This window comes from Desulfovibrio inopinatus DSM 10711, from assembly GCF_000429305.1.
Classification (GTDB): domain Bacteria; phylum Desulfobacterota; class Desulfovibrionia; order Desulfovibrionales; family Desulfovibrionaceae; genus Alteridesulfovibrio; species Alteridesulfovibrio inopinatus.
Genome location: NZ_KE386879.1, coordinates 115343 through 173013, shown reverse-complemented (window position 1 = coordinate 173013; position 57671 = coordinate 115343). Strand labels below are relative to the sequence as shown.

Annotated in this window: 51 protein-coding genes (2 of these 51 running past the window's edge); 11 read left to right on the top strand and 40 right to left on the bottom strand. The window is 47.6% G+C overall.

Annotated elements, in window-relative coordinates:
* From G451_RS0123275 to G451_RS0123255, 5 genes are all read right to left on the bottom strand, one after another.
* Nucleotides 1-70, bottom strand: partial view of a DUF362 domain-containing protein gene (locus tag G451_RS0123275; protein WP_027186128.1) — the 5' end (the start) only. 851 nt of this gene lie to the left of the window's left edge; 70 of the gene's 921 nt are visible here — the first part of the coding sequence; its start codon is at nucleotides 68-70; its stop codon lies beyond the left edge, outside the window.
* 60 nt (nucleotides 71-130) lie between these two features.
* The gene (locus tag G451_RS0123270; RefSeq protein WP_027186127.1) at nucleotides 131-646 is read right to left on the bottom strand and encodes a type 1 glutamine amidotransferase domain-containing protein; all 516 of its coding nucleotides are present in this window, start codon (nucleotides 644-646) and stop codon (nucleotides 131-133) included.
* Between the two features lie 72 nt (nucleotides 647-718).
* The gene (locus G451_RS31315) at nucleotides 719-2089 is read right to left on the bottom strand and encodes a Y-family DNA polymerase (RefSeq protein ID WP_051261833.1); all 1371 of its coding nucleotides are present in this window, start codon (nucleotides 2087-2089) and stop codon (nucleotides 719-721) included.
* A 4-nt stretch (nucleotides 2090-2093) separates the two neighbouring features.
* Nucleotides 2094-2558: a translesion error-prone DNA polymerase V autoproteolytic subunit gene (gene umuD, locus G451_RS0123260; protein ID WP_425387527.1), complete on the bottom strand. Its 465-nt coding sequence runs from the start codon at nucleotides 2556-2558 to the stop codon at nucleotides 2094-2096.
* Nucleotides 2559-2689: 131 nt separating this feature from the next.
* Nucleotides 2690-4723: a thioredoxin domain-containing protein gene (locus G451_RS0123255; RefSeq protein ID WP_027186125.1), complete on the bottom strand. Its 2034-nt coding sequence runs from the start codon at nucleotides 4721-4723 to the stop codon at nucleotides 2690-2692.
* A gap of 254 nt (nucleotides 4724-4977) precedes the next feature.
* On the opposite strand from G451_RS0123255, the gene G451_RS0123250 reads away from it, so the two are divergent.
* The gene (locus G451_RS0123250) at nucleotides 4978-6315 is read left to right on the top strand and encodes an ArsB/NhaD family transporter (RefSeq protein ID WP_027186124.1); all 1338 of its coding nucleotides are present in this window, start codon (nucleotides 4978-4980) and stop codon (nucleotides 6313-6315) included.
* Between the two features lie 42 nt (nucleotides 6316-6357).
* On the opposite strand, the gene G451_RS31310 is transcribed toward G451_RS0123250, so the two are convergent.
* From G451_RS31310 to G451_RS0123210, 8 genes are all read right to left on the bottom strand, one after another.
* The gene (locus G451_RS31310) at nucleotides 6358-7845 is read right to left on the bottom strand and encodes an HD domain-containing phosphohydrolase (RefSeq protein ID WP_051261832.1); all 1488 of its coding nucleotides are present in this window, start codon (nucleotides 7843-7845) and stop codon (nucleotides 6358-6360) included.
* A gap of 31 nt (nucleotides 7846-7876) precedes the next feature.
* Complete coding sequence (locus G451_RS0123240) at nucleotides 7877-9226, bottom strand: deoxyribodipyrimidine photo-lyase (protein ID WP_027186123.1); 1350 nt, start codon at nucleotides 9224-9226, stop codon at nucleotides 7877-7879.
* A 134-nt stretch (nucleotides 9227-9360) separates the two neighbouring features.
* Nucleotides 9361-10488 carry a tRNA guanosine(34) transglycosylase Tgt gene (gene tgt / locus G451_RS0123235; protein ID WP_027186122.1) on the bottom strand — a complete coding sequence of 376 codons (1128 nt, stop codon included), beginning with the start codon at nucleotides 10486-10488 and terminating at the stop codon, nucleotides 9361-9363.
* Nucleotides 10489-10499: 11 nt separating this feature from the next.
* Nucleotides 10500-11144, bottom strand: coding sequence for an endonuclease III (nth, locus tag G451_RS0123230; RefSeq protein ID WP_027186121.1), 645 nt, complete (start codon nucleotides 11142-11144; stop codon nucleotides 10500-10502).
* 13 nt (nucleotides 11145-11157) lie between these two features.
* The gene (locus tag G451_RS0123225; protein WP_027186120.1) at nucleotides 11158-11709 is read right to left on the bottom strand and encodes a pyruvoyl-dependent arginine decarboxylase; all 552 of its coding nucleotides are present in this window, start codon (nucleotides 11707-11709) and stop codon (nucleotides 11158-11160) included.
* 37 nt (nucleotides 11710-11746) lie between these two features.
* Nucleotides 11747-12436, bottom strand: a complete 690-nt coding sequence (locus tag G451_RS0123220) for an SPOR domain-containing protein (protein ID WP_027186119.1) — start codon at nucleotides 12434-12436, stop codon at nucleotides 11747-11749.
* Nucleotides 12437-12467: 31 nt separating this feature from the next.
* Nucleotides 12468-14129, bottom strand: coding sequence for an arginine--tRNA ligase (gene argS, locus G451_RS0123215; protein WP_027186118.1), 1662 nt, complete (start codon nucleotides 14127-14129; stop codon nucleotides 12468-12470).
* Nucleotides 14130-14158: 29 nt separating this feature from the next.
* Nucleotides 14159-15100 (bottom strand): ACP S-malonyltransferase, encoded by a 942-nt coding sequence (locus G451_RS0123210; RefSeq protein ID WP_027186117.1) that lies wholly within the window; start codon nucleotides 15098-15100, stop codon nucleotides 14159-14161.
* Between the two features lie 91 nt (nucleotides 15101-15191).
* Here G451_RS0123210 and G451_RS31305 point away from each other — a divergent pair, with 91 nt between their 5' ends.
* On the top strand, nucleotides 15192-16019 hold the full coding sequence (locus G451_RS31305) for a 16S rRNA (guanine(527)-N(7))-methyltransferase RsmG (RefSeq protein ID WP_051261831.1): 828 nt from the start codon (nucleotides 15192-15194) through the stop codon (nucleotides 16017-16019).
* On the opposite strand, the gene G451_RS0123200 is transcribed toward G451_RS31305, so the two are convergent.
* Together G451_RS0123200 and G451_RS0123195 are read right to left on the bottom strand one after the other, a co-directional pair.
* Nucleotides 15980-16198, bottom strand: coding sequence for a hypothetical protein (locus tag G451_RS0123200; RefSeq protein WP_027186116.1), 219 nt, complete (start codon nucleotides 16196-16198; stop codon nucleotides 15980-15982). The genes G451_RS31305 and G451_RS0123200 overlap by 40 nt on opposite strands.
* 30 nt (nucleotides 16199-16228) lie before the next feature.
* The gene (locus G451_RS0123195) at nucleotides 16229-16753 is read right to left on the bottom strand and encodes a 23S rRNA (pseudouridine(1915)-N(3))-methyltransferase RlmH (RefSeq protein WP_051261830.1); all 525 of its coding nucleotides are present in this window, start codon (nucleotides 16751-16753) and stop codon (nucleotides 16229-16231) included.
* A gap of 112 nt (nucleotides 16754-16865) precedes the next feature.
* Here G451_RS0123195 and G451_RS0123190 point away from each other — a divergent pair, with 112 nt between their 5' ends.
* The 4 genes from G451_RS0123190 (at nucleotide 16866) to G451_RS0123175 (ending at nucleotide 20432) form a co-directional block, all read left to right on the top strand.
* Entirely contained in the window at nucleotides 16866-17504 is a 639-nt protein-coding gene (locus tag G451_RS0123190) for a DUF4390 domain-containing protein (protein ID WP_027186114.1), read from the top strand.
* Between the two features lie 109 nt (nucleotides 17505-17613).
* The gene (locus tag G451_RS0123185) at nucleotides 17614-18525 is read left to right on the top strand and encodes a TIGR01777 family oxidoreductase (protein WP_027186113.1); all 912 of its coding nucleotides are present in this window, start codon (nucleotides 17614-17616) and stop codon (nucleotides 18523-18525) included.
* Nucleotides 18526-18549: 24 nt separating this feature from the next.
* Complete coding sequence (locus G451_RS31300) at nucleotides 18550-19989, top strand: HD domain-containing phosphohydrolase (protein ID WP_051261829.1); 1440 nt, start codon at nucleotides 18550-18552, stop codon at nucleotides 19987-19989.
* Nucleotides 19986-20432, top strand: coding sequence for a flavodoxin (locus tag G451_RS0123175; RefSeq protein WP_027186112.1), 447 nt, complete (start codon nucleotides 19986-19988; stop codon nucleotides 20430-20432). The genes G451_RS31300 and G451_RS0123175 overlap by 4 nt, the downstream gene beginning before the upstream one ends.
* A 45-nt stretch (nucleotides 20433-20477) precedes the next feature.
* Here the strand turns inward: G451_RS0123175 and G451_RS0123170 are convergent, their stop codons facing one another.
* Together G451_RS0123170 and G451_RS0123165 are read right to left on the bottom strand one after the other, a co-directional pair.
* A complete protein-coding gene (locus tag G451_RS0123170; RefSeq protein WP_027186111.1) occupies nucleotides 20478-21233 on the bottom strand; it encodes a purine nucleoside phosphorylase YfiH/LACC1 family protein in 756 nt (251 codons plus the stop codon).
* A complete protein-coding gene (locus G451_RS0123165; protein WP_084448737.1) occupies nucleotides 21212-21808 on the bottom strand; it encodes a 5-formyltetrahydrofolate cyclo-ligase in 597 nt (198 codons plus the stop codon). Before G451_RS0123165 ends, G451_RS0123170 begins: the two co-directional genes overlap by 22 nt.
* A 62-nt stretch (nucleotides 21809-21870) precedes the next feature.
* Between G451_RS0123165 and G451_RS0123160 the strand changes: the two genes are divergently transcribed.
* Genes G451_RS0123160 through G451_RS0123150 form a run of 3 tightly spaced genes read left to right on the top strand, consistent with a single transcriptional unit; the run spans nucleotide 21871 to nucleotide 25107 of the window.
* Nucleotides 21871-22548 (top strand): metallophosphoesterase, encoded by a 678-nt coding sequence (locus tag G451_RS0123160; RefSeq protein WP_027186109.1) that lies wholly within the window; start codon nucleotides 21871-21873, stop codon nucleotides 22546-22548.
* 40 nt (nucleotides 22549-22588) lie between these two features.
* On the top strand, nucleotides 22589-24340 hold the full coding sequence (locus G451_RS31295; protein WP_051261828.1) for a response regulator: 1752 nt from the start codon (nucleotides 22589-22591) through the stop codon (nucleotides 24338-24340).
* A complete protein-coding gene (locus G451_RS0123150) occupies nucleotides 24337-25107 on the top strand; it encodes an exodeoxyribonuclease III (RefSeq protein ID WP_027186108.1) in 771 nt (256 codons plus the stop codon). The genes G451_RS31295 and G451_RS0123150 overlap by 4 nt, the downstream gene beginning before the upstream one ends.
* 38 nt (nucleotides 25108-25145) lie before the next feature.
* Here the strand turns inward: G451_RS0123150 and G451_RS0123145 are convergent, their stop codons facing one another.
* Entirely contained in the window at nucleotides 25146-25838 is a 693-nt protein-coding gene (locus G451_RS0123145; protein WP_027186107.1) for a CBS and ACT domain-containing protein, read from the bottom strand.
* A gap of 211 nt (nucleotides 25839-26049) precedes the next feature.
* Here G451_RS0123145 and G451_RS0123140 point away from each other — a divergent pair, with 211 nt between their 5' ends.
* Entirely contained in the window at nucleotides 26050-27036 is a 987-nt protein-coding gene (locus tag G451_RS0123140) for a TAXI family TRAP transporter solute-binding subunit (protein WP_027186106.1), read from the top strand.
* Between the two features lie 31 nt (nucleotides 27037-27067).
* Here the strand turns inward: G451_RS0123140 and G451_RS0123135 are convergent, their stop codons facing one another.
* From G451_RS0123135 to G451_RS0123120, 4 genes are read right to left on the bottom strand one after another with little or no spacing between them, the layout of a single operon-like run.
* Nucleotides 27068-28756 (bottom strand): response regulator, encoded by a 1689-nt coding sequence (locus G451_RS0123135; RefSeq protein WP_027186105.1) that lies wholly within the window; start codon nucleotides 28754-28756, stop codon nucleotides 27068-27070.
* 11 nt (nucleotides 28757-28767) lie between these two features.
* Nucleotides 28768-29376 (bottom strand): chemotaxis protein CheB, encoded by a 609-nt coding sequence (locus G451_RS0123130; RefSeq protein ID WP_034643683.1) that lies wholly within the window; start codon nucleotides 29374-29376, stop codon nucleotides 28768-28770.
* Entirely contained in the window at nucleotides 29373-30239 is an 867-nt protein-coding gene (locus tag G451_RS0123125) for a CheR family methyltransferase (protein ID WP_027186103.1), read from the bottom strand. The genes G451_RS0123130 and G451_RS0123125 overlap by 4 nt, the downstream gene beginning before the upstream one ends.
* A gap of 24 nt (nucleotides 30240-30263) precedes the next feature.
* The gene (locus G451_RS0123120; protein WP_027186102.1) at nucleotides 30264-33977 is read right to left on the bottom strand and encodes a response regulator; all 3714 of its coding nucleotides are present in this window, start codon (nucleotides 33975-33977) and stop codon (nucleotides 30264-30266) included.
* 419 nt (nucleotides 33978-34396) lie between these two features.
* On the opposite strand from G451_RS0123120, the gene G451_RS31290 reads away from it, so the two are divergent.
* Nucleotides 34397-35179 (top strand): tetratricopeptide repeat protein, encoded by a 783-nt coding sequence (locus G451_RS31290; protein ID WP_051261827.1) that lies wholly within the window; start codon nucleotides 34397-34399, stop codon nucleotides 35177-35179.
* A 17-nt stretch (nucleotides 35180-35196) separates the two neighbouring features.
* Here the strand turns inward: G451_RS31290 and G451_RS0123105 are convergent, their stop codons facing one another.
* The 18 genes from G451_RS0123105 to G451_RS0123020 form a co-directional block, all read right to left on the bottom strand.
* Nucleotides 35197-36621 (bottom strand): glycosyltransferase family 9 protein, encoded by a 1425-nt coding sequence (locus tag G451_RS0123105; RefSeq protein ID WP_027186101.1) that lies wholly within the window; start codon nucleotides 36619-36621, stop codon nucleotides 35197-35199.
* 2 nt (nucleotides 36622-36623) lie between these two features.
* Complete coding sequence (locus G451_RS31285) at nucleotides 36624-38279, bottom strand: glycosyltransferase (protein ID WP_051261826.1); 1656 nt, start codon at nucleotides 38277-38279, stop codon at nucleotides 36624-36626.
* Entirely contained in the window at nucleotides 38276-40012 is a 1737-nt protein-coding gene (locus G451_RS0123095) for a CgeB family protein (RefSeq protein ID WP_156921774.1), read from the bottom strand. Before G451_RS0123095 ends, G451_RS31285 begins: the two co-directional genes overlap by 4 nt.
* A 4-nt stretch (nucleotides 40013-40016) precedes the next feature.
* Entirely contained in the window at nucleotides 40017-40361 is a 345-nt protein-coding gene (locus tag G451_RS0123090; RefSeq protein WP_027186099.1) for an STAS domain-containing protein, read from the bottom strand.
* Nucleotides 40349-40765: an ATP-binding protein gene (locus tag G451_RS0123085; RefSeq protein WP_027186098.1), complete on the bottom strand. Its 417-nt coding sequence runs from the start codon at nucleotides 40763-40765 to the stop codon at nucleotides 40349-40351. Before G451_RS0123085 ends, G451_RS0123090 begins: the two co-directional genes overlap by 13 nt.
* Complete coding sequence (locus tag G451_RS0123080; RefSeq protein WP_027186097.1) at nucleotides 40762-41910, bottom strand: PP2C family protein-serine/threonine phosphatase; 1149 nt, start codon at nucleotides 41908-41910, stop codon at nucleotides 40762-40764. Before G451_RS0123080 ends, G451_RS0123085 begins: the two co-directional genes overlap by 4 nt.
* A 5-nt stretch (nucleotides 41911-41915) precedes the next feature.
* On the bottom strand, nucleotides 41916-42380 hold the full coding sequence (gene dtd, locus G451_RS0123075) for a D-aminoacyl-tRNA deacylase (RefSeq protein ID WP_027186096.1): 465 nt from the start codon (nucleotides 42378-42380) through the stop codon (nucleotides 41916-41918).
* Nucleotides 42356-42781: a 6-pyruvoyl trahydropterin synthase family protein gene (locus G451_RS0123070; RefSeq protein WP_034643678.1), complete on the bottom strand. Its 426-nt coding sequence runs from the start codon at nucleotides 42779-42781 to the stop codon at nucleotides 42356-42358. The genes dtd and G451_RS0123070 overlap by 25 nt, the downstream gene beginning before the upstream one ends.
* Before the next feature lie 33 nt (nucleotides 42782-42814).
* Nucleotides 42815-46294 carry a DNA polymerase III subunit alpha gene (gene dnaE, locus G451_RS0123065; RefSeq protein ID WP_027186094.1) on the bottom strand — a complete coding sequence of 1160 codons (3480 nt, stop codon included), beginning with the start codon at nucleotides 46292-46294 and terminating at the stop codon, nucleotides 42815-42817.
* Between the two features lie 74 nt (nucleotides 46295-46368).
* A complete protein-coding gene (locus G451_RS31280; protein WP_051261825.1) occupies nucleotides 46369-48303 on the bottom strand; it encodes a hypothetical protein in 1935 nt (644 codons plus the stop codon).
* On the bottom strand, nucleotides 48300-49481 hold the full coding sequence (locus G451_RS0123055; protein ID WP_027186093.1) for a glycosyltransferase: 1182 nt from the start codon (nucleotides 49479-49481) through the stop codon (nucleotides 48300-48302). Before G451_RS0123055 ends, G451_RS31280 begins: the two co-directional genes overlap by 4 nt.
* Nucleotides 49478-51286 (bottom strand): ABC transporter ATP-binding protein, encoded by a 1809-nt coding sequence (locus G451_RS31275; RefSeq protein WP_051261824.1) that lies wholly within the window; start codon nucleotides 51284-51286, stop codon nucleotides 49478-49480. The genes G451_RS0123055 and G451_RS31275 overlap by 4 nt, the downstream gene beginning before the upstream one ends.
* Nucleotides 51287-51337: 51 nt before the next feature.
* Nucleotides 51338-54010, bottom strand: a complete 2673-nt coding sequence (locus tag G451_RS31270; RefSeq protein WP_051261823.1) for a glycosyltransferase — start codon at nucleotides 54008-54010, stop codon at nucleotides 51338-51340.
* Between the two features lie 300 nt (nucleotides 54011-54310).
* The gene (locus G451_RS31265; protein WP_034643675.1) at nucleotides 54311-54658 is read right to left on the bottom strand and encodes an Hpt domain-containing protein; all 348 of its coding nucleotides are present in this window, start codon (nucleotides 54656-54658) and stop codon (nucleotides 54311-54313) included.
* A gap of 103 nt (nucleotides 54659-54761) precedes the next feature.
* The gene (locus tag G451_RS0123035; RefSeq protein ID WP_027186092.1) at nucleotides 54762-56270 is read right to left on the bottom strand and encodes a two-component system sensor histidine kinase NtrB; all 1509 of its coding nucleotides are present in this window, start codon (nucleotides 56268-56270) and stop codon (nucleotides 54762-54764) included.
* Between the two features lie 3 nt (nucleotides 56271-56273).
* A complete protein-coding gene (gene rsmI, locus G451_RS0123030) occupies nucleotides 56274-57137 on the bottom strand; it encodes a 16S rRNA (cytidine(1402)-2'-O)-methyltransferase (RefSeq protein WP_027186091.1) in 864 nt (287 codons plus the stop codon).
* A gap of 78 nt (nucleotides 57138-57215) precedes the next feature.
* Nucleotides 57216-57617: a YraN family protein gene (locus G451_RS31260; protein WP_034643672.1), complete on the bottom strand. Its 402-nt coding sequence runs from the start codon at nucleotides 57615-57617 to the stop codon at nucleotides 57216-57218.
* A protein-coding gene (locus G451_RS0123020; RefSeq protein ID WP_245587864.1) for a ribonuclease HII crosses the window boundary here: on the bottom strand, nucleotides 57593-57671 show its end. Its footprint extends 551 nt past the window's final position; the window shows 79 of its 630 coding nt (coding positions 552-630); the start codon falls outside the window, past its right edge — the gene reads right to left on this strand; its stop codon occupies nucleotides 57593-57595. The genes G451_RS31260 and G451_RS0123020 overlap by 25 nt, the downstream gene beginning before the upstream one ends.

Genomic DNA, 57671 nt, shown 5'->3' with positions numbered 1-57671 from the left:
GGGCTATAGTATCGTCAAGGTGGTGCTCGGTATAATGAACAACGGAACACAGTGAAACGGCGATTGGCATTGTTTTTTGAACGCGGTCCGGACCGCATGTTTGCCCGTGACCGCGTTCGGATCAAACGGCCTACAGGATTTGTTTCATAAGCTCCCTGGAAAAGGCAGGAAGGTCGTCGGGTTTGCGCGACGTGATAAGCGTATGATCCACAACGACTTCGCTATCCTCGTACAGCGCTCCGGCTCCCTTGAGTTCTTCGGCAACACTCGCGTAACAAGTGGCTTTTTTTCCGGCAAGCAATCTGGCTGAAACAAGTAATTGAGGACCGTGGCAAATAGCGGCAATAGGAATACCGCTACTGGCGAAGTCGGTCACAATATCAATCGCTTCTTTCATTTCACGTAAGGCTGCCGGGGCCTTTCCGCCAGGAAGTACAAGGGCTTTGTACCCACACGAGCCAGCCGTGTCCACGTCGCTTAAAGCGAGATTGGCCTGCACTTCGTAGCCTTTTTTTCCGGTGATACTCCCTTTTGCAGGGGCGGCAATATCGACCTCGAATCCAGCTTCTCTCAAACGATAATACGGATAAAGCAGTTCCGAGTCTTCGAATCCATCGGCCGAAACGATAAGAGCTTTATTATTCATGGGGAGCTACTCCTTTTGACATAACGTCGGTTACATGAAGATTTTCATCGTCCAGTATATGCCGAAAAAGGATCAATTATGCAACGCCCCATGCAATGCGCAGGGTATTGTTTGGCGATCGCCAGAAAACGAGGCTTTAACAGTCGGAATTTCAGACCAGACCGTGGTGAACTGGGGAGACCGCTTTCCTTGACGCATTTTCCAGTCCTGTTCGAATCCGGCCGATGCAAAGGAAAGGGTATTGCGTCCCCATTTGGCATTTGCCGTGTCAACGGCATGCATGAGCGCTTTGCTTTTCTCATGCTTCTCCTCGTGCCCTAAACTGAGGAGACTTTTCTGTTGGCATCCCTCTGGTTCGAGACCTCCAAGAAGGACGCCCGCTTTCTTGTATCGCAAACCAGGCTTGAATAATTTTTTCAAAAGTTCCGTTGCCGTTTGAATCAATACCGGGGTGTGGCTTGTTGCCTCGGGCAGAAATTGAGATAATGATGCCGCATACTGGGGTTCTCCTTCGATAAATCGATTCGTCTGCACAAAGACAAGAACCGTAGAAGCAACACAAGCTTGTTGACGAAGTTTATTCGCAGCCCGCGTCGTGTAACTGGCAACAGCTTCACGCATATCCTCAAGATGTGTCACACGACGTCCGAAGGAACGCGATACCATGATCGATTTTTTAGGAGGTGGTGCATGCTCCAGGTCAATACAGGGAATAGCACGTAATTCGAGTAATGTATGAAGGCCTGTTACGGACATATGCCGACGCACAAATTCACGATCAAGCCGCTTGAAATCATAGGCCGTAAAGACGCCGAAACGGCGTAACATCGTGCCATACCGTCGACCGATACCCCATATTTCGTCTACCCTTATAGACTGAAGCAAAGCGTCACAGTCCTGATGACAGGTAAGATCAAGTACTCCTTGAAATCCTGGTTGTTTCTTCACGATGCGGCTGGCGATTTTAGCCAATGTTTTTGTCGGGCCAATGCCGATGGAGACCGGGATACCTGTCCATTGTCGGATGAGGGCGCAAAGCTTTCGACAGTGGCGATCGCGATGCCGGATCCCTGCCAGGTCAAGAAATGCTTCATCAATGGAATAGACTTCGACATTGGGAGAAAACCGACCGAGAGTTGTCATAACCCGAGCGGACATGTCTCCATACAAAGCATAGTTAGACGAAAATACAGCGACATCGTGTGTGGAAAAGAGTTGCTTGCACTGGAAAGCCGGCTGTCCCATGCCGATGCCCAAACGTTTGGCTTCTTCAGATCGGGCTACGATGCACCCATCGTTGTTGGATAAGACAACAACCGGTTTTCCTCGCAGTTTCGGCGCAAAAACTCGTTCACATGAGACATAAAAATTATTGCAATCCACAAGGGCAAAAACACGTTCCGGCGATTGAGAATTTTTCCGGGAAGATACTGCCGGTTTCATCGTTTTACGCCTTGTAAATGATATACGTGACCACACCCCATATCTCGAAATCCAATTCCGGGGTGATTTCTACCCGAGAAAACAATGAATTTTCCGGTACGAGAAAGAGTCTCCCGTTTTTTTTGAGCAACCGTTTGACGGTGAGTTCACCGTCAAGAATAGCAATCACAATACGTCCGCTGGTTGGTTCAATGGCCCGGTCGACAATGAGAATATCCCCGGTGGTGATATTTGCGTCCACCATGGAATCACCATAGACGCGCACGAAAAATGTCGCGGCGGGATGGGTGACGAGATATTCGTTGAGGTCGAGTTTCCTATCGATGTAATCGTCGGCTGGTGAAGGAAATCCAGCCGGGACAGTTGCCAGAAAAAGAGGAAAATCGTGTTCGCAACGTTTTTCGAATCCAAACGCTTCCATACCAGCTCGTGATAACGCCTGAACAAATTTGTCCGCAGAACGCTTCATACTTCCTCTTGTGCAACGGTGTTCGCAAGAATCACCGGGGACATTGCATTATTTTTCTCGATGCGTTTGTGTCACGCTGTCTTTGGAGGGGGAGAAGGATCCCCCCTCCAAAGACAGCCAGTGTTTTTGATTTACTGTGATGACGACATCAAAGCCGTAAGGGTTTGGGCGTCATGGACCGGAGGTTGACATGCGCCTCCTCGGCAAAGCCCGGCTTGGGGTTCGCTGGCTTCTTCAAAGGCGATAGTGGTGAAAGGGGCGTAGGTCGTCGCAACAACACGGCGTAAGGCTTCAAATTTCTCGTCACCAATGGTGCCCTGCAAATGAATTTCCGTACTTGGACCGATGGCGAACAAAACTGCGGAAAGCAAGTGCGTAAATCCCATGGGTTGTTTGATGACGGTTCCAGCAAAGGCCTTCATAATCTCGGAAGCTGTCTGATCAAACTCCGTATTGCCGGTAAGACGAGAAAGTCGAAGCAAATTCTGGCAACTGACGGCATTCCCCGAGGGCAAGGCCCCATCGTAGATATCCTTCTGCCGTGCGAACAGCTCCTCTGCCGAATGAGATGTCAGAAAGAATCCCCCAACTTCAGTATCAAGAAAATCTTTCAGGATAATACGTGTCAAATCAAGCGCAGCGTCAAGCCACGCATGGTCCAAAGTCGCTTGGTGCAGTTCGATAAGTCCCCAGGTCAAATAGGCATAATCTATCAGCGTCGCATCGATGCCAGCTTGCCCTTCACGATAGCGATGCAACAACGTGCCATCTTCGTTTCGCATCGTATTCAGGAAGAACTGTGCCGCCCGGGCCGCTCGGTCGGTCAACGTTGAGTTCTCAAACACGCGACCAGCTTGAGCCAATGCAGCAATCATCAAGCCATTCCAATCCGTGAGAATTTTGTCATCTTTGTGGGGATGGACACGTTTCTCGCGAAAGGCAAAAAGAGCCTGCCTCGCCACGGTTAATCGACTTCGTATGGACTCCAGCTCTTCGCCCCGCTCTTCCGCCAATGCGGCAAGCGGTTTGGGAAGATGCAAAATATTTGACCCGGTTTTCTCGCCAGACGCTTCTTCTGCAAAGTTGCCACCATCTTCAAAGCCATAGGCCTCGGCAAACAGGTCTGCTTCGTCTTTGCCAAGGACCGATTCGATTTCGTCGCGGGTAAAGACGTAAAATTTTCCTTCTTCGCCTTCGCTATCCGCATCCTCGGCGCTATAGAATGCGCCGTTCGGTGAAGTCATGTCCCGCTCTACGTACTCGAAGATTTCGTTTGCCGTTTGTCGAAAAAGCTCACCTTTTGTGATGGCAAAAGCTTCGGTACACGTCATAGCAATCAGCGCTTGGTCATACAGCATTTTTTCAAAATGCGGCAAAAACCAATACCGATCAGTACTGTATCGATGAAAACCATAACCAAGATGGTCATAGACTCCACCCATACGCATACCGACAAGCGTTCGCGTTACCATATCAAACGCCTTCGCATCACCAGTGGCAGCAAACCGGCGCAAAAGAAACAGCAAGGTGTGCGGGGATGGAAATTTGGGAGCTGATCCGAACCCACCGAAGTCGCTATCGAATTGTTCCGTCAGTTGCTCTTGCGCCGTTTGGGTAGCATGCGCGTCGAGTTCCCCTGTTTCGGCTGCGGTCTCCTCAACACGTTTGACGTGTGCAACAAGCTTTTCACTCGTTTCGACCAATTCAGCTCGGGTTTTCTTCCAGGCATCAATGACTTTGGGAAGAAAATCATAGAGTCCCATCAAGCCCTGTCGACTTTTCTTCGGAATATAGGTTCCTGCAAAAAACGGTTTTTTATCCGGGGTGAGCAACACGGTCAGTGGCCATCCCCCACGTCCGATCGTCGCATGGCAGACGGTCATATAGAGGTTATCGATATCAGGGCGTTCTTCGCGGTCTACCTTGATGTTGACAAAGCCGTCATTGAGCAATGTCGATACAACCGGATCTTCAAAAGACTCGTGCGCCATGACATGACACCAGTGACAGGTGGAATAGCCGATGGACAAGAAAATCGGTTTGTCTTCTGCCTTTGCTTTGGCAAAAGCCTCTTCTCCCCAGGGATACCAGTCAACAGGGTTTGAGGCGTGTTGCTGAAGATAGGGACTGTGTTCATGTAAAAGCCGGTTGGGCTTAGCGTTCATGGTGCATTCCATTTTCGAGCTGAAGGTTTCCCTTTGGGCAAAGCCGAAGGCACATCGGGGGAGCCCCAAGGACACAAAAGAACCTCTTCCATTATTCCGATAGAAGCCATTTCTTGCCGTTCTTGAACAGAGGGAATACAAGCTCCTAGCAGACACTCAAATCAAGCGCAAAGCCGTCTGTTTCCCCTGTTCTGGCCTTGTGCGTAACTCTCTTCCGATCCAATTTGTGCGACCGGTTTTTTGTGGAGGACATCGTGTTCACACTTGCTACGCTGATTTTTGTCATCTCCTATGCGCTCATTGTCAGCGAAAAGGTCCACAAGACCAAAGTTGCCCTGCTTGGGGCCGGCCTTGTTCTCATCTCCAAAATTCTCACCCAGGATCAAGCCCTCCGCGATGTTGAAATGGGCGTGGACTGGAACGTCATTTTCCTTTTGATTTCCATGATGGTCATTGTCAATATTATGACCAAAACTGGTGTGTTCGAATTTCTTGCCGTTAAAGCCGCGAAATTGAGTCGGGGGCGACCTGTTGCTATCATGGTTATTTTTGCTGTGGTCACTGCGATTGGCTCGGCGTTTCTCGACAATGTGACGACAGTGCTTTTATTGGCTCCCGTCACGCTCCTTATCGCCGAACAACTTGAAGTTGATCCCGTCCCGTTTCTCATTACCGAGGCTTTGGCGTCCAATATCGGCGGCACAGCCACGTTGATCGGTGATCCACCCAATATTATGATTGCGTCCAAGGCGGGGTTTGAGTTTGTCGATTTTATTCTTCATCTCGCCCCGATTATTATCATTATTATGATCATCTGGCTTGCTCTATGGGCGTTAATTTTTCGCAACGTGCTCACAGTGGATGAAGAAAAACGCCAACGCATCCTTTCTCTTGATGAATCCGAACTCATTCGTGATAAAAAACTTCTTGTCAAAAGTCTTATCGTTCTCGGACTTACAATTCTTGGTTTTATCTGTCACGGCGCACTCCATTATGAAGCCGCGACTGTCGCACTGGCCGGAGCCGGACTTTTGCTCTTTATTTCCGGCCAAGATCCGGAAGAAGTACTTTCATCCATTGAATGGCCGACACTTTTTTTCTTCATGGGGCTATTCATCATTATTGGTGCAACGGTCAAGGTCGGTCTCATCGAGATGATGTCGGACAAGATGATTACCCTGACGAACCCATCCAAAGATAATATGATGACACTGTCCTTGGTTATGGTGTGGTTCTCATCCATTGCTTCGGCTATTGTCGACAACATTCCGTTTGTTGCGACAATCAACCCTCTTTTAATTGATATGGCAGGGAAAGTTTTTGGCGTAACGAATCTTGCGCCTGGTTCGGAGATATTACGGAGTGCAGCCATGGAACCCGTTTGGTGGTCGCTTGCACTTGGAGCATGTTTGGGCGGTAATGGATCGGCTATTGGTGCGTCAGCCAACGTCATTGTGGTGGGATTAAGTGAAAAAGCCGGTCATAAAATTACATTTATACGTTTCTTTAAATACGGTGCTCCCGTGATGCTCCTGACGATTATCCTTGCTACGATATATATCTATCTGCGCTACTACGTTCTGCAGTGGTAAGAATACAGAAGGGTTGCGGGTGGGTGTCCGGCGTTACGGCATCTATCCGCAACTGCTTTTCATCTCGTCATCTAAAAGTAAATTCCTATCATAGTCGGAATCAGCGAACTCAAAGGCGATCTGGCGAAATCGATCTTGTAGAGCAAGAAAGGCGTCAACGATATCGGGATCAAACTGCTCTCCTCGGCCTTCTACGATAATTTTTTTCGCTTCGATAAACGGAAATGCCGGTTTGTAAACACGTCGGCTGATCAAGGCATCGAATACGTCGGCCAACGCCATAATGCGGCCTGATAATGGAATTTCGTCTCCTTTCAAGCCTTGAGGATAACCTGTCCCATCAAAGCGCTCGTGGTGAGTATACGCAATTTCTTTGGCAAACCGTAAAAGCGAATTCCCCTGTATGTACTTCTCCGTACGTGCGATGGCATCTCGGCCATAACTAGTATGTTGCTTTATTTCTTCAAATTCTTCGAATGTCAGGCGTCCGGGTTTGAGGAGAATACGATCGGATACACCAACTTTCCCAATATCATGTAATGGAGACGATTTATACAGTTGCTCAATCGTCTTCTCGTTAAGAAAGTCGGCGTATCGAGAAGAACAGCGTAAGTGTTCAGCAATGGCTTTGACATAGTATTGCGTACGTAGAATGTGTCCACTCGTTTCCGAATCGCGTGATTCGGCTAAAGCGGCAAGCGTAATAATTGTAATATCTTGTGTACGATGCAATTCGGCAGTGCGCACTTGCAGGCTTTCGACCATTTTATTGGTTTTTATGGCCATGCGTCCAAAGTCATCACATCGGGCCACGGGAACCCGTGCGGTGAGATTTCCTTCACCGACAGCATGAAGAACGGTATCCTGATAGCCGAGGAATATCTTCAGATTGTGTGAATAGGATATGACTATAGTGACGAGAAAAACGAGCAACAAAGCGATAGTAAATCCTATTTCGATAAATATATCGGAACGAATCTGTTCAATATGGAGAGGGCCTTCGGCGAGAATCCATTGAATATCCTGAATAAAAATACAATAGAGAATCGCTGCCAGCAATATGGCACATGCAATGGTCATGAACACGAGCTGACGTGTTAAAGAAAAACATCTCTGCTCATCAAAACATACGCTGTTGTCACGTATTGCTTCTTCTCCCAAGAGGCGTTCTCGTTGCAATGCAAGATCCGCTGAGACGAAAAATCCAACAACAGTAAAAGCGAGCAGCACAGAGAGGGAACTCAATATATCAAAATGGAATATCAAAGATCCATATGCACCAACAAGAATACCTGCTGTCATGAAGAGAGCCCATTCCATAATGAATTGTCGGCGACCTCGTTTTGATAATGATGCGATCTCAACATATACCGCTTGGAGATATCGACGCAGAAGGAATACGCCTCCCAGTGCAATAGCCAATGGAAGTCCCCATTCTGTAATGTTCAGGGACGAAATATCCGGACTCATTTGACGGCTGAGCACAAGTATAACAAAAAAAGAAAAGGAATATAGAATAGTTGCACGCATCGTTCACCTCAAGAATCAATACGGAAATCGGCTATGTCCATCGTGCGATATAACCATCTACATCGAATTTGCGTCGACATCCCGCTTCGTTCATGTATCTGATTTTTCCAAATATTGGCCGTTCCTTGAATGCTCGATCATGCACACCACATATTGACCACATGACGCCGGTAACTCCATTTGGATCCCGTCCATCAAGTTGGTATGTATCATTGAGGCGTAACGCTATATCAATGGCAATTTCAGGAGACGGAGTCCACTCAAGAATTTTTTTTGCCCAATACATACGCATGTATCCATGCATTTTACCAGCCTTTACCATTTCGGACTGTGCAGCATTCCATAACGAGCTGTGTGTCTGCGCCGATTCGAACTCAGCAAAGGTGTATGTTGCCGACCGCGCATCATTACGGTGTGCATCAAGTGTTTTGTGAGCCCAGTCTGGAGCTCCGTCAATGGTATCGTAAGAAGATTGATAGAGACAAAAATTATCGGACAGCTCTCGGCGGACAATGAGTTCTTCAAGAAACGCTTGTTTATCGTTTTCAGGAATATGCTTGGCTGACATTACATCCAAAGCTGCTCGCTGAGGGGCAAGTTGACCGAAGTGAAAATATGGAGACAGACCGGACTGTCCATCGGTCAACGGATCATTGCGGCGCGTATCATAGCCGATCAGCTTGGATTCAACACATTGGGCCAGGGCATTGTGCCCCGCCTGCCCTCCTGGAATGATATATTCTTCAGAACGAGAAACTGTCTCAATATTCACTGCTTTTCGGGTGATATCCCAATCTACTTTGGGCACGTCGAGACGAAATTTCGTCGGAAGAGGCTCCAGCGCGGAAAAGGGTTCCAAAAACTCAGGAAGCAAGCGGTGTATTTTCGGGCGTATTGTGCGTGCAGCGAATTCAAGTTTGCTTGATGTTTCCCATGCCGGAACAATATTATGCGCATCAACCTCAAGAACTTCAACGTTGGTCTCTCGGCATAATTCCTGTTTCCATTGGCGTTTAATGTGGAGTGGATCGAAATCCGTCACCACCGACCCGGCACGGCACTGATGTACCACCTCAACAATCGTCGCTGCTGGTTCACCGATGTGGAGCCAAAAGCCAATACCGAGGTCGGCCAGTTCCGTTTCAACCTCACAGAGCCCATCCATCATGAACTGGTATTGACGTAAACCAGCGCCAAGAAAATGGGGAGTCAGCGTAAATACAACAGCAAAGGGAGATTGTCGGGAACACGCAAGCTGAAAGGCAAGGACAAAGGCCCAATTATCTCGTATCCGTTGATCCCGGCTCATCCAATATAGAATCGGACCGCCAGATTTCGACGTTTTGTTGAGGTATCTGATTCGTTTTTCGTTGACAGACATAGTGCCCCTAACACCAAGACGGCTATGCCCCCAATTTTATGGTGCAGCTGCCGGTTCAAAGTTTGACTTCATCCTACCCTAGGAACCGGCATTCACCAAGAGAAAAACCAGAATATATCGCGTCCAGCAAAAAATTATCGTTGATATGGAGCAGATAAGCGGCTTACCATCTCTGTTTTGAATGCATCAAAACGCCCTTCCTCAATCGCCTGACGTGTTCGTGTCATTAACTCAAGGAAGAAATGCACGTTATGTATGGTATTTAAGCGATATGAGAGCAACTCTCTCGCAATATACAGATGTCGTAAATAGGCACGTGAAAATCGACGACAGCACGGACATGAACATTCGGGATCAAGTGGACTCTCATCATCAGCAAATTCGGCTCGTTTAATATTGACCTTCCCATGCCACGTATACAGCGTACCATTACGAGCATTTCGTGTTGGTAATACACAGTCGAACATGTCGATACCGTTGGCCACTCCTTCAAGGATGTCTTCAGGTTTTCCGACACCCATAAGATATCTTGGCATGGATTCAGGGAGAAAAGGTGCACTGGCGGCAAGCATTGCGTACATTTCTTCTGTGGATTCCCCGACGCTCAGCCCTCCCAAGGCAAATCCATCAAAGTCTATTTCCTTGAGCTCTTCTGCGCTTTGTCGGCGTAGCTCAGGATAAAATCCTCCCTGGACGATACCGAACATAAGTTGCTTCCCACTACCTTTCGGATACGCCAATCGGCTCCGTTTGGCCCAATCCGTCGTTAGAGTGAGAGACTTGGCGGTGTAATCATAATCGGCGCCATACGGGACGCACTCATCGAGCACCATCATAATGTCGGAACCAAGGTTGTTTTGGATGGCAATGACTTTTTCCGGCGAGAAAAAATGATGTGATCCATCAATATGAGATTGGAACGCGACTCCCTCGGATTCAATCTTACGCAATGCCGAGAGGCTGAAGACTTGGAATCCTCCACTATCCGTCAAAATCGGCTTGTCCCAGTCCATAAATTTATGCAATCCTCCGAGTCGGGCTATTCGCTCGTCTCCCGGGCGGAGGTAGAGATGATATGTATTACCAAGAATGATCTGTGCGCCGGCATCATGGAGTTCCCATGGAGCAAGACTTTTCACTGTGGCTGCCGTACCGACAGGCATGAAGACCGGGGTTTCCAATACTCCGCGAGCTGTCGTCAGTGATGCGCGTCGCGCCTTGCCATCGGTCGTGTGGATGGTAAAGGTTCCAATTTCGGACACTGTAAACTCCATTAGGCTTGTCGGGAAACACCGACCTTGGGGCAGATATTATCCAGAACGCAATCTGGACATTGTGGCGAACGCGCCTTGCAGACGTTTCGGCCATGAAGGACAAGATAATGATTGAAATCTCCCCAGTGTTCTTGGGCGACCAGGGGGATAAGATCTTTTTCAATAACGATAGGATTGTCTGAAACCGTCAGACCGAGTCGATTCGACAGGCGTTTCACATGCGTATCAACGGCAATGCCTTCGTGAATACCAAACGCATTGGACAATACAATATTAGCGGTTTTTCGCGCCACACCAGGAAGAGATGTCAGGCCAGCCATGTCACGCGGGAGTTCTCCACCCAGTTCATGGGTAATACGATTGGCCGAGGCAATGAGGTTCTTCGCTTTTTGTCGGAAGAAGCCGGTTGAGTGAATTACTTCTTCCAGATCGGGAGTTCTGGCATCAGCCAACGCTTCAGGGTCAGGCCAGCGCTCAAACAACACCGGGGTTACAGTGTTGACACGTGCATCGGTGCACTGGGCAGCCAGAACAGTTGCCACCAGCAGTTGCCATGGGGTTGTAAAGTCAAGCGCCGATACAGGGTCGGGGTACAGCTTGGAAAGCCTTTCCACGACTGCACCGGCGCGTTTTTTTAGCGATATTTTTGACACGAAACTACAAGATGAACACCACCGCCGAAATCGTGGTGGTCCATTGATCTGCAACTCCTGTCGCCACACATGGTTTGGACAAGGAGTCAATAATTTTTCCGCTCATGAGATAAATCTGGCGGCGTTCGTCATAGGCCGTTTCCGGATCGAAATCGACGCCTAACGTTGTTGCCAACATCGTGGAGGCCAAGTCTTCGGCAAAATCACCGATTTCTTTTTCTTCTGCACCGAATGCGGTGTGTTCGGAGATATAGCCATAGTTGTCTTTGCTTGCCGGAAAGGCCATCCCCACAGCCGAGCCAACCAGACGATTTTTTTCGTTGGTGGCATTGCGAGCCATGACGCAAAAAGCGATCTGCCCGGGCTTGAGGTACGTAACACCCTTTTCGACAGGAAGAAGCTCGCAATTTGGGGGAAAGATACTCGACACATAAACGAGATTGAGTTTCTCGATGCTGGCATCACGAAGCGCCAGTTCAAATGACTGCAACTTGTTCTTGTGTACACCAACGCCTTTCGTAAAAAAGGCCTTCGAGGGAACGAAGGATTCAATCATGCTGGGGTTCCTCCAACTGCAATGATGTCGTGTAGAGCTACAACTTCGTTTTCTTCCTTTGCATTGGCTTTTTAACGCCTATAGCATCCAATTTGGCTTCGATATCGGACATGCTTCCAGATAAAGTAACAATAATGCGGAACACAGGTTTGCCTTTAACCTGAGCATTTTCAATTCTTCCCGTCACGCCTTTTTTGGAGATTTGCGACAAGAACGTGTTTGCCCGATTTTTCTCGTAGAATGATGCCACTTGATACGTAATCGAATATCGTTCGTCTTGAACTGGTGTTTCAACAACGGCAGGCTTTCGCGGCTCTTCCACTCGGGGGGCAGGCGTCGGCGTTGGTTTCGGCTTTACGACCAGGGGTTTTGCGGGTTCCGGGGTCAGTGCAACGGCCGGAGCTTGGCTGACGGCCGGGCCGTCTACGTCACCTTTATCACGCAGACTCTCCATAAATCCAAGTTCTTCCGGTTTGAGCACTTCCGGACTTGATGCCGAGCCTAAACTTTCCGAACTTTCCGTCGTTGGAAGTATTTGGGCAAGTTCAGGAACGGCTTTCTCGGGTTTATATCCACGACCGACCAGAACTCCCAAAATAAAGACCCAGGCCACCCCGAGAACAACCACCACGGCAATGGACACCAGGCCGGACATGGTGAGTTCAATGGAGAATTTTCTCGGACCATTGTCCGGTTGCGACATATTGAGTCGACTGAAGATCTTCATTGGCCACCTGTTTTCCTGCTGGTTATAAACATTACATACGATCGGGCGCGCTCACTCCCATAAGATCAAGCCCATTGCGCAACACCTGAGCCACAGCATCAAGTAACATCAGACGCGATGCAACAAGAGTGGCTTCTCCCGCCGCGAGTACGGGGTTCAGCGTATAATACCGATGCAGGCTACTTGCCACTTCTCGCAGATAGAACCCTATCTGATGAACACCGAGACTTTTCGCCGCTGATTCAACCGTGTCGGGAAATTGGTCAAGCAGACGCAACATGTCAAGATCGGCTTCCGTATCAAGGCCGGCCAGAGTCGCCATATCAGCTTGCCCCGGCGTTACACCCTGCTCTGCCGCTTTGGCTTTGAGCGAACAAATTCTCGCATGTGCGTATTGCACGTAATAGACGGGATTGTCCATGGATCGTTCTTTAGCCAACTCAAGATCAAAATCGAGATGACTGTCGCTTTTTCTGGATAAAAACATGAAGCGGGCAGCATCGACACCGACTTCCGTACAGACATCGGCCAAAGTTTCGAATTCACCTGAACGCGTTGACATGGCCACCTGTTTGCCCGCACGGAGCAAATTGACAAGCTGCACCAAAATGACGTCGAGGTCTTCAGGTTTTCTTCCCAAAGCTTGTACAGCCGCTTTCATACGCGGAACATAACCGTGGTGGTCTGCTCCCCATATGTCGACAACAAGATCGAACCCACGACGATATTTATCGTCATGATAGGCGATATCGGAAGCAAAGTATGTCAAATCTCCTGAAGACTTGCGCAAGACACGATTCTTGTCGTCTCCGTAGCGTTCTGTGTCAAACCACAGCGCACCATCTTTTTCAAAGGCCAAGCCATTCGCTTGCATGTCGGATAAGGTCTTTTCGACTTTACCCGCATCAACAAGGCTTTTTTCAGAAAACCAGATGTCGTGCTGTACGCGAAACGTTTCCAAATCCAACTTGATACCATCGAGAATACTTGTCATGGCATGCTGTTGGCAGATTTCTACGACTTCCTCTTCAGGCATGGAGAGCAATGCGTCTCCGTGTTGCTCTTTCACTTCACGAGCCAAATCGATGATGTAATCACCTTTGTAGCAATCTTCGGGCAGTTGCACATCTTTTCCGAAAAGTTGCTGTAATCGGGTAAAGGTGGAAAGCCCGAGAATGCTCATCTGACGACCAGCGTCATTAATATAGTATTCCGTTTCAACGTCGAAACCGGCTTTGCGCAAAATTCGAGCAAGGCTGTCACCGACGGCAGCTCCGCGACCGTGTCCAATGTGCAACGGGCCAGTGGGGTTGGCTGAAACAAATTCAACCTGGACTTTCCGTCCCTGTCCCAAATTACATTGTCCAAAGTTATCCGCTGCATCAAGAACCACTTGAATCTGGCGTTGCCAGAACAATGTGGAATAGGTCACGTTCAGAAAGCCGGGGCCGGCAACTTCAATGGCGGAAAAAACATTGTCCGTATCGGCTTCAAGTAATTTTTCCCGAATGGTCTCAGCGACCTCACGCGGTTTTTTGCCCAGCGCTTTGGCCGACATCATGGCGACATTACAAGCGAGATCGCCGAATTTTTTATCTTTGGGTGGCTCAATAACTGTTTTCTCAGGCCAAGCCACACCCATACCCGAAAGAACGCCGCTCAGGGCTTCTTGAAAATGCATGCGTGCGCGCATGAAACATGCTCCTTATCGCGATTGCCGGTTTAATTCGAAAACGCCGCGGCAGCTTCGGCATTGGCAATATTCACGGTCTCAAACTCATCATTTCGCCCTTTCAGGTTCGCAGCCGCCAGTTTGGTCAAAACGCCTTTAGGGCCAAGCTCAATGAAGCGTCGGGCTCCATCATCGTACATCGCTGCAACTGTTTCTATAAAACGAACAGACGATGTCATTTGGCGTGTCATAAGCTCACGAAGTGTTGCCGGATCGCTTGCGGCAGTTGCAGAAACGCAAGAATAGACTGGAAATGCCGGATCACGCCAATCATATCGAGTCATTACTTTTTCTAATTCACGTGCGGCGTCGTCCATGAGCGGACTATGGAACGCCCCACTAACGGCAAGCGGAATCGCTCGCCCTTTATATTTCTTTGCCAGGGAAACCGCTTCGTCAACAGCCTTTTTTTCACCGCTAATGACAAATTGGGCCGGAGAATTGAAATTGGCTATTTTCAGCATGGCATCCGATGCGCTGGCAGCTTCATCCACCAACGCTTCCACCTGCTCCAGCGATAATTTAAGCACCGCAGCCATTCCCCCACCGCCACGGGATTCGGCATCGGCCATGAGTTGTCCACGGACCGAAACGAGTTCGAGCACGGCATCGGGTTCCAGGACGTTGGCAGCAGCCAAAGCTGCAAATTCGCCGAGGCTATGACCGGATACCCCCAGAGGGTTCAGCTTTGATTTGAGGTGGTACCATAAGCCCAGGCTGACGACGGTGAGCGCTGGTTGCAACGCCCTTGTGTCCACCATGTCCTTTTCGTCGCCGTCCCAATAGATTTCACGCAAAGCAAGACCGCTAATCTTTTCTGCGCGTTGCCAAAGTTCCATGGCGTCGGACCAGGATTCAGCCAGTGGCCGTCCCATGCCCTTTTCCTGCGACCCTTGACCGGGAAACAATACGACGTGCGCTTGCGCTGTCATGATGAGGTGGACTCCTTTGCAAAAAGTGAGAAGATAGAGGAACGAAAATACACATTCGTCCGGCCGGTTTGGTAGAGCATCATGAGAAGTTGTGCAATCAGAAAATACCCTGGCTGCTGATTTTTTTGCCTATCGACAGAGAGCATACAACGTCCGGGCGACTCACGTCGCTCTTTTTCCATCTCATGCTGCCCGAGCAGTTGACGAAACCCAGAGTCACACGTCAAATACCTCCATGAAAACCGCTTCGCCTGCTGCGACAGAACAAACCGTCATGGAAAAGGCAGCCTCATTAGGTCGTATATTGACTCCGGACCAAGCTCGGGGGCTTGCAACCTATCTTGGCCTGCTTGAAACCTGGAATAAAAAAATCAACCTTGTCGGCCCGAAACGATGGCCCGAAATGCTGTCTATCCTCGTTGCCGATAGCTGGCACCTGGCTGACTTTCTTGATGCATTAGGGGCAGAAGCCGACATCAGGAATACGCTGAGCCTTGACCTTGGCGCGGGTGCCGGTATTCCCGGAGTGCCATTGCGTCTTTTCTGGCCTCATGGCGAGTATGTTCTTGTTGAACCCCGCACAAAACGTGCTGTATTTCTCGAACTGGCCGTATCGAGTCTTAAGCTTGCTCAAACCCGAGTATTTCGTGGTCGGACCGAACAACTGTTTAAAACCATCTTGGCACACGACAAACGTGCCGGGTTGTGTTTAAGCCGTGCATTTATGCCATGGCCAGATTTTTTGCGTTTAAGTTGCGAATTTCTTGCCCCTGGTGGTGTTGCCGTGGTTATGACCAATGAGGCGGTCACTCAGGAGTGTGCTCCTGACACGGTGCGCCTGCTGCGAACCTCTCAGTATGAGGCTGTAGGCAATACACGCTATGTATCGGCATTCATGCCGGTCAGTGTACCGAGATAAGAATCCTTGAAGATCAACCGGGTTGCGACTTCATTGGCGATTTCAGCCGCATCCATCAATTTTTCGAGAATATCAAGAATTTCTCCCCGTCGATCTGGAGCGGAATACTTGAAATCTTCTTCCAACTGGCCGGAACGCATATATTCGATCATGGCATCAAGGCGTGCTTCTTCAATCATGGTGTTCTCCGGACATGAGTGATGTCTCGACTAATGGTGGTAAGGAATGTTTCGCATAATGGTACATGCACGATAAAGCTGTTCCAAAAGTATGACGCGAGCGAGTTCATGAGGAAAAGTCATAGGGCCAAGGCTGAGACGATAAGCACTTTTTTGCAGAATGGACGCGTCCATACCGAATGGTCCGCCAATGATAAAACACGGCACACGTGTTTCATTTTCCAGCCAACCTTGAAGCAGTGATGCCAGCTTGGGAGATGAAACGACTTTGCCTGCTACATCGAGACAGACAGGCAAATCGCGTTCATCGATTTTGGACAGGATAGCCTCCCCTTCCAGAGCGATTCTTTTGGCTTCGCTTTTCCCGGTACGACGAGGACTCACGTCTTTAATAATCCGCTCATCAACATTGACATAGCGTCGAAGGGACGTCAGGTAATGATCGCATGCACTTTTGAAATAATCGGCTTTGAGTGCTCCGACAAAAAGACACTTGATTGTTTGCATAATAAATTGAAATTCAAGGGTATGACGCCATGCGTCTGTTGCAGGCATAAAGCCTCGTAAGAGCCCTTTTTCTATACGCCGGTTTTGGGTGTTGTCAAAGTGTTGCCCATGGTTTAGGCCAGAGATGCCCCCAAAGTATCCACATGATACCGGAGTTTGCATGATCGTAACAGCATCGGATGACGTTTCACTTCAATCCTTCGGACGCGGTTCTGGGCGAACCCGCAGATGCCGACTTTGGCCAGCGATGCGTCTATTAGCTCGTTGTGTCATCCTTGCTATGTTTCTTTTTGCACCGCACCCCGCGCAGGCCGACGACATCTCATTAAGCAACCTCATCCTGAATAATAGCCAAGGTCGCATTAATGTGCGCTTCGGCCTCGATTTTCCTAACCTGGCTCCTCTGCAGGGACTTTTGAATGCCGGTGTTAATTTGACACTTGTTTGCGATGCCAGCTTATCGGAAAAGCGTGAATACCTTTGGAATCGATCTATCGTTGAAACATCCCGCTATAGCCGGCTAGAACGTTTGTCTGACGGTCGGTATCGCCTTGAACCGCCCGGTAACGGGCCTCCTATTGAAAGCGAAAATCTTGCTGGTGTCATTTACAACGGGTGGGGGCTTATTTCACTCGATTTGGCTCCATGGTCTTTGCTGACACGAGGGAAACCGTATACATTACAACTAACTATCAAATTAAAACAAGACGACGTAGCCGATTGGGTTCGAGACGTTTCAGTCTTTTGGTCTTTGGACTCCTTTGGCCCAACCACGTATAAATTGGATTTCTCATACTGAGAGAGATATATACAGTATAACGTTTTATGTGAGCTTTCATCGACAAGTTAGCATGTTCGTATTACTCTTTTTTTCGTAGCTCACCGATCTTTCAGCAGATGGAGCCGATATGCACGTTATTATAGCCGGGGGATCCGGATTTATTGGTTCCGCGCTCACACGTTATCTCACCAAGCGCGGTATCCCGGTCACGATTCTGACTCGATCACGCAAGCCCGATACGAGGCTCGTGTTTTATGCACGTTGGGATGGAAAGACGGCTGATGGTTGGGGTGAATTGGTGGATTCAGCCAGTGCCATTGTAAACTTGGCGGGCGATAATATAGGTGAAGGCCGTTGGACTGTGGAGAAGAAGAAGCGCATCCTCGATAGCCGACTCCAGGCTGGACAAGCGGTGATGCATGCCTTGAACCAGGCCAAAAATCTTCCTCGCGTTCTTATTCAGGCATCGGCAGTCGGGTATTACGGTAATATCGTCGCTCAACCTGGTAAAATCGTGGACGAAAGCACGCCCAAAGGTACCGGCTTCCTATCCGACGTTGCCGCACAATGGGAAGAGAGCACAGCTTTAGCCGAGGATCTCGGCATACGCCGAGCTATCATCCGCACCGGGGTTGTTTTAGGAAGACAAGGCGGAGCACTCAAAGAAATTCTTCCTTTTTTCCAAGCCTTTATCGGGGGACCTTTTGGCAACGGCCATCAAGGTTTTCCCTGGATTCACCTTCGCGACGAAATACGTGCAATTGCATTTCTTATGGAAAATGAAAATGCTCGTGGCCCTTTCAACCTGACGAGCCCGGACACGGTTGATATGAATCGGTTCGCACAGGTTCTTGGGCAGGTACTTCACCGACCATCCTTATTTCGGGTTCCAGGCTTTGCGCTTCGTGCCATTTTGGGAGAAAAGGCAACTGAGATGCTTTTGCACGGCAATAATGCTTTTCCGCAAAAACTTCTTGATGCCGGATTTGATTTTTCCTCCCCTCAACTTCAAGAGGCCTTACACGACATTGTCTCGTAATCAAAACGTATCATAAGAGACCGTATGAAAAAATCGCCGCACCAAGAACTCGGGCATACAAAGCGACGCATTCTGCTCGTGGAAGATGAAGTCATCGTTTCTCTTGACATTAAAAACCGTCTGACGAGCTTGGGGTATGATGTCGTAGGCCTGGCAACTGAGGGACAACAAGCTGTTGAGATGACGATGTCTCTCAAACCTGACCTTGTCCTTATGGATATCATGCTTGATGGTGAAATGGATGGTATCGACACAGCGTGTGAACTCCGCAACAATATCGACATTCCTGTTGTGTACCTGACCGCGTTTACCGACGATGTCACATTACACCGTGCAAAAATAAGTGAACCATTCGGGTATATCATCAAACCTTTTGAAGACCGAGAACTGCACACCACCATTGAGATGGCCATTTACAAACACCGTCTCGAAAGTCGACTGCTTCAAAACGAACGGTGGTTGTCTACAACATTACGCAGCATTGGCGAAGCCGTCGTCGCAACGGATACCAGCGGCCGTATTCAATTCATCAATCCTATGGCGGAAAAGCTTCTTGGTTGGAATCAAGTTGATGCCTTTGAAAAGAATTTAACAGATGTCTTTAATGTCAGTGACAAAAACGGACAACTTGAAACGCAAGAAGTTTTAAACGTCGCACGCGGCGAAACCCCCTCTTCACGGTCTGAACTCAAACTGAATGTTCGTGGATCCGGCTCAATTCCGGTTGAACTGAACGTTTCTCCTATTATTGATCCCAAAAATCAGTTCATGGGCATCGTGCTCGTATTTCGGGATATTACCAAACGAAAGAATGCCGAAGCAGCCTTACGCCGATCTGTCAGTGAATTGCGACGTACACTTCAGGAGACGGTCAATGCGCTGGCGGCAACGAGTGAAAAACGCGATCCGTATACGGCCGGACACCAGCAACGCGTCGCGCAACTTTCATGGCATATTGCCAAATATATGGGGTTCGATGAGGACCAACTGCAATCGATTCTCATTTCAGGACGATTACATGATATCGGCAAAATCTACGTTCCTGCCGAAATTCTTTCCAAGCCTGCGATATTGACGAGCATGGAAATGGGAATCATGAAATCGCATTCTGAAGTGGGCTACGATATTCTCAAAAATGTGCCTTTCCCGTGGGAAATTGCCAAGATTGTTCTTCAACACCACGAACGAATCAATGGAACGGGGTATCCTCACGGATTGTTTGGCACGGATATCCTTCCGGAAGCTCGAGTCATTGCCGTAGCGGATGTGGTTGAAGCCATGTCATCTCATCGTCCCTATCGAGCCGCCTTGGGACTCCATGTTGCATTGGATGAAATCACCAAAAACAGAGGAAATCTCTACGACGCAGACATTGTCGACGCCTGTCTTCATCTCTTCAACGAATACGATTTTTCATTTGATGATGATCGTTTCGCTATCCCATCACCAGGAGAAGCAGTATGAAAAAAGCGCTGATTGTTTACGGTTCTTCCACAGGAAATACCCAAAGGGCCGCCGAATTTGTTCAAGCAGCACTACAAGAACGCGGTTTGGATGTTGATATCGACAATGTGATCAACCGCGGTGTTGACGTCTTCGAAGAGCCTTACGATTTGTTCTGTCTTGGCGTTTCCACCTGGGGAGCCATCGAAGACGAGGTACAGGAAGATTTTCTCCCCTTTTATGAAGACATGGTCGGGCTTTCCCTGAGCGGAAAGCGCGTTGCCGTTTTTGGTTGCGGCGATTCCGGCTATACCTCGTTTTGTAAAGGCGTCGATGCTGTCGATGATCAAGCTCGAGATTGCGGCGCAACCCTTGTCGCCGAGAGTCTCAAAATTGACGGCGATCCCACCGGCGAGGAGGCAAGAATTGTTGCCTGGGTGCAAAAGGCCGTTTCTGCTTTATAACGTAATGATATTCCCGGGTTGCCCTCCCCTCTGCCCGGGAGATCATTATTGGGGAGCAATCCATATTAAACTGACTTGCCGGCCGCTCTCTTTGGCTTGTCTATACGAAAAGAAGAGGTCAGGCAGGCTGTAGGTACAGAGATCGAGACGAAAAATATTATTTCTCTTCAAACCGGCTGCCACGAGTTGATCTTCGGTAAGACGCCAGAGATCCACTGTTTTCTTCTTAGAATTGAAGTAATCAATAAAGTCCGATCCGAATTCACGCTCAAAATTTTTAAATTCTGCAGCTCCAGGGCCTAAGCTTGGGCCACGTACGGCCATGAGGTCAGCCGGTTTGATGCAGTAGTGCTCACAGAATTTTTCAACAGCCGTGATTGGGAAACGCAAAACATTTCCTCGCCACCCCACATGCAGTGCAGCAATATATTGACCGGAAGTATGCGCAAGCATGATAGGTTGGCAATCTGCAGTCTTAATTGCGAGCGCGCATCCTGACAGTGACGTTGCTTGGCCGTCGGCTGTGAAAGATTCCGGCTCATCAGTAGGTCTGCCTTCAGGTTCGAAAATCATATCGTCGCCGTGCACTTGACGAAGCCCACACCACCTCTCAAATCCAAGCTGCTGGCGTATTGCTTCTCGATTAGCGGCAACGTGATCAGCACTATCATTGACATCGAACGAGACATTTGCACCACCATAGCTTTCCGTGCTCTGCCCCCCACGCCGCGTTCCAAACGCGACGTTGATGTTCCCAAGAAAAGGAAACGCAAAATTTATTATTTGTATGTATTCGGCCATATAACCTCCTTTTCCGTCACAATGGCATCGACCTGCTTATCCCATGGTTCGCATGGTAATTCATCAACAATTTGAAAGTCATAAGCAAGTCCAATGAGGAAGCACCTATCAAAATGTCGATCCCCGAGCAATCTATCGTAATAGCCCCCACCATAGCCGAGACGTCGCCCCTCCCTATCAAAGGCAACACCTGGGATAAGCGCCATGTCTACATAAATATCGTGGAGAGGTCGACAAACAACAGGATCGGGTTCCGGAATTCCATACGCACCTGGTCGAAGTTGATGGATGTCATGGATGCAGGCCATATCCATTATACCGGGCTCATCAGGACGACATCGTGGAAGCAGTACTTGGACATCACGGTGCAATGCATCGTTCACGAGGTCCATCGTACCAACTTCGTTTCGTACGGCTATGTAAAGAAGCATTCGACGAGCCTGTTTCCAATGGGGAAGTGCCATTATTTCTTTGGCAATGGTTCGGCTCGCCTGACAAACCACGTCGTCATCAAGCGAGCGTCTTGATTTGAGCATGGTAGCTCGTTGATTTTGCTTTTCTGGGCAATGTCGCATATACCACCTGTGGGGTGAGATTGAAGCTGCATGCAATTATGCCCCTCAATTAAGGAGCGTGTATGTTGCAAGATACTTTTTTTATCGGCATAGGCGATATTCATGCCGATCTTGGTCCCCTCAAGCGCATTCCTGATGTTTCTGCGGCAAACGCTATTATCATCAGTGGGGACTTGACCAACCGCGGAAGCACAACAGAAGCTGAAGCCGTATTCTCCCAGGTTCGTGCCGTCAACCCGGTTGTTTATGCGCAAATTGGAAATATGGATACGACTGCAGTTGATGCAGTGCTGACACAGCACGGCATCAACATTCATGGACATGCCATTCAACTGACTCCTGGTCTGAGCCTGATCGGAGTTGGCTGGTCTACCCCCACTCCATTCGGAACGCCAAGCGAAGCACCGGAAGATCAAATTGAGACTTGGCTTGAATCCGCCTACGAAAACATTGACAAAAACGACCGTCTTCTTCTGGTCTCCCATACGCCACCGTTCGGAACGCTCGTTGATTGTATCGGCTCCGGTTTGCATGTGGGAAGTTCTGCAGTACGCCAATTTATTGAACGCGTCAGTCCTGATGTCTGCTTAACAGGCCATATTCACGAATCGGCCAATATTGACACAATTGGTAGCACGACCATCGTCAATCCAGGTATGGCGACCGATGGAGGATATGCTCGTATCAATTTTTATAACGGTCAGCTGTCGGCCGATCTTCACTATGTAGGACAAAGTTGATATCAATATGCTCTTTTGAGTGAAACGATTCGAGGACGACATGAACATTCTTTGTATTACAGATATTTCTCTCTATAGAGCATATCTCACAAAGTATTTCTTGTCGCGTGACATTCAATATCGCTTTCTTCCTCTTGATATCAAAAACATTGTGTCGGTGTTGGCTAACAATGAGTTCAACATTCTGTTGCTCCAAGCTCAATACCTTGATTTCAGCTATAAGGAAGTCATCAACCAGCTTCAAGATGCTGGAACCAGCCTCAATATACCGATCGTTACACTTCATGCCCAGTCGACCAGTTTGTCCAGACTGCCCGAAAATAATGAGGTTATCCATGTGGATCGGAAAAGTCTGGTAAAAGCACTTGATGACTTTAAACAACGATTTGAAGAGCAGACGACTCGATCTTTTCCGGAAAAACGACGCGTTCTTTTTGCGGATACAAGCCGTACCCTCCATAATGTCGTCAAGTCGGCACTGGGACACGGCTTCGAAGTTCTTTATGCTTCAGACGGCATGTCTGCCTATCAACTCTTTCAGGAAAATAAGATCAACCTTATTCTCACGGGCGTTCATCTTCCTAAAATGAGTGGCTTGGAGCTATGCCGCAAAATTAAAGAAGAGGCCGCAGGCAATTATCACCCCGTCATTGTTCTTTCGAGCAATGACGATCCCATGGCTGTTGATACGGCGTTTAACTATGGGGCCGATGATTATCTCGTTAAATCCTTCTCCCCTGAAATGCTTGCCGATAAAGTTTCTGAGCATCTTGATGCCGTGGAGCGCAAACGGTCACATAAAGTTCTTGTGGTGGATGATAGCAAGCTGAGTCGTGAACTCATTCGAAACGCCCTTTTAAAAGTCGGGCTCAATGTCCTGACAGCAAATGACGGTCAGCAAGGATTGGCCGTAGCATTAACAGAAGTTCCGGACATTATCATTACCGACATAGAAATGCCTGTACAAAATGGCTATGAACTCTGCGAAAATATCCGGAGTCACCCAGAGCTTGAGCACTCCTTCATTCTCATGATGAGTTCACGGAATAACCCAAGCGACATGAAGCGAGCTGAACGGCTTGATGTGCGTCGTTATTTTGTCAAACCCTTTGATGTCGAGAAGTTGCAGCTTGTGGTGGAGCAACTTCTTGCAGAAGGGGATCGACAATACAAGCTTGAGTACGGATATGCTTTGGAAAGCATGAAATCTCTTGTTGCTGCACTGGAAGCACGAGACCGGTATACTCAAGGACATAGTGCGCGGGTCTGTGAGCTGAGCATGCGCTTGGCTCGACATGTCGGCCTGGACAACAAAGCTCTGGCCGATCTCGAGATCGCTGCAAACTTGCATGATATCGGAAAAATTGGAGTTCGGGATGCCGTATTGCTCAAACCGGATAAGCTTTCAGACGATGAATACGCGTTGATTCAACGGCATGCCATTATTGGTGCAGAAATATTGAAGCCTATCCGCTCACTCAAAGCCATTATCCCGTTAATAATGCTGCACCACGAACGTTGGGATGGAAAAGGTTATCCGACGTTTCTTTCCGGGGAAGATATTCCTCTTGGTGCACGTATTATTGCCATTGCCGATGCGTTTGATGCTATGACATCGGACAGACCCTATCGTAAGGGGATGCCTATATCTAAAGCGTTGGAAATTATTGAAAAGGAGGCTGGACGACAATTTTGTCCATTCCTCGGATCAAAATTCATCGAGCTTATAAGCATGCTCGATACCTCTATGTCTTTCTCAGATTCAACCTCTACCATACTCACTACGACATGAAATTGCTTTGCTGGAATGTCAACGGTTTTCGAGCCGTTGTTCAAAAAGGATTTTACGATTGGCTGTCCCAATGTGGTGCTGATGTTATCGGCCTTCAAGAAACGAAGCTTCAACAAACACATGAGTCCGACTATCAAAACTTACCTGCCGGATACTCCCCTGTTTGGCTGAGTTCAACCGTCAAAAAAGGATACTCGGGCGTCGCGTGCTTCTATAAGAACGAACCGCTTTCGATTTCTCGGGAACTTCCAGACAAACGCTTCCAAGGAGAAGGTCGGCTTCTCCTTTTGGAATATCCACAATTCTATTATTTTAATATCTATTTCCCCAATGGAGGAATGGGACCGGATCGTTTAGAATACAAACTTGGCTTTTACGATGCATTTCTTGATTATGCACAATCATTGCGTCGTTCCAAGCCTATTGTTGTTTGCGGAGACTTCAATACCGCCCACAAAGAAATCGACTTGAAGAACGCAAAACAAAATGAAGAAACGTCTGGATTCCTTCCTATAGAGCGTGCATGGATTGATAAATTTATTGACCACGGCTATATCGACACGTTTCGCATGTTCGATCAAGGTGAAGGGAAGTACACTTGGTGGACGTATCGATTTGGTGCAAGAAAACGTAATGCAGGATGGCGTATAGATTATTTCTTTGTGTCAGAAGAACTCAAAGATATGGTAAAACGAGCCTGGATTGATGCAGACATTATGGGATCAGACCATTGCCCGGTGGGGTTGGAACTCGAATTTTCCTCATAGAAAAAATGCGGGGCAAGATATCTTACCCCGCATGTATCTTATTCTGGAGAATCAAGTCCTTTTGCTTTGCCGTCTTGAATGTAATACAAGAGTGTATATTTGTCCTTGAGCATTGTGATCAATGTTTCCAGTGAATGCTTACCCGTGCTTTGAACACGAATCGACACTTCACGATACCCATACTCCACTTTTTCATAGGAGGTGAGAACGCTGGAAAGACGAATTTCTTCGCCTTTTAAATAACTCAACAAATCAATGGCCGCGCCGGGTGTATCTTCCAACTTGAAAACAAGTTGAATCCCCTGTCGACAAACACCTGTAACAGCACACAGGTATTTAAAAATATCGGTTTCCGTAATGATGCCGACAAGCGCACCACGAGTATCAATAACAGGTAATCCGCCCACTTTGTTGTTGAGTAAGAAATTGGCAGCCGTGTCCACGGTGGAGTCAGGTGATATGGTTATAGGGTCTTCCGTCATGATTTTTTTGACCTTGAGGTCAAAAAGCCCTTTGCCGGCTTCAGCCTTGGTGGCGTCACCTTCCAGGAATTTGGATGGCATAGCATCACGAATATCTCGATCCGATACGATGCCGACGAGACGTCCCGTCGTATCAATGACGGGTAATTGTCGAATATTGTTCCGACGTAACATATCCGCCGCGTCAAGCACCGTATCATTGACCCCGAGATTATAGAGTCCTTCCGTCATCCAGTCTTTCACAAGCATATCCCATCCTCCTGGTTTTCAGCGGACGCGGACACCCCGCAACCATCATGTTTTCTTTAACTTTTGACAATAAACAACCGATATAAATTTATATCACGCCAAGACAATATGCAAGCATGACAACAGAAAATCCTGAAAGACAGGAGTGATATTCCTTCTCTTGCGCGAAGGAAGCCCAGTATTCAACTTCAATTATCAAAAGAGTATAGCCATGTATTCATCACTATTTTTCCAGATCATCCGTTGTCTTGCTATTGTATTGCTTATGACGACAACTGTATTTGCAGAGCAAACACGAGTGATTGTATTTTGTGGAGGACCAATTGGAAGTACTGCTCAAGTCTTTGCTGATGCATTAACGTCTGTTGTTGCAAGTATTGATGAAAATACTTTTTTTACAGCAGAGAACAGTCAAGGATCTATTGAAAATATCTCACTGCTTAAACAGCATAAAGCGAATTTTGGTATTATCACAATGGCTGACGCCTATATGGCAAGGAATGGAAAACTCTCAACTGTCGGTGTGTCGTCGCAGAACGCCCGTGCAGTAGCTTATCTCTATAACACCCCTGCTCAACTCATCGTTGATGCAAATTCGAACATCAAAACGGTCAATGATTTAGCGGGGAAACGCATTGCCATCGGAACACTCGGGTCAGGAGATGCAGAGGCATGTAAACGTTTTTTGCGTCATATTGGCTTGTGGAAGAAAATAACGCCGGTCTCAATCGGGTATGCCAAAGCGGCTGATGCATTCACTCATGGCGAAGTCGATGCATTTTGGGTGATGGATGGATATCCAACAATTTCAATCGTCAATGTAACTCGAAAACGCGATATCCGCCTGCTTGATCTTGATGGACCTGCACGCAAAAGTGGATTTTATAGAGCAAATTCATATTACTCTCCCACCTCCATTCCTGGAGGAACATACCGAGGACAGATCATGTCGGTCCCTAGTTTTGGGACTGTCACTTATGTATTTGCACGCGCCGACACCCCTGACGATATTGTCTATCGTGTTACGCAGGACATCTACAGTCACAGAGGAATTCGCCAACTTGAAATCGCTCACAAAGCTGCGTTTCAGACGCTTGTTGAAGATGCCTTGCTTGGTTGTATCGTTCCAATCCACCCTGGTGCCAAACGTTTCTACGAATCCATAGGGCTCCCAATTCCGGGCCGAGCTCAGCCCTGAACGTATTTTTTGTCCCGAGTATTGCCCATATTCAATGCGTCGATGCATTTTTCTGGCCTTGATGAGGAAAATACGTAGCAAGAGCGTTATTGAGTGCATCAATCTCCACGGGTTTCCCTAAACAGGCGTTCATTCCAGCATCGAAAATGCGTGGTTTGTCACAGGATGTGACATGCGCCGTCAAAGCAATGATGGGTATGGTTGCATAATCAGCTTGAGCCGAACGAATCTGACGAGTTGCTTCCAGACCATCCATGATGGGCATTTGGATATCCATTAACACGCAGTTGTATTCCCCTCGGCCCAGTTGGGAAATCGCTTCTTTTCCGTTTATTGCCCCATCGGCGGCAAAACCAAGCTTTTCAAGCATTTTCAAGGTTGTCATAAGGTTCGTTGGCTCGTCTTCCACCACAAGAACACGCCCATTTCTCTGAACAGGACGCGTCACTGATTTTTCAGGCGCAGCCTCAAGAGGTTGTTCTTGCAAAACGGTATAAACCTCCAGATCAACCGTGAAGGTTGTTCCAACATCAAGTTGACTTTCGACCGTAATGTGGCCTCCCATTATTTCAACAAGGCGATGAACAATCGCTAACCCGAGCCCAGCTCCGGAATACTTCCGTGTAAAAGAACTATCGACCTGAGTAAATCGATCAAATATCGTGTCGAGTTTATCGGGAGGGATGCCAATCCCTGTATCCGAAACCACTAAACGGAGCGCAATTTTTTCATCGGGCAACGAAATCTTTGGCGCTACGATCTCAATTCGAACATGCCCTGTTTCGGTAAATTTAATGGCATTACCAACAAGATTAAATAAAACTTGGCGGATACGTAGCGGATCACCAACAAGATTCTCCGGTATATTCGAAACGCATTTCGATTCCAAGACGATTCCTTTTTCTTGGGCCTGACTCGAAAAACTTTGCGTAATCGTTTCCAAAATATCTGAAAGGCAAAATGTTTCACGAACCAGTTCAACATGGCCTGCTTCAATACGGGAGATATCGAGAATATCACTTAAGAGACGGAGAAGATTTTGACTAGAGCGAAGTGAAATATCCACATAGTTGGATTGCTCTGCATTCATTTCTGTAGTGCGTAAGAGCTGGAGCATCCCCATAACACCATTGAGTGGATTTCGAATTTCATGACTCATTGTTGCCAGAAATTCGCTCTTGGCGTGGGTTGCCGCTTCGGCCAACTCTTTTGATTGTTTGAGTTCCGCCTCAATGATTTTGCGTTCCTCTATTTCTTGCAGGAGCTGCATATTAAGTTGTTGTTGTTTAAAAAGAATTTTTTGCAACTCGACTTTACTTTCAGCGAGTTCTTTTGTTCTTCTGTAAAGATCAATAAATACACGGACTTTTGAAAGCAAAATATCTGTGTTAAATGGCTTGGTGATGAAATCGACAGCTCCGGATTGATATCCTTTAAATTGATGTCCAACATCAAAATAGACTGCAGAGAGAAAGATTATTGGTATATCTTGCGTGCTCTCACCTAGACGTATAAGTGAAGCCAATTCGTATCCGTCCATAAACGGCATTTGCACATCAAGAATTGCAAGCGCAAAGTCATAATTCAACGTAAGTTTCAGCGCCTCATTCCCGCTTAACGCTTTAATGATCCGCGCATCAATGGAGTGAAGCACCGTCTCAAGCGCAATAAGATTTTCTTTTTTATCATCCACGATCAAGATATTCGGGGAAACGGCCATGATGGTTCTCCTCATTGTGCTGCGCGACACCGTGACGAAACGGTTTTTTGTTCAAAAAGATGAGACAGAAGTATAATTATTTCGTCGAGAGAAGAGATGCAATCTGGTTGTGCGATATTAATAGCCGCTTTGGGCATAGAAGCAAATGCTGCTGTTGCTGGATCTTGAACAATGGTGACCCCTCCGAGCTGTTTAATTTTTTTCAGCCCGTCTGCTCCATCATCGTTAGCCCCTGTCAAAATAATTCCAACAAGTTCATTTTTATAGACATCCGCGGCACTTTCAAACAGTACATCAATGGAAGGGCGAGAAAATTTAACCCGTGCGTCGACCGACAAAGCCAAAGTCCGATCACGTTCTAAAAGCAGATGATAATTGGGAGGGGCGATATACACCGTTCCAGGCAGAACGACCTCTTTATCTTCTGCTTCTTTCACTTTAAGAGAGCAATATTTATTGCAGTATGAAGGAAAATTTCCTTTTTGATTTGGATGCATATGGAGAACAACGAATATAGGGACTGGATATTCATTCGGTAATGAACGAAGAAGATACAATATTGCTTCAGGCCCCCCTGCAGAGGCCCCTAGAACTATTGCTGCAGGATATTTTTCTTTCACAATCTCTCCCTATACAGAGGCTCAAGGACATGGTGATACTGTGATTTTTTCTTATATACCCGCCATTTTCTATCCACAACAGTATAGTGCTCAGAGAGAGAATGCACTGACAGTCGCTCTCTGGAGCCGAGTGCAAGAAACCCACCATTGACGAGGCTTTCATCAAAAAGTCTCAAAACGCGTTGTTGAAGACGAGGATTGAAGTAAATCAAGACATTGCGACAGAGTATGAGATGCATTTCGCCGAAGACTTGATCGACTGCGAGATTGTGAGGAATAAATGTAATCCGCTCGCGCAATGACCGTTCCATAATCGCTGAAGTGTATTCAGCGTGGTAATACTCAGAAAATGAAAATTTACCGCCGGCTTGCTGGTAGTTTATTGTATGTTCACGAATAGAATTCAGCGCATAAATAGCGTCTCGAGCCTTTTCCAAGGCATACATATTAAAATCTGTAGCAAAAATCGTTGTTCGATCGTAGATCCCTTCTTCGCGGAGAACGATGGCTAGGGAGTAAACTTCTTCTCCACTGGAACAACCAGCATGCCAAATACGAACCGATGGATATGTTTTTAGCAACGGAATAATTTCATTACGTATAATAAGCCAAAATGGAGGGTCACGAAACATTTCCGTTACGCCGATGGACAAGGCATGAATCAAGAGTGGAAAAAAAGAATCATCATATAATAATCGTGGGAGCATTTCGCTTATGTGTTGACAGCCAGTGCGTTGAGCAAGCTGTCTAAGCCGACGTGTAATCGAAGCACGAGCGTAATCTCGAAAATCATAACCATAACGATTGGCTGTCGCTTCAAGAAAGAGCCGGACTTCGATGTCTTCGATATCGACCTGCTCCATGCCTTACTCCCAGTATAATTCCCTTTACTTCGATAACCAGACCCGCATCATAGACAACAATCGATTGATATCCACGGGTTTTTGTAAATAATCATTTGCCCCGGCGGCCAGGCATTTCCCTCTGTCCTCAGGCATCGCCTTTGCTGTTAAAGCGATAATTGGTAGTTGGTGACGATGTGGCATGGAGCGAATATGTTTTGCCGTTTCATATCCGTCCATTTCCGGCATCATAATATCAAGTAGTACGAGGTCCACGCTGCTTTCTCCTTGAAGAATATCAACAGCTTTTTGACCATCTTCCGCTTTGATAACAGAAAGCCCTTTTTCCTTAAGAATTTGAGCCAACGCAAACAGATTCCGCATGTCGTCATCCACAAGTAAAATATTTTTTTCTTTCAGTACGGCATCCTTGTCATTCAGGTGCGACAACAGCGCTTGTTTTCTTGATGGCATGGTCGAAACCATCTGATGCAAGAACAACGACGTTTCATCAAGAAGTCGTTCCTCCGATTTTGCTCCTTTAATAATAATGGATTGTGCGTATTCATGCAGTGCAAGTTCCTCGTCTTTATCAAGCTCTCTTCCTGTATATACGATTACAGGTGGTATATTCTCAGTATGATTGTTCTGAAGATGATCAAGGAGCTCAATACCTGTCATATCAGGAAGGCCTAAATCCAATATCATGCAATCAAATTTCTTCGTGGAAAGTGCCTCAAGAGCTTGTGCTCCAGTTGCTGCATCATGAATCACAATGCTCGGATCACCTATAAGACTCGTTACGGCCTGACGCATGTCTTGATCATCTTCGACGAGCAAGAGGTCCTTTATCTCTTTTTCCATTATATCCGTCAGTTGGTCAAAAACCTTGTTGAGGCCTGCACGGCTGGCGGGTTTCGAGAGAAAACCTATTGCCCCTCTTTGGAGCGCATCTCTCCCAACTTCCATTGCGGAGATAATGTGGACAGGAATGTGACGAAATTCTGTTTTCTGCTTCAACTTATCTAACACCGCTAAACCGTCCATGCCAGGAAGCCGGATGTCGAGAATTATTCCCTGTGGGTTCACCGATGGAACCAATTTTAATCCTTCTTCCCCACTGGGTGTCACAACACCCAAAAATCCTTTGGCATGACACATGTCGAGAAGAATTTGAGCGAAATGAGGGTCATCTTCAATAATCAGTATGGTTCGACTTGTCGCCTCGAGATCATTCCGATCATCTTCCAGCGTCCAAGATTCAACACCTTTATCGATACGGTAGGGGCGATTGTCCACAGCGTCTTGTATAGGAGGAGATGGAATCGGCTCGCATACAGTCTCTGTGTCACGACATCGAAACGGCAGATATAACGTAAATGTCGATCCTTTTCCCTCTTCGCTCTGCAGATGGATTTCACCACCGAGCTTTTTGGATAATTCTCGTGAGATGGAAAGCCCTAACCCTGTGCCGCCAAATTGACGTGCGGTACCGCCATCGACCTGCTGGAACGCTTCAAAGATGACTTTTTGGTCTTTTTGGGGAATCCCAATTCCTGTATCAACGACATCAATAGCCAGTGTACTTTTTGGATCAAGTCCACTTCGTGTCAAATCAATATCAGTGTCAGGTCGATAAAAGCGTACATGTACACTTCCAGTCGTGCAAAATTTGACTGCATTGGACAGTAAATTTCGTAAAACTTGCTCAACTCGCTGTCGGTCAGACTGAATGTGCTCGGGGAGTGTGGAGTCAATAGTAACAGAGAACTCCAGCCCCTTCTCTTGCGTCATGGGTGTAAAGAGAGAGGTCAACGATTCCGATATTGATTCGATAGGAAATTCTTCAATGTGGACAGACAGTTTACCCGATTCTATTTTTGATAGATCCAGAATTTCATTAATAAGAGTCAGGAGGTCGTTTCCACTTTTATAAATAACTCGTGCGAACTCAACTTGGTCATCATCAAGATTGCCACGCTCATTGTCCATGAGGCTGTGGGATAACAGGAGAAGGCTGTTGAGCGGAGTACGTAATTCATGGGACATATTGGCTAAAAATTGTGATTTATATCGTGTTGATAACTCCAATTCATGTGCTTTCTCTTCAAGCCCTTCTCGAATATTTTCTAATTCGATGTTTTTGAGATGGATTTCCGCCTGCTGTTTTTCGAGAAAATCATTTTTCTTTTCAAGATCTGCATTGCTTGCTTGAAGTTCCTCTTGCTGAGCCTGCAACTCTTCTTCTGAACTTCGAAGTTCGTGAGCTTGTTGTTCAAGTTCTTCATTAATCGCACGTAACTCTTCTTGCTGGGATTGAAGTTGCTGAGATTGAATATGGCTTTGCTCGAGGAGATAACGGAGTTTTTCTTGATTTTGAATTGTTTGAAATGATATTCCAATGTAATCAATAACACTTTGCAGAAATTCCAACTTCTCATCAGAAAATTCTGTAAATGCCCCCAATTCAATAACAGCTATGACAACATTTTCATGAAGAACAGGAACAACGACAATATTTCTCGGTTGTGTGTCTCCAAAAGATGAATTTATGCGTATATAGTCTTCAGGGATCGATGTGATAGATATGATATGTTTTTCTCGTGCAGCTTGACCGACAAGTCCTTGCCCGAGCTCAAATATATTGGCTAAGTGCTTTCGTTTATCAAAGGCATAACCTGCAACAAGGTGTAAACGCGTATCCTTCTCAAACACATACAATGCTCCAATTTGTGCATCAAGATAATTCGCAAGAAAACGGATGACAATTTCGGCCAATTCTTCAATCGTGTGTTCTCCAACGAGGCGAGCACTTAATTCATTGCGGCCAGTCTTCAACCAGTTCTCCAATGCTCGTTGTTCGGCATATCCTCGAAGTGCCGTGGTCATAGCATCAAGTGCTTGGCCAAGCGCATCATTGTCAGATACCATTGTCGAATGAATATCGTATTTTCCTTGAGCTATTTTATCTGCCAAAAGAATTTTATTTTTCAAACTCTCTCTGATATCTTTAAATGATGTTGCTAATTCTCCAAGCTCATCACCACGATCAAGTGCGAGCTCTTCACTGATATCTCCTTGAGCAAGTTGTTGCATACTGCTGACAACTTCAGACAATGGTGTGATAATTCCACGAGTAATAACGAAAGAAATAAGAACACCCACAAATGCCGCGAGAATAAGTACAGCAACAAGAATCCATGAATACAATTCTTTTGTTTGCTTAGCTGTTTCAAGAAACGACAACGCCTTATTATCAGCGAAGAGTATCATTGGTTGAATTTTTGACTCTATTTCCTGCATATGAATGCGTGAACCGGATACGATAGACTTGAAAAGCGGGCCTGAAAAGGACATTTCCGATGTTGCATTGTCTCGTAAATGACGAACCCATATATCGATGCTACCTCTCAACGCTTTTATTTCATCCGGATCTCCAAGAAAACGAGCTTCAACACGTCGAAATAAATCCTGCACGATTTGATCATGTTGATCTAAATCATGAAGAAAGGACTCCCATCGAAAATCATCTGGTTTATCTCGTAAAGGCTGAACGAGCTCGTCGATAATCATGACTTGGGTACGGATGTCGCGAAGAGCTTTCGTAACCGTAAAGGGGTGGTTATACATATCGACAGTAAGTTGAGAAAGCTGAAACAACTCATAGAGAGCCAAAGTCCCAACGGAGACTGTCAATAAAAACATAAGACCAAAGCCTAAAAAGAGTCTCACACCAATCCGAAGTTTCTTTATGCTCATGGCGTTTCCTGATATCTTTCATGGATATGAAGTACTGCACAAAACCGCACGAATCTTTGTTTATCCGTTCGATCGGGGCTGTTCTTTACTGCTTTAGGAATTAAAGATAGCTCAGCTTACGAAATTTTGGAAGGTAAAGCGATAGATAGTTTTTTCAAATAGCGTAATAACAAGTCAGCTCCGTATGTTAAACAAAGAATATTGCCAGATATTTTCTACAAGACAATCTTTGCAGTCAACAAACGAACGCCATAACGCATCCCATAGTGTAAATTCATAGAAAACCCTTTAAATGAAACTTCAAACTTCATATCTTGCTTTTTATCTGCAAAAAGAGCATGCTTTTTGCAAGCGATAAAAATCGCGTAGTATGAGCTTCAGTCGACCAGAGCGTGTTGCGCAACAAAGGGATTTGGTCAATGTCAGGCGAACAGGATACACCTCCTCTCAGAAAACCGCTTCGTGGCGTGTTTTCGACACAAGCTTCTGTCTATTTGGGACGCGGCCCATCCAGACAACAAGCTCAAGACTACCTGTTTTTTTTAATTGAAGAGCAAGATGATGGGCGTCTTCTTGCGCAACGACTCAACAGGAATTTTATTCCGACAGGTCGAAAACGGGAAATAGCACGTAATACTCTTTTACGTGACTATATTCCTGAGCCATCCATTTATCTCAATAAAGTCGTTCCCATCATGCGGACGCTTGAGCGTACCGTCAATAAAGGGGACTTACACCGGCAACGTGGAGAACTTTTTTCGGCAGAATTTGAATACAAAAATGCATTGAGACTTGATGAAGAGCATGTCAGGGCAACGTTTGGCTTAGGGCTTACATATCTCGACAGAGGGGAAAATCATAATGCCGAAATTATTTTCAAAAAAATTGTACGATTAAATGCACCGTTTGAAGCTGAACATAAACATCTTTTTAACGAGTTCGGTATAAAGCTAAGAAAAAACCGCATGTATACTGAAGCGTTACACTATTATGCCCGTGCGTATAAGCTCTGCAAGAGCGATGAAAATCTTCTCTACAATATGGCAAGGACTTTTTATGAGCTTGGGAAAATTCGTAGTGCAAAGCATTTTTTGAAGAAGAGCCTTCAAATAAATCCAGCTATGAAAGAAGCACGTCAATTTTATAATGCCTTAGAAAATATGAAAACGAACTCCCCACTTGACGATGTGCTCATGTCATGAATTCGTCAACGTAATCATCACACATGCACCACGTCCGCTAACTGCGCATAGAGATGCAGTGTCTTTCTCCACGCATCCTTTGAGTAATCATTATTTTCCAATATCAATTGAATATACCCGCTCAATGGCCGGAGAATAGGAATGAACTCTTTCCAAAATGCGTTGTGGGGGGGGGATGCGTTTGTCGCGACACCGTTTCGAATAAGAGCGCCAAGATGGAGCAATTGACGGCGCCAAACAGGCATAAGGCGAGGATGCGTCTCTGCCAAATCGCAAAAAATTACATGGGATGACACGGGAGTTGTTACCTGAAATATTTCCGCAAACCACGCTTTCCAAAATTGGGCAATCCTTTCACGTAAACTTGCTTCGTCTTCTGGTAACCCAACAGGAGACAAGTCATACAGCCCTGATGTATCTCGTGTGGAACAAAACAATTTCAATCCCGGGCTGCGGAAACGTATTGAATGTCGGTCTGTTGCGAGTAATCGCCGAATGAGGCTCGCCGTAATTTCAGGTTGAAAGTGTGGACGGCAAAATGCACCGTCAACCGAGCAAGACCAACACCCCAGGCAACTTACAGCAGCGCGAAGTACGTAATGTCCGGGTTGATATGGACCAGTTTCCCAAGGATTTACCGGCCCCATGGAAAGATTGAAGACGGGAATGCCTGCCCATGCTGCCACATGCATGGGGCCAGTGTCCGGTGTGACAAAGAGATCCATTTCCATACCGACTTTGAACAACTCTGCCAGAGTCAACCGGCCGCACATATTAACCAATCGGGCCGAAGTCGCCTTTTGAATGGAGAGCCCCAGTTCTTTTTCTCCTGGTCCACCAAACAATACCGTATGAATGCCACGTTTATCCAGTGCATCAATAAATGAAGCACTGAATTGAATATCAGGTCGTTTTTCCGGCTGGCTCGCTCCGATGAATACCCCCACACGAAAACGACGGTTTGATGGAACCTGACGTTGTGGTCGACTCCAACGTGTTGCGGCGATGATGCGCTGGGGAATGATGTCCAATGCATTGAGATCGGCATAATGATACCGATTATGCCGATTATTTTGGACAATCGATGCCCGATACAATTGCCAATCTCCACGGATACGGTGGACACCGCCTTTCTCTTCCAAAGGCCCTATTTTTTCATCAGCTTCCAACATACCGCATAGTTTGGCGGCTTCTATACGGTGACTTAAATTGACAATGAGATGATAGTGATGCTGTTTGAGTTGGTCCGTTGCGGTCCACGGAAAATAGGTGACGTGTGGACTGAGCGGCATGAGCCCCTTATAAAACGTTGGCTCTGCCACCACCCAGATGGGGTGATCGGGATACATTCTGGACAGCCAAAGAAACAATGGAAATGATAAAACCAAATCCCCCATACGCAGCATTTGAAGAACAAGTATTGGGCGATGCGGCATACTCATCTCTACTCCGTATCCTCTGACGGATACTCCAGACCAAGTACACGGCACTTCTGCGCAAGATCGTTGCGGGCTGCTTGAAATGCAAAATTTATCGCTTTGTTGAAATCATCTGGTGTATAGTTGTTATGCAGTTTGACCTGGTTGGCAAACCCCATAGCATAGGCTGCTCCTCCTTGAGCACCGGCACGGCCCGTCGACTTGAGATGCGATACGGCGAGATGCCCTTGATACACAGGCGTCTTCTCTGAAAGGAGTATCCGAATGTCGTGGTCGAGGTCGTCATACTGAGATGGTGAATACCGAATGTCAAAATTCCCGATATCTAAAAGAATATCAGTCTTGAACAGATGACAACAACCTGTCACGGTTGCACACGGCCGGATAAATGCACGCACACCAAGATCGAGATTCTGAAGGTGGACCGTTGAGATGTGGAACCGTCGGCCTCCATCTGTAACGTCATGCTCCGGGAGAAGAAAGACATCAGCACTTTGAACATGTCCTTGGCGCACATGATCACGGATAAGACATCCATAAACGCCAGCGTCGGGGTACGCGGCAATGGCAGTTCCAAAACGACCAAGCCAATCCTTCGGCACGAGGGCATCGTCATCAAGAAATGCGCACCATGCAGCGTTCTTCGTCTCTTCAAGAGATAGAAGCCAATTTCGGGCAGCTGGGGCACCGATATTGATCGGGAGGCGAATTGTTTTGACACTGAGGGAAGGATGGTCGGCCATATGTTGAGAAAATGCCGATACAACTTCCGGGGTGTCGTCACTACTCGCATTATCCAAAATGGTTATGAAGACCTGCCCATTAACCCACGACCAGTCCGATCGGGAAAGATATCGAAGGCAAGACTCAAGATCGGTTGCTTTGTTATACGTGTACAATGCAACGTGGATACTTCCGTCGATATGGGTACAGAGCGTATCTCGCTTTGTTTCCAGTTCGAAGAGTCGCAATACGGTCTCGGTATGCCATGGATATGTTCGAGCCTGGCGCCACAAGACGTCAAGAGCGCCAGTCCGTTCCTCTCCTCCAAGGTATGCTTGCGCTAAAAGAAGACCGCTTCGTGGCGTTGGCCAGCGTTCCCATGCAGCCAAAGCGTATTGGACTGCGTGTTCCCATTGGGCATCAAGGATTGCCATTTCAGCCATGACGAGGTCACGCCACGGAGCAAAAGGCTCGGGAACATGGTGCTCCAATACGGTGGCAGCACGCTCAAAGGCATGTTCTCCTACGGCAAAAAGTAAGAATTGACGCAAGCGTTCCAACACAGCATCGGGTGAACTTCTTTTGAGCTGTGTTTCAAGATACGAAAGGATTTTGGAAAAATCTCGTTTTTCAATTAAACGATCAAGGTATCGATCAGAAGGCGCGTCGGGCCGGTTCATCGAGAGGGTGGCTATATCCCGTGCAACGGGCGAGATACTTCCCCCATGGTTTGCAGCCTGAAGCAATTGCGCGGCAACGTTTTTGTCAAAGGGATCCTGACATACGGCAAGTTCCAGACATGCATTCGCCAAGGATGTCAGACCGGCTTGTTGTGCTGCCTCCGCCGCCACCCGGACAGGCTGTGCGGTTGACGCTCCGGCAAGAAGGGCAACAACGAACGATTCGGGAATCTGGGAATTGTCGAAAAATGACGTCATAATCCAAACCCTGCTCGCATGGCCTCCAAAAGTGTACTCAATCGCTTTACATAGGTATGTTCAGCTACAACACGACGATGCCCGGCTTCGGCTACGCGCTGTCGTTCCGTTGGTCGGTCGCGAAAGTGGCGAACCAAATCATGAATTTCCTGCGGAGAATCATATACAACGACTTCGCGTCCTGGCTCGAAAAGGGACTCGAGTTGTCGTCGGCGGTCCGTTATTAAAAATGATTTACATGCCGGCACATCAAACACGCGTTGATTAACGGCACCTTTCATTTGCATGCTCGTCGCGTTGAAATTGATGGCTGAAAGCGGATAAAGAAGCGGCAAATCATCGTAGTAGGAAACTTCTTTATGCCAACGCCACACCAGCCCTTCTCCACTGAACGTTTCAAGCCAGCCGGGATCACCAATCAACAGGGGATTGAATGGCATAATACATTCAAGACATTCACGACGATATAATCGTGTCGCTTCCCATGCGATATAGGTTTCAAACGCAAGCCGGCGTTCGGCAGAATCAAGCGCATCGCAGAGCGCCGCCGCGCGAGGATGTTCATGTTCAAGAAAGAGACGGACCGAGGTTGCTCCATGATGGCAAAACGAACGGGCTAAGTCTGGAGCAAGAGACGCGAGTTCAGGATCAGGATTCGCAGTCTCCAGACGTTTGCGCGTTTTCAGCACCATGGAGTTGCCTACAAATGAAATCGGTGTCCGCCATGGGTGGTGCGAAGGAAGCTGTCGTCGTGGATGAAATCGCCGTTCATCGACAGCCAAAGGAAGATATTCGACAAGCGGAAATCCGAGTAGGCGCAGACTCTCCACATTGTCGGCGTCCCACGTAAAAACGGCACAATTTGGTATGACCGGATCCGTATACATGGCAAGCATCAGCTCGGGATTATCCACGAACCAACTGGCCAACGGGAGGTCCAGGCGTCTTAATAGCTCGGCAAGAACCCCTTCCCGGTCTACGCCAAGATGATTGACCGTCAGAATGAAATCCGGTTGGAAGGTCTCAATATGAGACAATAACAGGGAGACAAAAGTTTCGGCATCGGTGACGTCGGCGAGATCGACATAGCGATACGGTACATGAAGCCGGTCAAAGGCCGCCATGACCTCACCCATGAGAAAAAGCTTGGACGTCAATAATAGCACACGCGGTGGCCAATGTCTTACCCGAACATGTTGCACGGACGAACGTAGATGTTCTATGCTTCTATGATGTTCAGTTGAACCATGCGATGCGACATTCAACTCGGGTTGATTCAAAACCGTATATAGTGCTTTGTAAAAGTCCGGGTTTATCCGAAAATAGGCTGGCAGGGCAACACAATGGATGGCTTCGTAACCGAGTTCTGCTGCAATGTCCGAGATTTGAGCAGCGACCGCAGTAATATCGTTTGCACTTGGATGTAACCAGATAACAGCGGAAAAATTACTCCGGTCTTTAAGTCCTGTGCATGTGAGGATATCTGTTTCACAATCCACAACAACCACAGGCCGACCTGTGGTTGTTATAAATGAATCAATCGCTTGTCCCAGTCCACTTCCCAAAAAAACCGTGAGACCGGGCTGGTGAGTCGCTTCTTCAGCCAGAGCGCGTTCTTGTGTTGCTCCGTTTCGGCCAAACAAATGACGAGTTTTACCGTCGTGCTCAACACGAATATCAATGAGGCGCCCATCACGGAGTACAGGCGAAATCGTTCGTTGCCCGATAAACAATACCCTATTCCGGCAACAGTGCTGTCAGTTCGTCTTCGTCTTCAGCAACTTCAAAAAAGTTAAGAAGCTGCACCAATTCCAACGTTTTGCAGACCTGGCTACTGGGGCGATATAAAAAAAGCTCCTTTCCTGCATTTTGCAAACGCGTATTACAGGAGACGAGGAAGCCAATGCCGGAACTGTCCATAAATGAGACACGAGAAAGATCAAGCACAACGGCAGAAACATCATTGTTTTCAATGACTTCAGAGATGACTTGTTTGATTTCCGGGGTGATTTCGATTGTAATCTCCCCTTCATAATCGATAATTGCAGCGCCGTTTTTGTTGCAGACGTTTAGTTTTTCCACGACATTTTCCCAACTTTTTTGCGAATGTACATAATATTCTTTTCTCCAACCACGCGAATCTCACAGAAATCGGAAAGTCTGGAGATAAGATACAACCCCCGCCCACATTCTGATTCTGGACTGGCATTGGTGAATGTAACGTTTTCTCCGAACCCCTTACCCCAGTCGATAACTTCCATTTCTATCTGTCGGGGCTTATCGACATAAACACGAACTTCAAGGTCACCGGCTCGTCCGCCGTACGCATGGCGGGCGACGTTAGCACAGGCTTCTGTCAAAATGATGTCGAGATCATGCAGTACATCGGAGTCATTCAGATCAACAGAAAGTCGTTCCACAATATTGCGGGCCATTTGACGGCTTTCCGCTGGGTGGGAACGAGTTTTGAGAATAAAGGAATTCACACCGCCTCCAACGTCAGCCTCAATGCGGTCACATCGTCCCGAAATAGGGGTTCTGATTCTCCGGAGGGCAATGCAGCCATGAGTCCATCGAGGCTGAATGTTCCTTCGGTCATCATGTTTGAAGCCAACTCCATGAAAGCGTCGAGTCCGTAAATTGTCCCGTCTTCATTCCTCCACTCGTACCAGCCGTCCGTAAATAGAAAGATGTCTGATCCGGGAGAAAGCTCAAGGCGTGACACGCCGAAATCCAGCTCAAAAAAACCAAGAACGGGACAGGTTGTTTGCAACGGCGTGACCGTATTCTCCATCGACAACAATGCCGGGCAATGCCCGGCATTGATATAGGTCATAGAATTATCAGCGCAATCAATATCGGCAGCAAATATGCTAATGAAATCCGATTCATACCGTATCGTTCGCAAAAGATGCTCATTGATTAACCGGAAGGTTTCTTCCAGGCTGAACGCACAGCTCATGGTTACACGAAAGAGAGAATTGACGACGGCCATAAGAAAAGCGGCTCGTGCTCCATGTCCGGACACATCTGCGACAACGAAGCGAACAACATTATCACGCACACAGAAGAAATCATAATAGTCACCGCTCGCCAATCCTGAAGGGCGATACATGGACTCAATACGGAGACCTTCTACGTTTGGTCTGTCCACAGGCAACAGCTTGCGCTGCAATGAGGCTACAAGATCAAGCTCGCCGGCAATTTGTTCATACGCAAGGCGCAATTCGCGGTTAAGCAGAACCTGTCTGGCAGCAACGCCGACTCTGGCAATGAGTTCTTCCTTGTCGAACGGTTTCGCAAGAAAATCGTTGGCACCGGCATTGAGTGCCCGAGCTTTAAAGCCTTGTGCATCATCTGCAGTCAAAACAATGATGATGACTTCTTTATCCTCATAGGTATCCCGAATTTCGGCAATAACCTCCAACCCGCTTTTTTTGGGCATGTGCATATCCAGCACGATGATATCGGGAGCGAACGCCTCGTAAACCTCAACACCTTCATCACCATCGGCAGCGGCTCTGACGGTGTATTGTCGACCCAAAATCATTTCAAGGACATGGAGCATGGAAACGGAATCATCCACGACCAAAACCTTGATGTCCTCGTGCTTTTTGATGGAGTTGCTCATGCGCCTCACTCGCTGAAGTCGCGGCTATCGAGCACGATTGTGACGGGTCCCTGGTTGGTCAGAGAGACGTCCATATCGGCTCCAAAAATACCGCTTGCGGTTTTGCCGTTATGTCGCGTTGCCACATCAGTCACAAAACAATCGAAAAGCCGCGTCGCCACATCCGGTGGCGCTGCGTCACTGAAAGAAGGTCGACGTCCTTTGCGGCAACTGGCGTACAGCGTAAATTGAGAAACGAGTAAAATATCTCCTGTAATGTCCCTGAGGCTCCTGTTCATTTTTCCGGTATCATCCGAAAAAATGCGGAGATCAAGCATCTTTTCGATCATTTTATACATCACCGGCGTGATGGCATCTCCATCTTCAGCACCAAACCCGACGAGAACCAATAAGCCGGTATCAATATCGGCAACAATTTTACCTGAGACCCGAACCGATGCCCCTGTTACTCGTTGGAGGACGAGTCGCATACAATTTCGCGATAAGTAGCTTTTTTCCCTTTATTCTCTGAAACACTGACGCTCACCAGAGAAACGGGATGGTTGTCGAGCAATTTGCCAAGTTCCCAATAAATAAAGCGTGCTAAATTTTCCGATGACGGGTTGTGTGATCGAAAATATCCCACATCGTTCAGTACCTTATGATCGAGCTTAGATAGCACATTACCCAGCACAAATTTGAGTTCTTTGAAATCAAGTAAAATTTCCGTGTCGGGTTGCAGAGTCTCCCCTTCGACCGTCGCCTCAACGAGAAAATTATGACCATGCATACTCTCACAGGCGCCTTCATAATTGCGTAAAGCATGCCCTGCGGAAAAATCCGATTCCACGGTCAGCGTGAAAATACCTTTTTTAATTGCAGGTCTTTTCATAATCCCCCGTCTTCCTTACTAAATTTTCTCGTTTCATGCCATGCGACTTTGGACAGCCGTTGATGCTTCTTGCCAATCTTCAATGTCACGCCAAAAATCCGGACAGGGTCCGACCCCGATATCATCACTGAGTTTCAGTCGGCATCGAGCTTTCTCATAATGCAAGAGCAAATGAACGCGAATAGAACCAGGATACCGTTCCAGTATCGTTCGCAATGTGCTCATGGATGATAACTCTGCGTGACTGGCATCCAACTCGACGAGGAGTGGTTCATCTCCTCCACCAAGCGCCTGTGCCAACGGCTGCAACTCTTCAACAATGATTTTAGCTTTTTTGGGCTGCCCTTCTTCTTCGTCCTGTTTGGCGATCTTACCCGAAAGCAAAAGCGGTTGATCTAAAGCAAGCTGATCTTTATGAGCCGCGTAAGTTTCGGGAAATACAATTGCTTCGCCTTCACCGGAAAGATCCTCAATACGACAAAATGCCATTTTGAGTCCCTTTTTTGTCAAAATAACTTTCGCACCGGCCGGCATGATCGCCACCTTAACGGCAAAGCCGGCTTCCAGGTTTCGTATACTATCAAGACTGTGCAATCGCAACCGATGGATATCACGACGATAGGCTAAAAGTGGATGACTTGTCAGATAAAAACCGAGAGCTTCTTTCTCAAAGGCCATTTTATCTTCATGACGCATTTCAGCCAGATTTGCTTCTTCACAGTCCAGACCAAGTCCGGAACAGGGTGCTTTGTCTTGTTCGGGAACCAGACTCAAAAGTGAGAGCATTCCCGAAGCCTTATCGGCCGATTGACGTTGCGCCATGGATGCAACACGATCCAAGCCCGTAAGAAGTGCATTGCGCGTAACACCAAAACAATCGAGGCTCCCGCTCTTGATGAGGTATTCAAGGACACGCTTTGTGACTTTTCGCATATTCACGCGGGAACATAAATCAAGAAAGCTCAAGTACGGACCATCTTGCAGGCGATGCTCGACAATTTCACGAATTGCTTCATCCCCGACGTTTTTGATGCCAGCGAGGCCATAAACAATTTTTCCATCCGACACTGAAAAATGGCGTAGACTCTTGTTGACGTCAGGGGGCAGAACCTCAATGCCACGATCACGGCAATCGGCAATATATTTGAGAACTTTTTCCTGGTTGTCGATATCCGATGTGATAATGGCAGCCATGTAGGCGACGGGATAATGTGCCTTCAGGTAGGCCGTGTGATATGAAATGAGCGCGTAAGCGGCACTATGTGATTTGTTAAAGCCATACTTTGCAAATTCTTCCATCAAGTCGAAGATTTCATTGGCCTGCTTGTCATCAATATTGTTTTTCCGCGTCCCTTCAATAAATCGGTCGCGCTGCTTGGCCATTTCTTCGGCGATCTTCTTCCCCATAGCGCGTCGCAACAGGTCACCGTCTCCCAGCGAAAAACCCGCCAGAATTTGTGGGATTTTCATGACCTGTTCCTGGTAGACAATAATGCCGTATGTCGGCTTCAATGTCTCTTCCAGATCTGGATGGGGGTACTCTATCGGCTCCAGCCCTTGCTTTCGGTTGATGAATTTATCCACCATCCCCGAACCAAGCGGCCCCGGTCGATAGAGAGCCAGCATAGCGATAAGATCTTCAAAGCAGCTTGGCTTGAGCATGCGCAAGTATTTACGCATCCCCTGGCTTTCCACCTGAAAGATGCCATCGGTATCGCCTTTGGAAAATAATTCATAGGTTGCTTTGTCGTCTAAAGAAAGCGTATCGAGATCAGGTGGAGTGTGCCCCATTTCTTGAATGATATCGAGGGCGTCCTGAATAACCGTCATGGTTTTCAGTCCCAGAAAGTCGAACTTGATCAAGCCGATCTTTTCTACCCGCTTCATGTCCCATTGGGTGACAATTTCCTTATTTTTTCCAAGGTACAGCGGTACATATTCGACCATATCGACATCGGAGACCACAACGCCAGCAGCATGGGTGGAAGCATGTCGGGCCAAGCCTTCAAGACGCCGAGAAACATCGATAAGTTTGGCAATGCGTGGATCTTCAACCATGAGGCGAGAAATTTCCGGCTCCATATCCAACGCTTTGTCGATGGTCATTTTGAGGTCTTCCGGAATGAGCTTGGCGATACGGTCGGTTTCACCAAAAGACAACCCCAGCGCTCGACCCACGTCCCGGACGACGGCTTTGGCTTTCATCGTTCCGAATGTCGTGATCTGTGCCACGGCATCGCGGCCGTATTTCTCGGAAACATACTTGATGACTTCGGTACGTCGACGTTCACAAAAGTCGACGTCGATATCAGGCATGCTCACGCGTTCGATATTGAGGAAGCGTTCAAACAGCAGGTCATAGGGAAGCGGGTCGAGGTTGGTAATCTTGAGCGCAAAAGCGACCAGCGACCCTGCTGCCGAACCACGACCGGGCCCAACTGGAATTCCCTGATTTTTTGCCCAAACGATAAAGTCTTGGACAATAAGAAAATATCCAGGGAACCCCATGGTATTGATAACATCAAGCTCGATATTGAGCCTGTCCCAGTAGGCTTCTTCATCAACTGGATGCGTCATCTTGGCCAAACGTTCTGTGAGTCCTTTTTCGGCCATATCCCGCAACGCCTGATCAAGCGTCATATTGTTCGGCGGAACATACAGCGGGAAGTGGTGAGATTTGAGATCCAGCCTCAAATCGACCTGTTCGGCAATACGACAGGTGTTCTCCAACGCCTGCGGCACATCGGAAAAGGCTTCCGCCATTTCTTCCGGACTACGGTAGTACAGCTCCTTGGTATTGAAACGCATCCGTTTTTCGTCTTCCACACATGCCGCGGTCTGGATGCAGAGAAGGATATCGTGCGCTTCAGCATCTTCCTTGTTGAGGTAATGGCAATCATTCGTCGCCACCAAAGGAAGGTGCATATCTTCGGAAAGTTCCTTTAAAAATGCGTTGATCTTCGCCTGTTCACTCAAATCATTGTGCTGAATTTCAAGATAAAATCGATCAGGAAACATGGAGGCATAGAGTTTGGCCATCTCTCTGGCCGCATCTTTGCCCCTCTTCAGAAGTTCTTGGTTGATTTCCCCTTTAATACAGGCCGATAACGCGATGACACCTTCAGTGTGTTGCGCCAGAATGGTTTTATCAATGCGAGGTTTATAATGGAATCCTTGCGTGTATCCGATGGTGGAAAGCTTGAGGAGATTCTTGAACCCCGCCAAATTTTGCGCCAGCAGCACAAGGTGATAGCCTGCATCACGTGGAGAACGTGCTGACCGGTCATCCATGGTCGTCGGAGAAACGTAGAATTCACACCCGACAATGGGCTTAATCCCCATATCTTTGGCGGTCTGATAAAATGTAACGGCGCCGTGCATATTGCCGTGGTCAGTGATCGCTGCGGCCGGCGACTTGAACTCAAGCGCCTTTTTACACAAATCTTTGAGGCGAATGGCTCCGTCGAGCAGACTGAATTCCGTATGACAATGTAAGTGAACAAAATCGGACATAACAGCACAAAACCTTGGGGGAATAGAGGTTTGCCGAAACAGAACGCGAGCATATTATGCTTGCGGCAATACGGTCAGGAAGCGGAGTCAGATAGCGCCAAAACTCGCCCCGTTGCGGTATCAACAGACAACATGCCCGTTGTCTCGGTGTAAGAGCGCAACCACATGACGTGCTCATGGAAAAAAGACGTCACCCGAATGCGGCAAGTAATTTTTATATCCGATTCAATTTTGGTCAACCCCAGATGGCCGACAAGTTCGGACGCGGGAATGAACGCTTCCAATGCAATATGCGGCAATGGTTTTTCTAAAATTTGGGCGGTACCAAGTGCTGCGGCTTGTACTGGATGGTCACCAGATGCAGAGGTGCTGACATACAAAACGGGTTCAAATCGTTCTGGATAGAGATGGTGCCGTTGTGGAATAAGTGAGTACACCCGGTCGACAGAGACACCGTCAACGACAACAGTGAATTCAAGTCGATAGCAGTCCGTCGGATCAAACTGTTCCGGATCTTTCGCCAATCCGAAATCGACATAACTCTGTCCGATATGAAAAAGATACATTCCTTCAGGACGCCAGCCGATATGAACATCACCAAATGGAACATAGGGAGCATCCGTGCCCCATCCTGTGAGTCGTGTTCCTTTTTTGTTTTTCCAGTCGGTTAAGGTGTTATCCGTGACATCAATAGGCCCAGCAAGGCGAGGTACCTGAATCGAATATGATACATCGATACATTCGGCAGAGAGTGCATGGTGTTGCGAGGTTTGCTGATTCGCTTGCGTCATAGCGGAGACGAGCTGTTCATAGGGAATGTTATGGATGTCGACCAATCCCATATTGAAATCTTCGCCATCATTCCGGCCTCCTGTCGGCTCGTCGGTATATTGGAACCAATGCGCCCCGATGACATTGGGAAAACCGGAAAAGTTGATGACGGCCTGTGCCGCTCCGGCAGCACGTTCAGCTTGGGTATCAACATGCATGAGGTGACCGTTGTTGCTATTGCCGCTGCGGTTTTCATTGGCTGCAAAAAAGAATTCGGAGACGAGAACCGGCGCCGCATTCAATTTGGCCAATCCCTCAAAATAATACGGTGCGACCCATCCATCTTCAGTGTCGACGTTGTAATTACTCGACAAGATATCGACTTTCCCTTGAGCGGCAAGTACGGCATCTTGGTTGTAATATAACGGCAATCGATCCCCGAGAACGAGCGCCTCCGGATCGGCTTTTTTCAGCGCACGCCATGTCAAATCATAATAGCGGCCAGCAACCAACGCCGTAAAGGCATTGACCGTCGCAATCCCCTGCCCTCCCGGCTGAAGACGCAACTCGACATCAGCATGTTTGAGGTCACCGAATGTGGTGACGCCATCTCCAGGAACGAAGTCTCGACACAACATGTCAAAACGGCCTTCGTAGCGTTGATACAAAAATGCAAACAACGTGCGCTTTGTCCAATTCGACCATGGTTGTTTCAAATACCATCGAAAAAGCGGGGCATTCCACCATCCAACTTCATTGTCGGAAAAAAAACCAAGGAGCTGAGGGTGGTCTTTATATGCCGCGGTCAATTCGTTGGCCAACCGTTGAACGGTATGTTCCGTTTCCGGAGCAAAGACATCAAACCAATGGAGTTGCGCTTGACGACCTAAATCAAGCTCGACGGCAATCGGCATATTCAACGCTGGGTCAGCGTCGGACCATCCACCCAAGGTGTTAAAGCCCCAACTTCTCAATCGTTGTGCGGTGTCGTCTCTCCACTCCGCTTTGTTGGAATAGTATCTCCCGTAATAATACGCTTGACCTGCGCGGCTCTTCTCGCTGGGGACACTCCCGTTGACCGTCGTCACCCCACGTGAATAAAATCGATTTCCATCGTTATCGACAAACCAGCACACGCCATCTTCTTGCACGATCCCAATTTCGGCACAGACCGGTAAAACGAAGAGTGCGAGAAGAAACAGAGGAACACAAACGCCCCCAAACCATCTTAAGGTCATGAAAGCGCCTCGTTCAATAGTCGGGTCAATACATCTTCAGCGCGAAAGTACTCTTCGGCAATACGTACGGCCGCCCGTGAATGGGTTTCAAAATCCCGTGTAATTTCTTCCACACAAGCAACGGCCTCTTCTGGGGTGGAGAATGGAAGAATTCCTTTTCCTGTTTCTATACAGCACCCGAACCCTGTGTCTTGAACAACGACAGGTCGTCCCGCAGCCAGGTAACAAGAACTTCGACAACTGAACCAGCCGCTGCGGGATGCAACGTATGCATTTTTTGCCATACTCAGTTCAGCCATACTCGACTGGATATAGTCACGGTAGAGAAACGGCGTGCGTGACAAAGCAAATGCATCAACAAGTCGCCATCCGTTGTCGGCAAGGAGGTCTTTGGGCGGCTCCCCTCCTCCGAGTGCCAATTCCAACGGCTGTTTGGTTCGAGAAGGCAAATCAAGAAACCGCAAAAACTCGACATTTTTCCCTTCATACGCTGTCCCATTCACAACAGGACCTTTTTCTTTCGGTTTCCAGGACAAAACCGTTGTAAAGATAGAACGACTGGGTTGTCGCTGGGTCTTCCATAAATCCAGGACCATGGGTTGTCGCGTCGGAAGCCAATTGAAGAGGTCTGTTGGTACAAGACAGTCGGGATTGCCTATATTTTCACCGAAACTAAAAAAAACATCGTGAAGCAGCAAGCGATCGATATTATCACGGCCAACGTCATTGACTTGGCCGCTGACATAATCAGGAACATCTGCCTGCGTATACAAGGGGTCAGAATCAATGAGAATCTTAACAGGAATACGCAAGTATTCTTCCCGCAACATACTTGAAGCGGAAATATTGATGAAGACGTCAGCTCGACTGCAAAGTCGCTGTAACTGTTTGAAGGTCAAGCCGTGGCAATCTCCGGTCGGTCCGATGACACAGAAATTGTTTTTCAGTGAAGGAGCGACTTTCATAAAAAAATCGCGGATATAGTCAGCATTGGCTGTGACGTCATCGGTAAAGGTCAAGCGGTTGGGATCGAACATCCAGCCGCCGGTGTCCTCAAGGTAATAGACTTCATGGCCAAGGCGAGACAAGCCAATGACATACTGAAGGTAATCCCAGGCCACTCCACCCAAAGGATAGGTTGCGGCATAACCGGTTACCAAAATGACACGCTTTTTCATGAAGTTCCTTCCACAACAGACATCCCCGTCGAACCGGGAGTTCCAAATTGCATTGCATGAAGTCGGGAAAAAGCTCCCTTCTGAGCAACCAGTTCTTCATACGTGCCCATTTCGGCCACAGTGCCATCGACAAGCACAACAACAAGGTCGGCGCGACGCACAGTGGACAAACGGTGCGCAATAACAAACGTCGTTCTATTTGCCATTAGCGATTCAAGTGAATGCATAATTGCCGTTTCCGTTTCCGCGTCGAGTGAAGCAGTTGGTTCGTCCATGATGAGCATGGGGGCATTTTTCAGCAAAGCTCGAGCAATAGACAAACGTTGACGTTGTCCTCCGGAAAGGTCGGCACCCTTTTCACCGAGAATCGTGTCGTACCCCTTTGGCAACCGCACGATAAACTCATGTGCATCCGCTGCCCGGGCCGCTGCTTCCACTTCTTCAAACGTCGCACCGCGTCGGCCATAAGCGATATTATCGCGTACTGACGTCGGAAAAAGATACGTATCCTGCAAAACAAACGAAATATGTTCACGCAAACTTTTCAAGTCAAATTCACGAATATCTTTCCCATCCAGTCGAATGGCACCATCGGCAGGATCAAAAAAACGAGGAAGCATACTGACAAGTGTGGTTTTGCCGGCTCCGGTCTTCCCAACGATAGCGACTGTGCTTCCGGCCGGAACATGGAGGTTGATTTCACGTAACACGTCACTTTCCGCAGTGTAGCCAAAGCGTACATGCTCGAATTCAACCTCTCCTTTAACATTGTCACCAAGAGGTTCAGCGTTTGGCCACTGCACAACCGCCTCATCAACATCCATGATATCAAGGACGCGACCAGCGCGGGCTAACGACGATCGCACCCCTGCCACCGTGCTGCTCAAATTGTGCAAGGGCGAATACAATGCGGCAAGATAGGAGAGAAAAACGAGCATCCCACCTGTTGTCAAACTACCAGAAAGAACATGGCGAACACCAATGTACAGCACCAAGGCTGTACCACATGCAGTCAATCCACTGATAAACCATCCGTAGGCCGTCTGCATGGAATACAAGTGGAGCAGTTTTTTGAAGGAAGATCGGCTTTGATTGACAAAGCGATCGCGTTCCAGGTCTTCACCAGCATAGGCCTGAATCAGTACGATGCCGGAAAAAATTCGTTCCAAGGTGGAATACACCTGCCCTTCCAGGTTGTGTGATTCGGTCGTCAAGCGTCCGATACGGCGACTAATAAGCCGAATCATCAGAAAAAGCGGTGGAATAATAGCCAACGCGCATAGCGTGAGTACAGCATCCAAATGAACAAGCACCACGGCCATGCCGATGAGCAGCAACGAGCTTGTCAGAATGGTGAACACCCCATTCATCAACAAATTCTGAACGGCATAGGTGTCGCCCATCAACCGATAGATAAGGTCGCCCGGTGGTTTGCGTTGGTGAAATAACAATGACTGGCGTTGAATATGGTCAAAAAGATCCACGCGAAAATCGTGGACCATGTTTTGTCCGATACGAATCGTCAAGTAATTGTTGAGCAATTCAACAAACCCAACAAAGAAATGGATTGAGACCAACCCCAGTGCCACGGCTGCAGCCATGACACCAGGGGAAAAGGTCTCGAGACTCATATGGAAACCGAGTACATCAAGCGGTTTGCCTCCGATAATCTGGTCCACCGCCAACTTGAGGGGCCATGGTTTCAACAGCTCAAGCAGGCTGATGATTCCGACCAGACACAGTGATCCGAAAAATATCGCCCGATACGGCCGCAAATATCGAATCAATCGAGAGAATACCGACATATTAACCTCTTGCGAGTAACTCGCATCGTGCACGAAGAAACGATATTTTCGTTAACCCCGTTTTTCCGTCAAAACCGTTTCCTGCTCTGCAACATCAACCGGCTCAAACGTCGAACATCCGGTCCGGCAAGTGGTTATGTGATCGGTAAGCGTTCCCACAAGACGAGACGCCCTGACCATTTCGAGCAAAACATATCCACCAAAAAGCGTAACGCCACCCAAAAAGAAGAGCGCCAATCCCGTCGTTTGGGCCAAAAGAGCCGACAAAATACCGATGACCCCACCACCGAGAAGGAGAAGGCTTTTGCTGCTTGGTCGGAGTGTTCCCCAAATACGTACGAAGCGTTTCTTCCAACCATGGTTTTCCACGGTTAGACGCAGCTTGAGAACAGTGAAGAGACCTGGGCGCACTTTGATGTCAGTCGGCGCAGCAACACCATAAAACGCAAAACCAGAGTCTACGGCATGGCTCACTTTAACTTTTTCAAGAACCCGTAAGACATGATCCAAGGCTTCTTCGCGATCAATGCCGTCTGTATTCCAGAAAAAGCGTTGGACGCGCAGCCCACCACCAATAAGCTTCAAGAAATCCTTGAAACGACGGCTTGGGCTGATCACCGTCAGACCGGCTCTCCCCTGTTCGAGAGGATATCCAGGGATATGCAGATTTTTTGTCCCGGCTGTACGTCCAGAAGCCAACCGCAGTTCTGCAACCGTACGATTGCGGGTATAACCACGCACCAAAGGTTGCAACAGGCTGAGCACCGTAATGAGCCCGCGAGAACGAAATGTGTCATACTTGGCTGGTAATTTTGCACGTGAAGCCCGGTGAATGGCAAACGCAATGGATGCAATTCCCATTGCCAGCCCCAAAGCACCGAGAGCGTGAAGGAATGGAAATAACATCACCAAAAAAACAGCGAGAACCATCCATTCAAACGACATGGGCAGATAGGCTGTTATATTCCCCTTCGGTTCGTACAGAGTTTGAAATAAACCGCTTCCGAAAACACCGTGGTAAATGACAGGACGTGCCGATAACAAACACTCGCCGATGTCACCATAAATGCGGCCAGCCCAGCGGGAATTCCCGAGTAAATTAAAACGGTATTGGTGCTTGGGCAAGAGCAACGCTTCGGCCCGGCCATACCCACGTTGCTGACGCAGATAGGCAGCAATGGTGTTGCGTCGGTGGTGCCAGACGAGCATGGAGGCACAAAAGCCGATCAGCTTTTTCTGGTCCTGTAAACGCCAACACACGTCCACATCGTCTCCGGCCGCGCGATACAAGCTGTCAAAGCCGCCGATACGCATAAGCTCTTCCTTGCGGAAAGCCATATTGCAGCCCGGGATATGCTCAGCCACTTCGTCGGTCAACAAAACATGGGTAGGCGCCCCCGGAGAAACTGCAACGCACGCCGCCACGTGATTATCTTCAGGTGGAGGAAGGTTCGGCCCACCAATGGCGGCAAAACGTTCATCAAGGAACGCAAGCGCCATATAGCTCAACCAATCCGGGTCAACATAGCAATCTGAATCCGTATACGCGACAATCTCCCCTGTCGACGCAAACAAGCCGACATTGCGCGCCTCGGAAAGCCCTTTGTTTTCTTGATGGATGACTCGTATGTACGAAGCTCTGGCGGCGAATTCATCAGCCAAAACACCAGTCGCGTCCGTTGATCCATCATCGACAACAATGACTTCAAAATTTGGATAATTGATACAAGCAAACGACGCCAGACACCCTCGGATCGTCGATTCAGCGTTGTATGCACAAACGACAACAGAAATTCGAGGTCCGTCAGGACGAATTTCAGGGAGGTGCTGTTTGTATGTCGCAGCAACGGCCTGAAATGCAGCTTTTGGCGTCCGGTTGGCTCGAGTCAGGCCAAAAGCCCAATCTTCGATAAGATGGCCACCTGTATACCATTCATCTGTGTAGGAAAATACAATCGTTCCTGCGACGCCGAGTAGAAAGGCATCGCGTACTTGCCAACCAAGCGTTTCGGCCTGCTTGTCTTCCCCATGACGCATGCTGTCCATACCAAATTCGCTCAGCACCAAGGGGAGGTCTCCAGCCACGTTTTGCAAACGCTTCACATACGATGTGAAGGCGGATTCGTCATGGAGATAGACGTTGACCGAAAGAAAATCCAAAAAAGGCAACCGGAGATATTCAGTGGAAGGATAATTCGCATAGGTCACCAGCCCTTCCGGATCAATTTGCTTGATAAGTCCAGTGAGCTTTCGCAAAAATGCTTCCACTTTGGCTGCACCATGCCAACGCACGATATGGCTCGGTATTTCGTTTCCAACGACATAGGCGAGCACAGCCGGATGACCACGCAAAGCGATTGCCGCGGATTTGATGGCGTGCTCGATTTCTTCCTTGACCTCCCATTGGTCAAGAAAGCAGATGTGCTGTGGCCAAGGAATCCCCGCCAATATATAGAGCCCATGTTTTTTTGCCGCATCAAGAAGACGATTCGGAGGGACGTAATAGATACGGATGGTGTTGACTCCGAGTCGACGTAGATTCTGAAAATCACGTTCAATAACCTCGGAAGACGGAAAAAAATCGTCAGTTACATCGGGTGGAAATGGTCCGTACGTGACGCCACGAATGAAAAATTTCTCATTGCCTAGGAAAAGAAATCGGCCGCTCACACGGACGCGCTTATGCTTTTCAAACCGGGGTTGACCGGCATCCCATTGAAACATGCTCTTGCTCCTTGCCGAACATGAAAGAAAAAAACTCCTCGACCCACATCATGCCATGATCACCTAAAACGACCACCTAGATGTGAACAGAGTCGGGAGTAGTCTGTTTGGGCGAATTAAACAAAGGTCAAGGCATTGGCAAGAAGCAAGTGCTATTTCAATGATTTTTTTTATGGAAAAAAGTGGCGTTTTGGCTGGATTTAAGAAGAAAAAGATTGTCGTTAGAAGGCGTTACTGCAGAGAATTGGAATTGAAAAGTCCGTTGTACCTTTTTAAATAAGAAGAACTTATTCCGAAAAATTACATGTTACGCTCTAACCAGAGTACAACATCAATAAGCGCATCGAGGACGATCGGAAGAAGGTGTTCACATTCCGTGATATTTTCATCCTTTGCAGCTGTTTCCAAGGAAAACGAGACATTCTTCAGTTTGTCTGCATGGATGGTGGCACTGACTCCTTTGAGGGAATGCGCGTGGTGGTTGAGTTGTTCGAAATTTTGTTCTTGCATGGAAGTTAAAAGGTCTTGGACGCGACCAGGGGCTTCGTCAACAAAAACATCAAAAATTTCCTGAAGTAATTCTTCATCATTGTCAAAGCGAAACAACGCTTTTTCTTTGTCGACTAACATATCGTCATTCACGGCCATAAGTCTATCCTTCACTTCGAAGACATGCATTCAAACAACGCAAAAAATAATAAATTCTTATAGCTTGTCTTGCTTTCTCTGGCAATGAACCCCGCCCAGGAGGTTATACTTTGCCAAGCCCTTCTGCTAAAACTGGGCTGAAGAATAACGTGATCACTGTTCCCTGGCGCTCTCGACTCGTGACATCGACTTTGCCTCCAAAATCTTCCATGATTTTTCTAATCATGGCCATGCCTAACCCCGAGCCTTTATTTTTTGTCGTGAAAAAGGGACTGAATAAATTCTCCAATTTTTCTTTAGACATACCGGCCCCAGTGTCCTTGACGCGAAGCACAACATACCCGTTATCCATTCCTGTCTCCACATGCACAACTCCACCATCGGACATAGATTCAAAGCTATTTTTAATCATATCGAGCAGGCATTGAACAAGCAGTTTCGCTTCTCCAGTTACCTTGGGTAAGCCCGACTCAAGATGCATGACAATCCGTTTTTCAGGGTCACCTTCCCGCGACATAGCCTGATCGACGGCTTTATGAACCAACGCATTGACATCGGCTTCTCCAAAAGTCGCCTCTGTTGGTCTGGTGAAGGCAAGAATATGTTTCAGAACGGCATCCAGCCGGGCACTTTCTTCGAGAATAATCTCCAGTTTATTACGGTCTTTTTCGTTTAATGTCTCCGACTTGAGGAGAGATCCGGCAAACCCGGCAATGGTAAAGAGTGGGTTTCGTATTTCATGCGCTAAATATGTCGACATACGTTCAACAACATCGATTTTTTCCCATTGTCGCTCTTTCTTCTCATATTCGGTGCGACTCGTGATATCTCGACGCATGATCAAGATATATTCCATGTGACCGTTTCCACCAGAAATCGGATACGAGTAAATACGATAATACCTGAGGCGACCTTCAGCATTGACACGAGTTTCCAACGTTTCTGAGCGTAATCCGGTCTGAAGCGTGTCATGAAAGGGGTCGTCACTGATATCTTTACAAAAAAACGGAAAATCATCGGGAATATTTTTATTCCCATAGCATGACATGCCAAGAAGCATCTCTTTGGATATACCCAGACGACGCGTCGTATGTTGATTCACGTCGACAATACAACCAGTTGTATCGAGCAACAAAATATCGTCCGGAATTTCGTCAATGATTGCCTGAAGCAAGATTTTTTGTTGGCCGAGATCTGTACGACACCGCTTGCTCACCATGGCAAAATTTTTCAATGCGCAGAGAAAAAAAGTGGCCGTATGATCAATGAAGGTAACATGCTCTGGCAACGTCGAAACGATTTCCCGGGAACGCCTTCGGCTGTCACCAAGCTCTATGATGAGATTGAGAGACGGATGCGCATTCAGCATATGCGTATATGTGTCGTAGATTGGAACGCCGGAAAGTCGTTTATGTCCCAAACGTGATGCGTTGGGCCCTGGTTCTGCAACCGCTCGCAACTTGAGCTTGGGCAAAAATTCTTCGTATTCGTCGTCAAAGATAATATCAAGAATCGAATAAAACCCAGATCCGGTCCCGATAATACCGATATCGAAATCCGACTCACCAAAATCCCACAAACAAAATGTATCTTCTTTTGGAGGGAAAGGCATAGCCTACTCCTTCTCATGTTTGAGGCTGTCCATGAGCTCATAGACGGCTTTGGGAGTCCACCCGCAAAGGTGTTGGGCTGCACTCTTGGCCGCCTGTCTGGGTTTGACACCAGTGGTCAACGCATGTTTTGCCGCATCCAAAGCTTCCTCTCGTGTCGACGGTCCACATGCATCCTGCTCTGCAGGACCGATGACAACAGTGACTTCGCCAAGAATATCCAGAGGACGTTCCAGAAAACCACTGGCCGTATCAAACAGAAATTCCTCATGTTTTTTGGTCATCTCGCGAGCGATGAGGCATGGACGATCGCCGAGTACTGCCAAAATATCGGAAAAAGCTTCTTGCAAGCGATTTTTACGCTCAAAAAAAATGAGGCTTCCCTTGATATTTGAAAAGGCTTCGAAGACCATTCGACGTTCACTCGTCTTGCGCGGCAAGAAACCAAGGAAACTGAACGGAATGGGCGCCAATCCAGAAACAGACAACGCCGTAACGACAGCCGAAGGGCCTGGAATAGGTGATACGCGAATGTCGGCACTGCGCAATGCACGAACAAGTTCGAATCCCGGATCAGACACAAGAGGAGTTCCCGCATCGGAGACGAGTGCAATCTGTTTTCCTTGTTCCAGTAACGCAAGAACCTGAGGAACCCGGTTCTCTTCATTGTGGTCGTGAAAGCTGAGAAAGCGATTGGACGAAACACCAAGACGCTTTAAAAGCATACCGGTTCGCCGCGTATCTTCAGCGAGTATATAATCAACATCTTCAAGGATAGCTTTGGCTCGAGGCGAAAGATCGTCAATATTGCCAAGAGGGGTGGCTACCACATACAGCACAGCCGAATCAGAGTCGTGTGTTGGTTCCATGTTTAATTACTATGCACGATCTACGTGGTTGATGTCTTTCTTTTCCTACGACGATCCCCCCATACTCGTCGAGTATTTTCAGAACGGAGAATACATATCCGAAGACCCCGTCGTCATATCTCCCTCAAACGCGTTTTCGAAATGTTTACACAAATCGTGTCCCTGATATGGTTGAACAACAATGATATCAAAACGACATGCGTGATCCCATAAAGCGCGTTCGGATAAAAATAGCGCTGCAGCAGAGATAAGACGTCGACGCTTTTTTTGATCCACAGCTTGAATAGCGGCTTCCAGTCCAGCATGAACACGAGTTTTGACTTCAACAAAAACAATGCATTCGTCCCGTTCCGCAATAAGATCGATCTCGCCTTGGCGACATCGATAATTACGTTCCAGAATCGTATAGCCTTTGGAAAGAAGAAACGAAGTTGCCGTATCTTCCCCTGCTCGACCTACTGCGAGATGCCGGGCAACCATGCCGCTGATGTACCGGTTTTTTGTTTTTTTTCGGTCACACCACGGAAGGTCATC

What these genes read in the sequence shown, in the direction of transcription:
- G451_RS0123270 (WP_027186127.1), bottom strand. Translation starts at nt 646, where the DNA reads ATGAATAATAAAGCTCTTATCGTTTCGGCCGATGGATTCGAAGACTCG.
- G451_RS31315 (WP_051261833.1), bottom strand. Translation starts at nt 2,089, where the DNA reads ATGAAACCGGCAGTATCTTCCCGGAAAAATTCTCAATCGCCGGAACGT.
- umuD (WP_425387527.1), bottom strand. Translation starts at nt 2,558, where the DNA reads ATGAAGCGTTCTGCGGACAAATTTGTTCAGGCGTTATCACGAGCTGGT.
- G451_RS0123255 (WP_027186125.1), bottom strand. Translation starts at nt 4,723, where the DNA reads ATGAACGCTAAGCCCAACCGGCTTTTACATGAACACAGTCCCTATCTT.
- G451_RS31310 (WP_051261832.1), bottom strand. Translation starts at nt 7,845, where the DNA reads ATGCGTGCAACTATTCTATATTCCTTTTCTTTTTTTGTTATACTTGTG.
- G451_RS0123240 (WP_027186123.1), bottom strand. Translation starts at nt 9,226, where the DNA reads ATGTCTGTCAACGAAAAACGAATCAGATACCTCAACAAAACGTCGAAA.
- G451_RS0123225 (WP_027186120.1), bottom strand. Translation starts at nt 11,709, where the DNA reads ATGATTGAATCCTTCGTTCCCTCGAAGGCCTTTTTTACGAAAGGCGTT.
- G451_RS0123220 (WP_027186119.1), bottom strand. Translation starts at nt 12,436, where the DNA reads ATGAAGATCTTCAGTCGACTCAATATGTCGCAACCGGACAATGGTCCG.
- argS (WP_027186118.1), bottom strand. Translation starts at nt 14,129, where the DNA reads ATGCGCGCACGCATGCATTTTCAAGAAGCCCTGAGCGGCGTTCTTTCG.
- G451_RS0123210 (WP_027186117.1), bottom strand. Translation starts at nt 15,100, where the DNA reads ATGACAGCGCAAGCGCACGTCGTATTGTTTCCCGGTCAAGGGTCGCAG.
- G451_RS0123200 (WP_027186116.1), bottom strand. Translation starts at nt 16,198, where the DNA reads ATGATTGAAGAAGCACGCCTTGATGCCATGATCGAATATATGCGTTCC.
- G451_RS0123195 (WP_051261830.1), bottom strand. Translation starts at nt 16,753, where the DNA reads ATGCCTGCAACAGACGCATGGCGTCATACCCTTGAATTTCAATTTATT.
- G451_RS0123190 (WP_027186114.1), top strand. Translation starts at nt 16,866, where the DNA reads ATGATCGTAACAGCATCGGATGACGTTTCACTTCAATCCTTCGGACGC.
- G451_RS0123185 (WP_027186113.1), top strand. Translation starts at nt 17,614, where the DNA reads ATGCACGTTATTATAGCCGGGGGATCCGGATTTATTGGTTCCGCGCTC.
- G451_RS31300 (WP_051261829.1), top strand. Translation starts at nt 18,550, where the DNA reads ATGAAAAAATCGCCGCACCAAGAACTCGGGCATACAAAGCGACGCATT.
- G451_RS0123175 (WP_027186112.1), top strand. Translation starts at nt 19,986, where the DNA reads ATGAAAAAAGCGCTGATTGTTTACGGTTCTTCCACAGGAAATACCCAA.
- G451_RS0123170 (WP_027186111.1), bottom strand. Translation starts at nt 21,233, where the DNA reads ATGGCCGAATACATACAAATAATAAATTTTGCGTTTCCTTTTCTTGGG.
- G451_RS0123165 (WP_084448737.1), bottom strand. Translation starts at nt 21,808, where the DNA reads ATGCGACATTGCCCAGAAAAGCAAAATCAACGAGCTACCATGCTCAAA.
- G451_RS0123160 (WP_027186109.1), top strand. Translation starts at nt 21,871, where the DNA reads ATGTTGCAAGATACTTTTTTTATCGGCATAGGCGATATTCATGCCGAT.
- G451_RS31295 (WP_051261828.1), top strand. Translation starts at nt 22,589, where the DNA reads ATGAACATTCTTTGTATTACAGATATTTCTCTCTATAGAGCATATCTC.
- G451_RS0123150 (WP_027186108.1), top strand. Translation starts at nt 24,337, where the DNA reads ATGAAATTGCTTTGCTGGAATGTCAACGGTTTTCGAGCCGTTGTTCAA.
- G451_RS0123145 (WP_027186107.1), bottom strand. Translation starts at nt 25,838, where the DNA reads ATGCTTGTGAAAGACTGGATGACGGAAGGACTCTATAATCTCGGGGTC.
- G451_RS0123140 (WP_027186106.1), top strand. Translation starts at nt 26,050, where the DNA reads ATGTATTCATCACTATTTTTCCAGATCATCCGTTGTCTTGCTATTGTA.
- G451_RS0123135 (WP_027186105.1), bottom strand. Translation starts at nt 28,756, where the DNA reads ATGGCCGTTTCCCCGAATATCTTGATCGTGGATGATAAAAAAGAAAAT.
- G451_RS0123125 (WP_027186103.1), bottom strand. Translation starts at nt 30,239, where the DNA reads ATGGAGCAGGTCGATATCGAAGACATCGAAGTCCGGCTCTTTCTTGAA.
- G451_RS0123120 (WP_027186102.1), bottom strand. Translation starts at nt 33,977, where the DNA reads ATGAGCATAAAGAAACTTCGGATTGGTGTGAGACTCTTTTTAGGCTTT.
- G451_RS31290 (WP_051261827.1), top strand. Translation starts at nt 34,397, where the DNA reads ATGTCAGGCGAACAGGATACACCTCCTCTCAGAAAACCGCTTCGTGGC.
- G451_RS0123105 (WP_027186101.1), bottom strand. Translation starts at nt 36,621, where the DNA reads ATGAGTATGCCGCATCGCCCAATACTTGTTCTTCAAATGCTGCGTATG.
- G451_RS31285 (WP_051261826.1), bottom strand. Translation starts at nt 38,279, where the DNA reads ATGACGTCATTTTTCGACAATTCCCAGATTCCCGAATCGTTCGTTGTT.
- G451_RS0123080 (WP_027186097.1), bottom strand. Translation starts at nt 41,910, where the DNA reads ATGAGCAACTCCATCAAAAAGCACGAGGACATCAAGGTTTTGGTCGTG.
- dtd (WP_027186096.1), bottom strand. Translation starts at nt 42,380, where the DNA reads ATGCGACTCGTCCTCCAACGAGTAACAGGGGCATCGGTTCGGGTCTCA.
- G451_RS0123070 (WP_034643678.1), bottom strand. Translation starts at nt 42,781, where the DNA reads ATGAAAAGACCTGCAATTAAAAAAGGTATTTTCACGCTGACCGTGGAA.
- dnaE (WP_027186094.1), bottom strand. Translation starts at nt 46,294, where the DNA reads ATGTCCGATTTTGTTCACTTACATTGTCATACGGAATTCAGTCTGCTC.
- G451_RS31280 (WP_051261825.1), bottom strand. Translation starts at nt 48,303, where the DNA reads ATGACCTTAAGATGGTTTGGGGGCGTTTGTGTTCCTCTGTTTCTTCTC.
- G451_RS0123055 (WP_027186093.1), bottom strand. Translation starts at nt 49,481, where the DNA reads ATGAAAAAGCGTGTCATTTTGGTAACCGGTTATGCCGCAACCTATCCT.
- G451_RS31275 (WP_051261824.1), bottom strand. Translation starts at nt 51,286, where the DNA reads ATGTCGGTATTCTCTCGATTGATTCGATATTTGCGGCCGTATCGGGCG.
- G451_RS31270 (WP_051261823.1), bottom strand. Translation starts at nt 54,010, where the DNA reads ATGTTTCAATGGGATGCCGGTCAACCCCGGTTTGAAAAGCATAAGCGC.
- G451_RS31265 (WP_034643675.1), bottom strand. Translation starts at nt 54,658, where the DNA reads ATGGCCGTGAATGACGATATGTTAGTCGACAAAGAAAAAGCGTTGTTT.
- G451_RS0123035 (WP_027186092.1), bottom strand. Translation starts at nt 56,270, where the DNA reads ATGCCTTTCCCTCCAAAAGAAGATACATTTTGTTTGTGGGATTTTGGT.
- rsmI (WP_027186091.1), bottom strand. Translation starts at nt 57,137, where the DNA reads ATGGAACCAACACACGACTCTGATTCGGCTGTGCTGTATGTGGTAGCC.
- G451_RS31260 (WP_034643672.1), bottom strand. Translation starts at nt 57,617, where the DNA reads ATGGTTGCCCGGCATCTCGCAGTAGGTCGAGCAGGGGAAGATACGGCA.